The organism is Streptomyces sp. NPDC048277, assembly GCF_040652235.1.
Taxonomy (GTDB): Bacteria; Actinomycetota; Actinomycetes; order Streptomycetales; family Streptomycetaceae; genus Streptomyces.
Genome location: NZ_JBEZLQ010000019.1, coordinates 35759 through 93429, shown reverse-complemented (window position 1 = coordinate 93429; position 57671 = coordinate 35759). Strand labels below are relative to the sequence as shown.

Annotated in this window: 46 protein-coding genes and 2 tRNA genes (1 of these 48 cut by a window edge); 30 read left to right on the top strand and 18 right to left on the bottom strand. The window is 70.4% G+C overall.

Features of this window, described 5'->3' with window-relative positions:
- Positions 1–3078, bottom strand: partial view of a S8 family serine peptidase gene (locus AB0D85_RS34585; protein WP_362328948.1) — the 5' portion only. 237 nt of this gene lie to the left of the window's left edge; only the first 3078 of its 3315 coding nucleotides appear in the window; the start codon lies at positions 3076–3078; its stop codon lies off the left edge, out of view.
- A gap of 210 nt (positions 3079–3288) precedes the next feature.
- Here AB0D85_RS34585 and AB0D85_RS34580 point away from each other — a divergent pair, with 210 nt between their 5' ends.
- The 5 genes from AB0D85_RS34580 to AB0D85_RS34560 all read left to right on the top strand — a co-directional run bounded on the left by AB0D85_RS34580 (position 3289) and on the right by AB0D85_RS34560 (position 9357).
- Positions 3289–3753, top strand: a complete 465-nt coding sequence (locus AB0D85_RS34580) for an NUDIX hydrolase (RefSeq protein WP_362328946.1) — start codon at positions 3289–3291, stop codon at positions 3751–3753.
- A 244-nt stretch (positions 3754–3997) separates the two neighbouring features.
- Positions 3998–5776: a TIGR03767 family metallophosphoesterase gene (locus AB0D85_RS34575; protein WP_362328944.1), complete on the top strand. Its 1779-nt coding sequence runs from the start codon at positions 3998–4000 to the stop codon at positions 5774–5776.
- Positions 5777–5870: 94 nt separating this feature from the next.
- Positions 5871–7004, top strand: coding sequence for a serine hydrolase domain-containing protein (locus AB0D85_RS34570; protein ID WP_362328942.1), 1134 nt, complete (start codon positions 5871–5873; stop codon positions 7002–7004).
- A gap of 325 nt (positions 7005–7329) precedes the next feature.
- A complete protein-coding gene (locus AB0D85_RS34565) occupies positions 7330–8532 on the top strand; it encodes a glycosyltransferase (protein WP_362329144.1) in 1203 nt (400 codons plus the stop codon).
- A gap of 321 nt (positions 8533–8853) precedes the next feature.
- On the top strand, positions 8854–9357 hold the full coding sequence (locus AB0D85_RS34560; protein WP_362328940.1) for a DinB family protein: 504 nt from the start codon (positions 8854–8856) through the stop codon (positions 9355–9357).
- An 88-nt stretch (positions 9358–9445) separates the two neighbouring features.
- Here AB0D85_RS34560 and AB0D85_RS34555 read toward each other — a convergent pair whose 3' ends face one another.
- Positions 9446–10495 (bottom strand): hypothetical protein, encoded by a 1050-nt coding sequence (locus tag AB0D85_RS34555; protein ID WP_362328938.1) that lies wholly within the window; start codon positions 10493–10495, stop codon positions 9446–9448.
- Between the two features lie 207 nt (positions 10496–10702).
- Complete coding sequence (pepN, locus tag AB0D85_RS34550) at positions 10703–13282, bottom strand: aminopeptidase N (RefSeq protein ID WP_362328936.1); 2580 nt, start codon at positions 13280–13282, stop codon at positions 10703–10705.
- 158 nt (positions 13283–13440) lie between these two features.
- On the opposite strand from pepN, the gene AB0D85_RS34545 reads away from it, so the two are divergent.
- Positions 13441–14103, top strand: a complete 663-nt coding sequence (locus tag AB0D85_RS34545; RefSeq protein WP_362328933.1) for a DsbA family protein — start codon at positions 13441–13443, stop codon at positions 14101–14103.
- Between the two features lie 9 nt (positions 14104–14112).
- On the opposite strand, the gene AB0D85_RS34540 is transcribed toward AB0D85_RS34545, so the two are convergent.
- Positions 14113–14256 (bottom strand): hypothetical protein, encoded by a 144-nt coding sequence (locus AB0D85_RS34540; protein ID WP_362328931.1) that lies wholly within the window; start codon positions 14254–14256, stop codon positions 14113–14115.
- A gap of 192 nt (positions 14257–14448) precedes the next feature.
- On the opposite strand from AB0D85_RS34540, the gene AB0D85_RS34535 reads away from it, so the two are divergent.
- Complete coding sequence (locus AB0D85_RS34535) at positions 14449–15225, top strand: SAM-dependent methyltransferase (RefSeq protein WP_362328929.1); 777 nt, start codon at positions 14449–14451, stop codon at positions 15223–15225.
- 133 nt (positions 15226–15358) lie between these two features.
- On the opposite strand, the gene AB0D85_RS34530 is transcribed toward AB0D85_RS34535, so the two are convergent.
- The 8 genes from AB0D85_RS34530 to AB0D85_RS34495 form a co-directional block, all read right to left on the bottom strand.
- Positions 15359–16000, bottom strand: a complete 642-nt coding sequence (locus AB0D85_RS34530; RefSeq protein ID WP_362328927.1) for a superoxide dismutase — start codon at positions 15998–16000, stop codon at positions 15359–15361.
- 69 nt (positions 16001–16069) lie between these two features.
- A complete protein-coding gene (locus tag AB0D85_RS34525; protein WP_362328925.1) occupies positions 16070–17461 on the bottom strand; it encodes an amino acid permease in 1392 nt (463 codons plus the stop codon).
- A gap of 113 nt (positions 17462–17574) precedes the next feature.
- Entirely contained in the window at positions 17575–18465 is an 891-nt protein-coding gene (locus AB0D85_RS34520) for a TauD/TfdA family dioxygenase (protein ID WP_362328923.1), read from the bottom strand.
- 14 nt (positions 18466–18479) lie between these two features.
- The gene (locus tag AB0D85_RS34515) at positions 18480–19820 is read right to left on the bottom strand and encodes an LLM class flavin-dependent oxidoreductase (RefSeq protein ID WP_362328921.1); all 1341 of its coding nucleotides are present in this window, start codon (positions 19818–19820) and stop codon (positions 18480–18482) included.
- Positions 19817–20530: an ABC transporter ATP-binding protein gene (locus tag AB0D85_RS34510; RefSeq protein WP_362328919.1), complete on the bottom strand. Its 714-nt coding sequence runs from the start codon at positions 20528–20530 to the stop codon at positions 19817–19819. Before AB0D85_RS34510 ends, AB0D85_RS34515 begins: the two co-directional genes overlap by 4 nt.
- A complete protein-coding gene (locus AB0D85_RS34505; RefSeq protein ID WP_362328917.1) occupies positions 20506–21348 on the bottom strand; it encodes an ABC transporter permease in 843 nt (280 codons plus the stop codon). The genes AB0D85_RS34510 and AB0D85_RS34505 overlap by 25 nt, the downstream gene beginning before the upstream one ends.
- Positions 21345–22412, bottom strand: a complete 1068-nt coding sequence (locus AB0D85_RS34500; protein ID WP_362328915.1) for an ABC transporter substrate-binding protein — start codon at positions 22410–22412, stop codon at positions 21345–21347. Before AB0D85_RS34500 ends, AB0D85_RS34505 begins: the two co-directional genes overlap by 4 nt.
- Before the next feature lie 194 nt (positions 22413–22606).
- Entirely contained in the window at positions 22607–23794 is a 1188-nt protein-coding gene (locus AB0D85_RS34495) for an ROK family protein (protein WP_362328913.1), read from the bottom strand.
- A gap of 459 nt (positions 23795–24253) precedes the next feature.
- Between AB0D85_RS34495 and AB0D85_RS34490 the strand changes: the two genes are divergently transcribed.
- Positions 24254–24838 (top strand): biotin transporter BioY, encoded by a 585-nt coding sequence (locus AB0D85_RS34490; protein WP_362328911.1) that lies wholly within the window; start codon positions 24254–24256, stop codon positions 24836–24838.
- Positions 24839–24930: 92 nt separating this feature from the next.
- Here AB0D85_RS34490 and AB0D85_RS34485 read toward each other — a convergent pair whose 3' ends face one another.
- On the bottom strand, positions 24931–25662 hold the full coding sequence (locus tag AB0D85_RS34485; RefSeq protein ID WP_362328909.1) for a hypothetical protein: 732 nt from the start codon (positions 25660–25662) through the stop codon (positions 24931–24933).
- A 315-nt stretch (positions 25663–25977) separates the two neighbouring features.
- Here AB0D85_RS34485 and AB0D85_RS34480 point away from each other — a divergent pair, with 315 nt between their 5' ends.
- Positions 25978–27633, top strand: coding sequence for a protein kinase (locus tag AB0D85_RS34480; RefSeq protein ID WP_362329142.1), 1656 nt, complete (start codon positions 25978–25980; stop codon positions 27631–27633).
- Between the two features lie 3 nt (positions 27634–27636).
- Here the strand turns inward: AB0D85_RS34480 and AB0D85_RS34475 are convergent, their stop codons facing one another.
- A complete protein-coding gene (locus tag AB0D85_RS34475; RefSeq protein WP_362328907.1) occupies positions 27637–29070 on the bottom strand; it encodes an amino acid permease in 1434 nt (477 codons plus the stop codon).
- Between the two features lie 240 nt (positions 29071–29310).
- Here AB0D85_RS34475 and AB0D85_RS34470 point away from each other — a divergent pair, with 240 nt between their 5' ends.
- Positions 29311–29796 (top strand): ribose-5-phosphate isomerase, encoded by a 486-nt coding sequence (locus AB0D85_RS34470; RefSeq protein WP_362328905.1) that lies wholly within the window; start codon positions 29311–29313, stop codon positions 29794–29796.
- A 220-nt stretch (positions 29797–30016) separates the two neighbouring features.
- On the top strand, positions 30017–30826 hold the full coding sequence (locus AB0D85_RS34465; protein ID WP_362328903.1) for a DNA-formamidopyrimidine glycosylase family protein: 810 nt from the start codon (positions 30017–30019) through the stop codon (positions 30824–30826).
- Positions 30827–30833: 7 nt separating this feature from the next.
- Here the strand turns inward: AB0D85_RS34465 and AB0D85_RS34460 are convergent, their stop codons facing one another.
- The gene (locus tag AB0D85_RS34460) at positions 30834–32078 is read right to left on the bottom strand and encodes a GNAT family N-acetyltransferase (RefSeq protein ID WP_362328901.1); all 1245 of its coding nucleotides are present in this window, start codon (positions 32076–32078) and stop codon (positions 30834–30836) included.
- 175 nt (positions 32079–32253) lie between these two features.
- Between AB0D85_RS34460 and AB0D85_RS34455 the strand changes: the two genes are divergently transcribed.
- Complete coding sequence (locus AB0D85_RS34455) at positions 32254–33417, top strand: PP2C family protein-serine/threonine phosphatase (RefSeq protein ID WP_362328899.1); 1164 nt, start codon at positions 32254–32256, stop codon at positions 33415–33417.
- Between the two features lie 153 nt (positions 33418–33570).
- Positions 33571–34026: an HD domain-containing protein gene (locus AB0D85_RS34450; RefSeq protein ID WP_362328897.1), complete on the top strand. Its 456-nt coding sequence runs from the start codon at positions 33571–33573 to the stop codon at positions 34024–34026.
- A 12-nt stretch (positions 34027–34038) separates the two neighbouring features.
- Here AB0D85_RS34450 and AB0D85_RS34445 read toward each other — a convergent pair whose 3' ends face one another.
- Positions 34039–35157 (bottom strand): acyltransferase family protein, encoded by a 1119-nt coding sequence (locus tag AB0D85_RS34445; RefSeq protein WP_362328895.1) that lies wholly within the window; start codon positions 35155–35157, stop codon positions 34039–34041.
- A 462-nt stretch (positions 35158–35619) separates the two neighbouring features.
- On the opposite strand from AB0D85_RS34445, the gene AB0D85_RS34440 reads away from it, so the two are divergent.
- Positions 35620–35814, top strand: a complete 195-nt coding sequence (locus tag AB0D85_RS34440; RefSeq protein WP_362328893.1) for a hypothetical protein — start codon at positions 35620–35622, stop codon at positions 35812–35814.
- Between the two features lie 202 nt (positions 35815–36016).
- Here the strand turns inward: AB0D85_RS34440 and AB0D85_RS34435 are convergent.
- Positions 36017–36087 (bottom strand) — tRNA-Gly (locus AB0D85_RS34435).
- Between the two features lie 152 nt (positions 36088–36239).
- Here AB0D85_RS34435 and AB0D85_RS34430 point away from each other — a divergent pair.
- The 5 genes from AB0D85_RS34430 to clpX all read left to right on the top strand — a co-directional run bounded on the left by AB0D85_RS34430 (position 36240) and on the right by clpX (position 41054).
- Positions 36240–36316: transfer RNA gene (locus AB0D85_RS34430), tRNA-Pro, on the top strand.
- A 186-nt stretch (positions 36317–36502) separates the two neighbouring features.
- Entirely contained in the window at positions 36503–37891 is a 1389-nt protein-coding gene (gene tig, locus AB0D85_RS34425) for a trigger factor (protein ID WP_362328891.1), read from the top strand.
- A 342-nt stretch (positions 37892–38233) separates the two neighbouring features.
- Positions 38234–38839: an ATP-dependent Clp protease proteolytic subunit gene (locus AB0D85_RS34420; protein ID WP_046734334.1), complete on the top strand. Its 606-nt coding sequence runs from the start codon at positions 38234–38236 to the stop codon at positions 38837–38839.
- 73 nt (positions 38840–38912) lie between these two features.
- Complete coding sequence (locus tag AB0D85_RS34415; RefSeq protein ID WP_362328889.1) at positions 38913–39578, top strand: ATP-dependent Clp protease proteolytic subunit; 666 nt, start codon at positions 38913–38915, stop codon at positions 39576–39578.
- Between the two features lie 189 nt (positions 39579–39767).
- Positions 39768–41054 (top strand): ATP-dependent Clp protease ATP-binding subunit ClpX, encoded by a 1287-nt coding sequence (gene clpX, locus AB0D85_RS34410; RefSeq protein ID WP_132886825.1) that lies wholly within the window; start codon positions 39768–39770, stop codon positions 41052–41054.
- A gap of 78 nt (positions 41055–41132) precedes the next feature.
- Here clpX and AB0D85_RS34405 read toward each other — a convergent pair whose 3' ends face one another.
- The gene (locus tag AB0D85_RS34405) at positions 41133–42122 is read right to left on the bottom strand and encodes a hypothetical protein (protein ID WP_362328887.1); all 990 of its coding nucleotides are present in this window, start codon (positions 42120–42122) and stop codon (positions 41133–41135) included.
- A gap of 137 nt (positions 42123–42259) precedes the next feature.
- Here AB0D85_RS34405 and AB0D85_RS34400 point away from each other — a divergent pair, with 137 nt between their 5' ends.
- The 11 genes from AB0D85_RS34400 to AB0D85_RS34350 all read left to right on the top strand — a co-directional run.
- A complete protein-coding gene (locus AB0D85_RS34400) occupies positions 42260–44884 on the top strand; it encodes a valine--tRNA ligase (protein WP_362328885.1) in 2625 nt (874 codons plus the stop codon).
- A gap of 185 nt (positions 44885–45069) precedes the next feature.
- Positions 45070–47544, top strand: coding sequence for a SpoIIE family protein phosphatase (locus AB0D85_RS34395; protein ID WP_362328883.1), 2475 nt, complete (start codon positions 45070–45072; stop codon positions 47542–47544).
- A 9-nt stretch (positions 47545–47553) separates the two neighbouring features.
- Positions 47554–49065 (top strand): folylpolyglutamate synthase/dihydrofolate synthase family protein, encoded by a 1512-nt coding sequence (locus tag AB0D85_RS34390; RefSeq protein ID WP_362328881.1) that lies wholly within the window; start codon positions 47554–47556, stop codon positions 49063–49065.
- A gap of 1 nt (position 49066) precedes the next feature.
- Entirely contained in the window at positions 49067–49432 is a 366-nt protein-coding gene (locus AB0D85_RS34385; RefSeq protein WP_362328879.1) for a DUF4233 domain-containing protein, read from the top strand.
- Between the two features lie 67 nt (positions 49433–49499).
- Entirely contained in the window at positions 49500–49913 is a 414-nt protein-coding gene (gene ndk / locus AB0D85_RS34380; protein ID WP_362328877.1) for a nucleoside-diphosphate kinase, read from the top strand.
- 427 nt (positions 49914–50340) lie between these two features.
- Positions 50341–51360, top strand: a complete 1020-nt coding sequence (locus tag AB0D85_RS34375) for a rod shape-determining protein (RefSeq protein WP_189314032.1) — start codon at positions 50341–50343, stop codon at positions 51358–51360.
- A 182-nt stretch (positions 51361–51542) separates the two neighbouring features.
- Positions 51543–52496 (top strand): rod shape-determining protein MreC, encoded by a 954-nt coding sequence (mreC, locus tag AB0D85_RS34370; RefSeq protein ID WP_362328875.1) that lies wholly within the window; start codon positions 51543–51545, stop codon positions 52494–52496.
- Between the two features lie 16 nt (positions 52497–52512).
- On the top strand, positions 52513–53190 hold the full coding sequence (gene mreD, locus AB0D85_RS34365) for a rod shape-determining protein MreD (protein WP_362328873.1): 678 nt from the start codon (positions 52513–52515) through the stop codon (positions 53188–53190).
- 85 nt (positions 53191–53275) lie between these two features.
- Positions 53276–55528 carry a penicillin-binding protein 2 gene (mrdA, locus tag AB0D85_RS34360; RefSeq protein ID WP_362328871.1) on the top strand — a complete coding sequence of 751 codons (2253 nt, stop codon included), beginning with the start codon at positions 53276–53278 and terminating at the stop codon, positions 55526–55528.
- The gene (rodA, locus tag AB0D85_RS34355) at positions 55525–56724 is read left to right on the top strand and encodes a rod shape-determining protein RodA (RefSeq protein WP_362328869.1); all 1200 of its coding nucleotides are present in this window, start codon (positions 55525–55527) and stop codon (positions 56722–56724) included. Before mrdA ends, rodA begins: the two co-directional genes overlap by 4 nt.
- 128 nt (positions 56725–56852) lie before the next feature.
- On the top strand, positions 56853–57671 hold an 819-nt coding region (locus AB0D85_RS34350; RefSeq protein WP_362328867.1), incomplete at its 3' end, for a CYTH domain-containing protein.

The following is a 57671-nucleotide window of genomic DNA, read 5'->3' as shown; positions in this document are numbered from 1 at the left end:
GCCCGACGGGACCGAGTAGCCGACGACCTCGATCGTGTAGACCCCGGCGGCCGGCGTGGCGATGGAGACCGCCTCCTCCGAGTCGCCGTCGGCGGACTGCGCGACCTGCTTGCCGGACGCGTCGTACACGGTCAGGTCCAGGTCGGCGGCGGTGTCGGAGACGTTGCCGATGGCCACGTCCAGGGACTTCGCGCCCTCGGGCACGGTCACCGTCGTGGTCTGGGTCTCGCCCTCCTTGATCGAGGGGCGGGCCGTCTTCGAGGAGCCGAGCGGGCCGCCGACCAGCGTGCCGTCGAGCGCGGCGAACCTGTTGGTCACCTTCCAGGACGCGGTGACCGGGGTGCCCACCCCGGCCTCGGGCACGGTCACGGTCTCCGGGTCGAAGGCCGCGCCGAGCACGGTGACGTCCAGCTTGTAGGGGTTGTCGAGCAGCGGCGAGGTGCGGCGCGCCTCGACCTCGATCTCCCAGACGCCGGCCTGCGGGGCGGCGTACGCCCGCACGTCGGGCTTGCAGCCGTTGCCGTTGAGGTAGTTGTTGTAGCAGTACGGGGTACCGGTGTTGTCGACCGGAGTGCCGTACGGGTGGATGGCGATGAACCGCGTCTGGCTCTTGTCGGCGAGCCCGCTCATCGCGACTTCGAGGGAGGTGGCGCCCTCGGGCACGGTCACGAAGTACGACGTGGAGCTGTTGCGCTGCACCGAACTCGACGCGGAGTAGGTGTAGTCGACCGGAGCCGACACCACGACCGTGGTCAGGATCTGCTTGTCGACGCCCTCGGTCCGCCGGTCGTCGACCTCCAGGATCGCGGACTTGATGCCCGAACTCCGCGGCTGGGCCTGGACCTTGACCGTCACCGGCTGGTTCAGCGGAAGCTTCACCTCGTCAGGGCCGAGGATCTTGAAGGTGTGGTCCGCGTTGTTCTCGAAGGACAGCTCGTGCCGGATCGCCCGGTCCGCGCCGGAGGTCCGGGTGATCGTGACGTCGTAGGTCTTCTTCTGCCCGGCCTTCAGGCCGCCCTCACGGTCGTACAGGCCGGTGCCGTAGCCCGGAGTCTTGAGCGCGTGGTCGAGCGCGGTGTCGACCGGTGCCTTCACCGTGTAGTCGTGGGCGGTCGCGTGATCGCGGACGGACTCCCACGCGTCGACGACGTCGATCCGGCCCGCACCCTCCTCGTACGCCTGAACACCCTTGATGTGGTGGGCCGTCGAGGTCAGGGCGGTGCGCAGGTCGGCGGGGGAGAGGGCGATGCCCTTCTGCTTCGCGGCCGACAGGAGCAGCGCGCTCGCGCCCGCCGCCTGCGGGGACGCCATCGAGGTGCCCTGGAGCATCGAGTAGCCGGCCGGGAGCGAGTAACCCGCCTCGGCGACCGGGGAGCCCGGCAGCCAGGTCTGGGTGGTGTTGATCGCGGCGCCGGGCGCGACCAGCGTCGGCGTGAAGCCGCCGTCCTCGCGCGGTCCGCGGGAGGAGAAGGGCAGCAGCTGGTACTTCCTGGTCACCTGGGAGCCGTAGTTGGCGGCCCAGGTCTGCTTGGAGATGGCCGCGCCGACCGAGATGACCTTGTCGGCGAGTCCGGGGTCGCCGATCGTGTTGGCGCCCGGTCCGGAGTTGCCGGCCGAGATCACGAGCTGTACGCCGTAGGTGTCGATGAGGCGCGTGTACAGCTCCGCACGGGCGTTGTTGCCGTCGTTCAGCGCCGGGAGGCCGCCGATGGACATGTTGACGATGTCGACGCCGCGGTTGGCGACCAGGTCGATCATGCCCTCGGTGAGGGCGACGTTGGTGCAGCCGCCGGTCCAGGTGCAGGCGCGGGAGGAGACGATCTTCGCGCCGGGGGCCGCGCCGTTCATCTTCCCGCCGAACAGGCCGTTGGCGGCGGTGATGCCGGCGACGTGGGTGCCGTGCTCGGACTCGATGACGCCGATGTTGACGTAGTCGGCCTTGGCGCCCGAGGAGTTGTAGACGACGTCCTTGCGGATCTCGACGACGAACGGGACGCGCTCGACGACGTCGGTCGCCGGGTTGTCGGTACCGAAGTAGCCGACCTGGAAGCCGTCCTTGTACGGCTTCATCGGCACGTCGTCGGTGAAGTCGAGGTTGTCGTTGGTGTCCACGCGCACGGTGCCGGAGGCCGGGTCGTACAGCACGCCCCAGGCGTCCGTGGTGTCCCCGTCGCGGTTGAGGTCGCCCTGCTCGTCGCCGCCGGTGGTGGCGGACTCGTACATGTAGTTGAACCGGTACGAACCCTCGGGCGCCTTGAACGTCTCCGTACCCTGACTGGCGGTGGTGATGGAGAACGCGGGGCCCGAGACCCCGGTCGTCATCCGCCGCCAGGTGCCGTCGCCGTCGTTGACCGGGTCGGTCGCCGTCACCCAGTCGACGATCTTCCGCTCGCCGGTGGTGGTCCTCTGCAGCGCCGGGTGGCCGAGGTCCACGCCGGAGTCGAGGATGCCGATGGTGATGCCCCGGCCGTCCGCCTTCGGGTGCGCCTTGACGAAATCGACGGCGCCCGTCTCGAAGGAGGGGTTGTACGGGTTCTCGGCGGGGGTGTTCCTGCCGGGGCCGGAGTAAGTGGTCTTCGCGCCCTGGGACTTGGCGCCCTGGGCGGTGTCCGCGCTCGGCGTCGGGTCGTCGAGCGCGATCTCCTGCCGCAGGTCGATGGCGTGCACGGAGGACAGCTTCGCGGCGGCGGCGATGGCCGAGTCGGCCCTGCCGGTCGGCACCGTGGCGCGGACGTAGCCGACCTTGTCGTAGGTCCTGCCCACGATGCCGCCCTTGACCGCGTCCAGCTCCGCCGCGACCTGTTCGGTCTGCCCCGGCGCGGTCGCGATCATCATCGTGACGTTCTTGGCGCCGTCGGCCTTGGCCTCGGCGAGCAGGGCGGCGTCGTCCGAACCGAGCTTGGCGTGGGCCGACTTGGCGCCGGGGTCCGCGGTGGTGACCGCGGGGGAGGGCGTCGCCGCGGCGGCCAGGGGGATCGGCCCGGCGGCGGAGAGCGCGGCCACGACACCGACGGCGACGGCGATCCGGCCCAGGCGTCTGTGGCCCGGTATCGGGTCGTGCTGGGGGGTGAGGGTCATCTGCATCCCTTGTAGGTAAAGGAACGAGCATGGGACGACCGGAACTTGGTCAAGTACCGGTGCGTGAGCGCACAGCTTTCCCCAAGAGAACGCCCTTTTGGGAACGTTGACCGAATCGATATGAACGTATGGGGAAAACCCCCGGTCTGTGTCCTTGTCGTACGGGGAAATCGCGTTGGCCTCCGCCGTTCCACCCTCTAACGTGCGGATGTGCGCGAGAAGCTGAGGGTGGCGGCCTACGCCGTGTGCGTCCGTGACGGACAGATCCTGCTCGCCAGGTCACCCGCCGACGACGGCACCCCCGAGTGGGTCCTGCCCGGCGGCGGCATGGAGCACGGCGAGGACCCCTACGACACGGTCCGCCGCGAACTCTTCGAGGAGACCGGCTACCGCATCGAGGTGACCGGGCTGCTCGGTATCGACTCCCTCCGCCAGCACTTCCCCGGCGACGGGCTGCTGCGCCCCGCCACCGACCACCACGGCGTGCGGATCATCTACACCGGCGAGATCGTCGGCGGCGAGCTGCGCAACGAGGTGAACGGCTCCACCGACCTGGCCGCCTGGCAGGATCTGGACGCCGTACCCGGCCTCCGGCACATCCGGCTGATCGACGTGGCCCTGCGGCTGTGGCGGGAGCGGCCGGCCGCGGGGCGCTTTGCAGAAGAGCAGTCGTAAGCGCCGGAGACCCTCCCCTACCCCGGCAGATGAACGCGGAGTAGCCGCACCCCGGCCGCCCGTAATCCGCTCCATGACCGGTCCCCACCTCACCTGATCCACGTACGGTGATCGGCGCTGCACGTTGCCGCGTCGTTCACGCGCAGGTCACCCCCGGTGCCAACGATCCCAAGTGAGCGGGAAGTTCGCGGAAGCGATCGCCCGCGACCACTGCCGACGCGTTCGCACCCGGGGAGATCGCGCCATGTCGCGCATACGCTCAGTTGCCACCTCCGCCGCCCAGCAGGGCCGGGAGGCACTGGAGATCAACCGCCGTACCGTGCTCGCCGCCGCCGGAGCCGTCTCGCTCTCCGCGGGCGTCGGCTACGCCCTGCGCCCCACCGACAGCCAGGCCGCTCCCGCGGTCACCGAGGAGCAGGAGCCGGTCGCCGAGGGCCGCAAGGCCGCCGCGGGCGCCCTCGTGCCGTACACCAAGGGCACCACCCTCGCCTCCGTCGCCGCGCCCCGGAACAGCTCCGGGTACCGGCGCCTCGGCGACGGCGCCGGCTGGAAGCGCATGCTGCGCTCCGACCTGGCCGCCGCCAAGTCCGGCCGGGAGAACCGCCGTACCGCCCTGGCCGCGTTCGTGCAGTTCACCGACCTGCACCTGATGGACGTCCAGCACCCGCTGCGCCTGGAGTACCTGCGCGCCCACGACCCGCACGCCTGGCGCCCGCACGAGGCGCTCACCGTGCCCGGCGCGATCTCCCTCGTCGAGCGGGTGAACGCGCTGCGCGGCGCCCCGGTCACCGGCTCCCCGCTGCACTTCGTGATGACGACCGGCGACAACACCGACAACAACGCCCACTCCGAACTGGAGTGGTACATGAAGGTGATGAGCGGCGGCCGGATCACCCCGAACACCGGTGACCCCAAGCACTACGAGGGCGTGCAGAGCAGCGGGCTGAAGCTCTACTGGCAGGCCTCCGCCACCCTCCGCGACCACGACAAGGCGCTCGGCTTCCCGCACCTCGCGGGCTTCCTGGCCGCCGCGATCCGCGAGGTGAAGAGCCCCGGCCTCAACCTGCCCTGGTACTCCACCGTCGGCAACCACGACGCCCTGCCGCTCGGCTGCTTCGGCTCGCACGCCGACCCCTACCTCGCCGCGGCCGCGATCGGCGGCAAGAAGCTGATGACGGCGACCGACGCCGAGGCCAAGAAGCTCCAGGACACCATCCGCAAGGCCCAGGACCCCAAGGGCAGCGGCTACCGCGACTTCCTGAAGGCCCACGCGCGCTCCACGCGCTCGGTGACGGCGGACGAGAAGCGCGCCCCGTACACGGCGGCGGACTACCTGAAGGCGCACCTGGACCCGGCCTACCAGGGCCTGGGCCCGGTCGGCCACGGCTACTCCACCGCCAACGTGGACGCGGGCACCCAGTACTACGCCTTCCGCATCTCCGACGACGTCATCGGCATCAGCCTCGACACGACGGACGCGGGCGGCCACTACGACGGGTCGATCGGCACCGCCCAGCTGAACTGGCTCGACAAGACCCTGACGGAGAACAAGGACTCCTACGCGGTCGTCTTCAGCCATCACACCAGCCAGACGATGACCAACACCCGCCCCGACCCGGCGCACCCGGGCGAGCGCCGCCACACGGGCGCCGAGCTGGTCACCCTCCTCAACCGTCACGCCAATGTGCTGGCCTGGGTGAACGGCCACATCCACCGCAACCTCATCACCCCGCACACCGCCTCGAACGGCCGCTCCTTCTGGGAGATCACCACGGCCTCCCACGTCGACTACCCCCAACTGGCCCGGATCGTCGAGCTGGTGGACAACAAGGACGGCACGATCTCGCTCTTCACGACCCTGATCGAGTCGGCCGCCCCGCACCGCACCGACTTCTCCGACCTCTCCCAGACCGGCCTCGCGGCCCTCTACCGCGAACTTGCCTTCAACGCCCCCGGCTCCAGCAAGGTCCTGGGCGGCGACCCGGCGGACCGGAACACGGAACTGGTCCTGAAAAAGGGCTGATACTCACTCAACCGGCCCACGGCCGGGCAACCTCGCCGATCAGGGCGAAGTCCCCTCCCCCGACCGAGTTCGACGACTCAGTTGGGGGAGAGACATGTACGTACGTACGACGCTGGTGGCGGCCACGGCGCTGGCCCTGTCGGCAGCCCTGGCGGCACCGGCCCTGGCGGCACCCGCCGCCGGCCACGCGGCCACCCGCGAGGCGGTTCGGGCCGCGGTCGCGGCGGGCGTGACCGGGGTGACGGCGACGGCCCGGGACGCACACGGCAGCTGGTCGACGACGGCCGGCGTGGGCGACACGCGGACCGGCGCGCCGCGTTCCCCGTACGACCGCTACCGGGTCGGCAGCATCACGAAGACCTTCGTGGCCACCGTGCTCCTCCAGCTGGAGGCGGAGGGCCGCCTGTCGCTCGACGACACGGTGGACAGGTGGCTGCCGGGTGTGGTGACCGGCAACGGCAACGACGGTCGCCGTATCACCGTCCGCCAGCTCCTCAACCACACCAGCGGCATCTTCAACTACACGGCGGACGACGACTTCGGCCGCACCTACTTCCTGGCGGACGGCTTCCTCCGGCACCGCTACGACACGCTGACGCCCGCCGCACTGGTGGCGATCGCGATGAAGCACAGGCCGGCCTTCGCCCCGGGCACGAGCTGGGCGTACTCCAACACGAACTACGTCCTGGCGGGCATGGTGATCAAGGCGGTGACGGGCCACCCGTACGCCGAGGAGATCACCAACCGGGTGATCAGGCCCCTCCGCCTCACCGGCACGTCCCTCCCCGGCACCCGCACCACCGTCCCCCGCCCGAGCAGCCGCGCCTACTCGAAACTGGCGGAGACCGCGACCGGCCCGACCTACGACGTCACCGCCCTCAACCCCTCCATGGCCTCCTCGGCGGGCGAGATGATCTCCACCTCGTCCGACCTGACCCGCTTCTACGAGGCCCTGCTGGCCGGCCGCCTCCTCCCTCCGCACCAGCTGAAGGAGATGAAGACCACGACCCCGGTCCCCGGCGACCCCAACAGCGCCTACGGCCTCGGCCTGATCGACCACACCCTCTCCTGCGGGCTGCACGTCTGGGGCCACGACGGCGGCATCCACGGCTCCTCCTCCACCGCGGCCACCACCGCCGACGGCCGCCACGCCCTGGCCCTGAACTACAACGCGGACTGGACGGGCGACCCGGAGACGGTGATCGAGGCGGAGTTCTGCGGGGGCTGAGCCCCGGCGCTCCCGTACCGTCGTACATTCGGGTACCGCTCTTGCCGTTTTTTTGCCGTGAACCCCGCTGGCCGAGGGGCTGTCACCGTCCCGAGCGCCGCCACGAAAGCGCAGGTCAGCGGGGTGGCAACGACGGTGAGCGAGCGACCGGATCGATGGCGTGTCCGGCGCTCGCCGTGTAAACGCAGCCGACTCCGACACGAGACACTCCGTTCATCCGAATGAAACGTCCGTACCGCCTCATATCGGCTAACCCGAGGATCCCGGGGATGGCTCGATATGGTGCAAGGCTGGTGATCGTGTGGGCGCTCGGCTCGGACTTCGTGTGCTCTCGGTCTACGAGGGCTTTTTCTCCGGGGGAGCCCGGATCGTGCACAGTGATGTGCTGCTGGGCCTGGTGGAGGGCGGCCAGCAGTGGCATCGCGTGCTGAGTGTGCATGGCGAGGTCCACCGGGAAGCCACTACACAACGCATGGAGGACGACGCCTGCTACCGCGCGCTCACGGCCGGTGGCATCGAGGTCTCCTCCCTCGGCCGCAGCGCGGGCCTGGTGGACGGCACCGTCGCCGCGTCGGTGTTCAGCGGGCCCGAACTGGCCGACACGGCCCGCGCCATGGCCGGCGCGGACGTGATCCTCTCGCTGAAGGAGCAGCCGCTGGCGCTGCTGAACCAGGGCGGGCTGCCGCGCCGGCCCGTCGTGGTCTGCCTGCACCGGTCCGACCCGGAGAACCAGGGGCCGGCGCTCGACGAGCTGAAGGCCGCCATCGCCGACGGGACGGTCGTGGCCTGCGTCTGCTGCGCCGAGTCGACCCGGGACGCGTACGAGGCGGCCGGTATCCCCGGCGAGCTGCTGCACGTGATCCCGAACGGCGTCGACCTGCTGCGCTTCCGGCCGGACGCGGCGGTACGGCTCGCGTTCCGCGAGTCCCTCGGCATCCCCGCCACCGCCCCCGTCGTCGTCTTCGCCGCCCGGTACGCCGGGATGAAGAACGTGCCGCTCTTCCTGCGGGCCGCCAGGGCGTGGCTGGCCCGTGAGGGCGGCGGGCACGTGGTCATGTGCGGCGCCGGCATGACCGAGGACAACCCCGCGCTCTGGGCCGACATCGAGGTCGCGTTCGGCGCGGACCGGGGCGCCCTCGGCGACCGGCTGCACCTGCTCGGCGTACGGCACGACATGGAGGCCGTCTACGCCGGCTCCGACGTCGTCGCCCTCACCTCCGCCTCCGGCGAGGCGGCGCCGCTCTGCCTCATCGAGGGCATGATGTGCGGCGCGGTCCCGGTGACGACCGACGTCGGCGACAGCGCGTCGATCGTGGAAGGGCACGGGTTCGTGACGCCCTTCGACCCGGACGCGATCGCCTTCGCCTGGTCGGCGGCCGTCGCCGACCGGGAGACCTTCGCTCCGGCACTGGCCGCGAGCCGCGAGCGGTTCAGCCGCACACGGATGATCGCCGCCTACGCCGACCTGCTCGACCACGTCGTCGGCGACGTACGCGACGAACTGCGCCCGGGCGTCAGCGGCCAGTAGACATCACCACGCCATCCGCCCCGCCCGCCCCACCGAGGTGCGGGCGGGGCCGGCCAGCCCCCCGGGCAGCGGACCGGAGGAGTTGGGCCCGGGTGCCGATGCCGCGTCCGCGGGCCTCTGACATGAAGCCGGCCGCCGGGCCCTCGGGTCCGGTGCCGACGGCCAACTGGCCGCCGTCCGGGCCGGGAAGACCGTTCTCCGCCCGGCGGCGCCGGAGCCGGCCGGGATCCGACTGGCCGAACCGGCGGAAGCGGACCGTCCCTGCCGACGCACGCCCACTGATTTGACGGCGGGGTGTGGCGTCCCGGATCGTTCCCGCTGATGACACGTAGCGACACGCCTCCCACCTGGGACGAGTACACCCAGCTGACCACCTTCCTCGACTACGCCCGGGACACCGCCCGGGCCAAGTGCGAGGGAGTCCCGGCCGAGGACGCCCGCCGGGCCCCGCTGCCGGACTCCCCGCTGATGACCCTCTCCGGGCTGATCAACCACCTGCGATGGGTGGAGTACTACTGGTTCCAGGTGGTGTTCCTCGGCGAGGAGGACGAGGCCCCCTGGACCGACGAGGACCCCGACCGCGAGATGCGCATCGCGCTCGGCCTCCCGCTGGAGCAGCTGCTGGCGGAGTACGCGGAACAGAGCGCCCGCTACCGGGAGCTGGTCGCCTCGGCCGATCTCGACACGACCGCGAAGACCGCCGTGCGCGACGGCCGCCACCCCGATCTGCGCTGGATCCTGCTCCACCTGATCGAGGAGACGTCCCGGCACAACGGCCACCTCGACATCGTGCGGGAACTGCTCGACGGCAGCACCGGCCGCTGAGCCGTCGTACCGGCGGCATGCGGAGGGGCCGTCGGTCCCCCTCCGGACCGGCGGCCCCTCCGCTCCCCTCCTGGTGTCCCGACCCCCCTTATCGGGGCAGCACCACGACATACGCGGCCGGATCGCGGTCGCCGGCCGCCATCAGGGCCGTACGGATCACCGCCGCCTGCTGCTCCGCCGAGTCGCGGAGCTTCCGCGGGGTGACGTGGACGACCGTGATGCCCAGCCGCTCCAGGTGCTCCCGCTTGCGCGCGTATTCGGACCACAGCGCGTCGTCCTCCTGCCGGTCGCCCTGGCGCGGTGCGCGGGTGTCCAGTTCGACGGCGACCGCCTGCTCGGGCCAGTAGGCGTCCAGGCCGCCCAGGTGGGGGCCGCCCGGCAGCCTCAGGTCCACGTTCCAGACCGGGTCGGGGAGGCCGTGCTCGTGGACCATGCGGTAGAGGCGGTCCTCCGCGATCGCACGGCCCTCGGCGACCAGGGAGTCCACCGCGTCCACCACATGCGGGCGCGACAGCAGCTTCGCCCGGTTCAACTCCCGTACCACCGCCGCCGGTTCGCAGTGGTGCCCGCGTACCGCCTCGGTCAGCAGCCGGCGTACCGCCTCCCCGTCGGCCAGTTCCGCCACCGCGTCCGCGAGGGCACGGGGGACCGGCGCGACCGGGAGGCCCGTCACCGGCTCGGGGGCCGGCAGGGCCGCGGTGCGGATCACGCGGACGTAGGAGGTGGAGCGCAGCCGGCGCAGCCGGGGGACCAGGACGTCCACGTGGTCCAGGGACAGCAGCGGCGGGGTGGCGGAGAAGCCGTGCAGGGTCAGCGCCGCCAGCCCCGTGATCATCGTCTCGGCGTAGACCGGGCGGTGCGGGGAGTCCGGGGCCGGCTGGGCCGGGACGCCCGGGGCGGACTCGCGGGCCGCGAACAGCAGGGCCCCGTGCAGGCGTTCCTCGCTGGTGGGCGGGCCGGGGTGGAGCATGACCACGCCCGGCAGGAGTTGTTGCCAGGGGCCTCCTGGCCGGCACTGCTCGGCGATCTCGTTGGCCGTGACGCCGTGGGAGCGGAGCTGGGCCGTCGTCAGCACCCGGCGGCGGACGTCGGAGAGGTGACGGAGGGGGCGGGGGGAGAGTGGGGTGTTGTGGGTCATGGCCGGGAGATTCCCGTGTCCGGTCTGCCCCGTAACCGGTGTTACGCGTTCGTCGATGAATGCGGACAACACCGGACTAAAGGACGGGTGTTCGGATGCCGAGTAGGCGACGAAAACCCCTGGTCCGATCGGGTGCGGACCAGGGGTTACGGTCATGATTGACTGAATTGCGTAACGGTCACCCGACGGGAGACCTCAGGCCAAAGGTCAACCGGTGATTGCCGCCGCGTCGCACTCCTGGCCGCGCAGCGTCCGCGCCAGGTCGTCCCGGGCCTCCAGCACCAGCCGGCGCAGCGCCGGGGCCGCGTCCGCGTGGGCCGCCAGCCACGCGTCCGTCGCCTCCAGCGTCTGCGGACGGTCCTGGTACGCCGGATACAGACCCCGGACCACATCCATGCCGATCTGGATCGAGCGGTCCTCCCACACCCGGGCGATCACCTCGAAGTACCTCTCCGCGTACGGTGCGAGGAGCTCCCGCTGCGAGGACTGCGCGAAGCCCGCGATCGTCGCCTCCACCAGCGCGTTGGACAGCGCCTCCGACTCCACGACCTGGGCCCACGCCTGCGCCTTCACGGCCGCCGAGGGACGGGCGGCCAGACAGCGCACCTGGTGGCGCTTGCCGGACGCCGTGTCGTCCCGGGCCAGTTCGGCCGCCAGCACCGACTCGTCGGCCGCGCCGTGCGCCGCCAGGGGTTCGAGGAAGGCCCAGCGCAGCTCCTGGTCGACGTCCAGGCCGTCGATCGTCGCCGTACCGGCCAGCAGCTCCCGCAGCAGGCCGAGGTCGGCCCCGTCCGAGGCCGCCGACGCGAAGAACCGCGCCCAGGCCAGCTGGTGCTCGCTGCCCGGCTCCGCCTGCCGCAGCTCCCGCAGGGCGCCCTCGGAGAGCAGCCGCCCGGCCGTCTCCCGCCACTGCGGCGCCACATAGTGCACCAGCGCCGTCTCCGCCCACGCCTGGAGCATCTGCAGCACACCGATGTCCGACTCGCGGCCCGCGAACCGCAGCACCAGGTCGACGAAGTCCCGGGCCGGCAGCAGCGCGTCCCGGGTCAGGTTCCACAGCGCCGACCAGCACAGGGCCCGGGCCAGCGGGTCGGTCAGGGCGCCCAGGTGGTCCCGGAGCGTCGCCAGCGAGGTGTCGTCGAAGCGGATCTTGCAGTACGTGAGGTCGTCGTCGTTGACCAGGACCAGTTCCGGCGCCTCGGCCCCGGCCAGCTCCGCGATCAGCGTGCGCGGGCCGTCGACGTCCGCCTCCACGCGCGCGTACCGCTTCAGAGCGCCCTCGGCCGTACGGCCGTAGAGGCCGATCGCGACCCGGTGCGGACGCAGCTCGGGGTGCGACTCGGCGGCCTCCTGCAGCACCGCCAGCTCGGCCACCCGGCCGTCGGCGTCCAGCAGCACCTGCGGGGTCAGCGAGTTCACCCCCGCCGTCTGCAGCCACTTGCCCGCCCACGCGCTCATGTCCCGGCCGCTGGTCTCCTCCAGGACCGACAGCAGATCACCGAGCCGGGTGTTGCCGTACGCGTTGCGCTTGAAGTAGCGGCGGGCGCCCTCCAGGAACGCGTCCTGGCCGACGTACGCCACGAGCTGCTTCAGCACGCTCGCGCCCTTCGCGTACGTGATGCCGTCGAAGTTGAGCTTGGCGTCCTGAAGGTCGCGGATGTCGGCCGTGATCGGGTGCGTGGAGGGCAGCTGGTCGGCGCGGTACGCCCACGCCTTGCGGCGGTTGGCGAAGGTGGTCCACGCGTTCTGGAAGCGGGTGGCGCCGACGTTCGCGAACGTGCCCATGAAGTCCGCGAAGGACTCCTTCAGCCACAGGTCGTCCCACCACACCATGGTGACCAGGTCGCCGAACCACATGTGCGCCATCTCGTGCAGGATGACGTTGGCCCGCGCCTCGTACGACGCCTGCGTCACCTTGCCGCGGAAGATGTACTCCTCCCGGAACGTCACCAGACCCGGGTTCTCCATCGCGCCGAGGTTGTACTCGGGCACGAACGCCTGGTCGTACTTCCCGAACGGGTACGGGTAGTCGAAGTGCTCGTGGAAGAAGTCCAGGCCCTGCTTGGTGACCAGGAAGACGTCGTCGGCGTCGAAGTAGGGGGCCAGGCCCTTGCGGCACATCGCGCCGAGCGGGATGTCGAGGGTCGTCCCGTCGGGGAACGTCCGGGAGTAGGAGTCCGTCACGTAGTGGTACGGCCCCGCCACCACACACGTGATGTACGTCGAGATGGGCTTCGTCTCCGCGAACCGCCAGACGCCGTCCGCGAGTTCACCGGCCCCGTTGCTCCACACCGTCCACTCCTCGGGCGCCCGCACCTCGAAGCGGAACGGCGCCTTGAGGTCCGGCTGCTCGAAGTTGGCGAACACCCGGCGGGAGTCGGCCGGCTCGTACTGCGTGTAGAGGTAGACCTCGCCGTCCTCGGGGTCGACGAAGCGGTGCAGGCCCTCGCCGGTGCGGGAGTAGGCGCACTGCGCGTCCACCACCAGCTCGTTCTCCGCGGCCAGGTCCTCCAGGGCGATCCGGGTGCCGTCGAAGACCTCGCCCGGGTCGAGGTCCTTCCCGTTGAGCGTCACGGCGGTCACGGCCGGGGCGACCAGGTCGGCGAAGCTCGACGCGCCCGGCTCGTTGCACCGGAAGCGGATCGTGGTGACCGAGCGGAAGGTGCGCGGCCCGGCCCGCTCCTCGCCGACCGCGGACCGCACGTCCAGCGACACGTCGTACCCGTCGACGGACAGCAGGGCGGCCCGCTCCCGGGCCTCGTCGCGGGACAGATTCTCACCGGGCACGGGCGGCACTCCCTCGTCGTCGATACGTCGATGCACAGCGTTGTCGGTACGCCGGAACAGGACCGATCCTCCCATGCGCCCCTGACGCCGGACAGCGGGAATGGGATCGCCGATGCCGGTGTTGCCGCAGGAAAAGGGCCTTATTCCCGAGGAGAACCATGTCCGAGACCGTGACCAGCCCCGGCAAGACCCCCGTCGACTTCTGGTTCGACCCGCTGTGCCCCTGGGCCTGGATGACCTCCCGGTGGGTCCTGGAAGTGGAGAAGGTCCGCGACATCGAGGTCCGCTGGCACATCATGAGCCTCGCCGTGCTCAACGAGCCCAAGCTGGACGAACTGCCCGAGGAATACCGCGAACTGCTGGAGACCAAGGCGTGGAAGCCGATCCGCGTGGTCACCGCGGCCTGGCAGAAGCACGGCGAGGACGTCCTCGGCCCGCTGTACACCGCGCTCGGCACCCGCATCCACAACAACGGCGAGGGCCCGACCCTGGAGGCCGTCGCCGGCGCCCTCGCGGACGTCGGCCTGCCCGCCGACCTGATCGACTACGCCGACCAGGAGGACTTCGAGTTCGACGCCCAGCTGCGCGCCTCCCACAAGGAGGGCATCGACAAGGTCGGCCAGGACGTCGGCACCCCGGTCATCGCGGTCCCGGGCTCCGACGGCGAGCAGATCGCCTTCTTCGGCCCGGTCGTCACCCCCGCCCCCAAGGGCGAGGAGGCGGCCCGCCTGTGGGACGGCACCCTCGCGGTCGCCTCCGTCCCCGGCTTCTACGAGATCAAGCGGACCCGCACCAAGGGCCCCGACTTCAGCAACCTGTGACCGAGCCGGTCAGCTGAAGGAGACGGGGAGGGAGAAGCCGTCCGACCGGTTGAAGCGGGGCTGGACCCACAGGCACTGCCCCAGCGTGGTCTTGCTCTCGCACCGCCAGAAGCCGTGCGCGCCCTTCTTCGGGTAGACCGACATGTCGGACACGAGAACCTCCCGGATCGGTCCGGCGAAACGGCCTGAACCGGGAGCACAGGTGCGCCGCTTCCGGGCGCGTGAGTCCGGAATCCGTCCCGCCGGGGTGGGTTCCGGACGCCGTCGGCGTCCGCCCCGGCGGCCCGCCGCGGCTGTCTCGCCCAATGTGCCCTGTGACCCCATCTGCCGTAGCACCATGGGCACATGACGGAGATCGACACCTCGGTGCCGCATTCGGCGCGCATCTGGAACTACTGGCTCGGCGGCAAGGACAACTACCTCGTGGACCAGGAGGCCGGCGATGCCTACACCGCCGTCTTTCCCGGGATCGTGACCATCGCCCGCAGCAGCCGGGCCTTCCTCGGCCGCAGCATCCGCCACCTGGTGGAGGAGGCGGGGATACGGCAGTTCCTGGACGTCGGCACGGGGCTGCCCACCGTGGACAACACCCACGAGGTCGCCCAGAGCGTCGCCCCCGAGGCGAAGATCGTGTACGTCGACAACGACCCGCTGGTCCTCGCCCACGCCCGCGCCCTGCTCACCTCCACGGAGGAGGGCGTCACCGCGTACGAGGACCTCGACCTCTACGCGCCGGAGCGCATCCTGGAGGCCGCGGGCAGGACCCTCGACCTCACGCGGCCCACCGCCCTGATCCTCAGCGGTATCCTCGGCCACGTCGACGGCCACGACCGCGCCCGCGGCCTGGTCGACGCCCTGCTGTCCGGTCTGCCCGCCGGCAGCTACCTGTCCCTCAACGACGGCTCCCGCGGCACCGACCCGGCCTACGAGCAGGCGCAGGACGCCTACAACGAGACCGGCGCGGTCCCGTACTTCCTGCGTCCCGTCGACCAGATCGAGGGCTACTTCGAGGGTCTGGAACTGGTCGGGCCGGGAGTGGTGTCGGTACCGCTGTGGCACCCCGAGCCCGGCGCCGACCGCCGGCCGATCGGCCAGCACGGCGGCCTGGCCCGCAAGCCCTGAGCCGCATGGGCCGCATGGGCCGCCGACATCCGGAGAGCCCCCGCGAGTCACGTCCTCGCGGGGGCTCCCCCTTCTTCCGCCTGCCCCCTGTGAACGGTGAGAAGACGATCACGAGGCAGGACGCGCCGGCGACTCAGGGGGCGAGCAGCAGTACGTCCGCCCGCGACCGCGCCGCCTCGTAACGGCGTGCCACGTCCTGCCAGTCGACGACCTGCCACATCGCCTCGACGAAGTCGGCCTTCTGGTTGCGGTACTGGAGGTAGAACGCGTGCTCCCACGCGTCGAAGACCAGGACCGGCGTCGAGCCCTGGCCGACGTTGCCCTGGTGGTCGTAGACCTGCTCGACGATCAGCCGCCCGCTGAGCGGCTCGTACGCGAGGACGCCCCAGCCGGAGCCCTGTGTCGTGGCCGCCGCCCTGGACAGCTGCGCCTTGAACGCGGCGAAGGAGCCGAAGGACTCGGTGATCGCGTCCGCGAGGTCGCCCACGCCGTCCGCCGCGAGCGGCTCGCCGCCGCCGTCTCCCGACATGTTGTGCCAGTAGACGGAGTGGAGGATGTGGCCGGAGAGGTGGAAGGCGAGGTTCTTCTCCAGGCCGTTGAGGGACCCCCACCGCTCCTTGTCCCGCGCCTCCGCCAGCTGCTCCAGGGTGTCGTTGGCGCCCTTCACATACGCCGCGTGGTGCTTGTCGTGGTGCAGCTCGATGATCTCGGGGCTGATCACGGGCGCCAGCGCGGAGTAGTCGTACGGCAGTTCAGGGAGCGTGTAGACGGGCATGGGCGGGGGTCCCCTCCGAACGTCTTGTTGCCAATGACTTGCAATTACACACTAGCAACAAGAAGCGCGTCAGGTGTGCGAACGCCGCCGTTGCCGGGCGTAGCCCACCGCCGCCAGTACGGCCGTCATCCCGCCGGTGTAGTAGAGCTGGACCCGGGTGTCCGGCTCGCGGGCCATCAGCACGAAGATCGCCGTCATGCCCGCCAGCGCCAGCCACGTCAGATACGGGAACGCCCACATGCGGACGACCGGCTGCTGCGGGGTCTCCCGCTCGATGCGGCGGCGCAGCAGCAGCTGGGAGACGGCGATGAAGAACCAGACGACCAGGATCACCGCGCCGATCATGTTCAGCAGCCAGGGGAAGACGTCGTCGGGGCGCCAGTAGCTGAGCAGCACACAGACGAAGCCGAAGAAGCAGGAGGTGAGGACCGCGGGACGCGGGACGCCTCCGGAGACCCTGGCCAGCGCCTTGGGGCCCTGGCCACGCTCCACCAGGGAGTGGGCGATGCGCGAGGAGCCGTAGATGTTGGCGTTCATCGCGGAGAGCAGGGCGACCAGGACGACCACGTTCATGACCTGGCCGGCGCCCGGGATGCCCAGGTGGTCGAGGGCGGCGACGTAGGGGCCCTTCGTCACGACCTCCTCGGAGTCCCAGGGGACGAGGGTGACGATGACGGCCATCGAGCCGACGTAGAAGAGGGCGATACGCCACATGGCGGTGCGGACCGCGCTCGCCACGCCCCGCACCGGGTTCTCGGACTCGGCCGCCGCGATGGTCACCGTCTCCAGGCCGCCGTAGGCGAAGACGGAGGCCAGCAGGCCGATGACCAGGCCCTGGCCGCCGTTCGGGAGGAGGTCGGTGAGGTTCGAGGCGCCGGGGGAGTCCGTGCCGGGGAGCACCCCGGCGATCGCCAGGACGCCCAGGACGAGGAAGAGGCTGATCGCGCCGACCTTCAGGGCCGCGAACCAGAACTCGAACTCGCCGAAGTTGCGGACCGCGGCCAGGTTCGTCGCGCAGAAGACGGCCATGAACAGGGCGACCCAGGCCCACTCCGGGGTGCCGGGCAGCCAGCCCGTCACGATCTTCGCGGCACCGATGCCCTCCAGCCCCACGGCCGTGCAGAGCAGCACCCAGAACGACCAGCCCGCCGTGAAGCCCGCCCACGGGCCGATCGCCCGCTCGGCGTGCGCCGAGAAGGAGCCCGAGGACGGGTACGCGGCCGACATCTCGCCCAGCATCCGCATCACCAGCATCACGATGAGACCGGAGAGCGTGTAGGCGATCACGATGGAGGGGCCGGCGGCGGCGATGCCCGCGCCGGAGCCCACGAAGAGGCCCGCGCCGATGACACCGCCCAAAGCGATCATCGACAGGTGGCGCTGCTTGAGGCCGTGGGAGAGGGAGGCGCCGTCGGCGTCGTGCGTCGGCGGTGTCTCGACCGGGGTGCTGCTGTGCGGCATGGGCGCGGCTCGTCCAATGGGTGAGATGGGCAAAAACGCCCACAGTCTGGGCGGCCTCTCCGCTCGGAGGGAGAAGCCGCCCACTATCCGGACGCGCCTGGTGCGGGGAGTGACTACGCGGCTACGGCCGTGTAGTGCGAGGCGTCGCCCTCGATCGAGTAGCTCTCCTTGCCCTCGATGCCGACCGGGATGTCACCGGCGACGGTGACCCGGTTGAGGCGGCGCGGCAGGCCGTCGTAGTTGTCGACGGCGTAGTGCTGGGTGATGCGGTTGTCGAACAGGACGAGCTGGTCGGGGGACCAGCGGTGGCGCAGGATGTTCTCGGGGCGGGTGACGTACGCCTGGAGCAGGTCGAGGATCCGGCGGGACTCGTCCTTCGACAGGCCCACGATCCGCTGCGCGAACCCCCCGACGAACAGGCCGCGTTCACCGGTCAGCGGGTGCACCCGGACCACCGGGTGGACCGTGCGGAACCTGATCGACGTGAACTGGGCGCGCTGGGCGGCCTTCTCCTCGTCGATCTCCTCGTCCGGTACGGCGTAGTCGTAGTCGTTGGTGTGTTCCGCCCACAGCGTGTCGGCCAGCGCCCGCAGCGGCTCCGGGAGCTGGCGGTAGGCGGCGGCCGAACTGGTGATCAGGGTCTCGCCGCCGTACGGCGGGACGGTGATCGAGCGCAGGGTGCTGGCCTGGGGCGGGTTCAGGACGAACGTCACGTCGGTGTGCCAGTGGTTGGCCCGGCCGCGTTCGCTGTCGACGGGCAGCACGTTCGGGGCGCCGTCGACGGCGGGCACCGTCGGGTGGGCGGTGGTGAGGTCGCCGAAGTGCCGGGCGAAGGCCTCCTGGCCCTCGTCGTCGAGGCGGACGTCGTCGAAGACCAGGGCCTTGTGGACGTTCAGGGCCTCGCGGACCGCGGTGACCTGCTCCTCGTCGAGCGGCTTGGAGATGTCCACGCCCAGGACCTGGGCGCCTATGTTCGCGGTGACCTTGCGGATCTCGATGGACATGCGGGGTGGTCCTCTCAGACGGTGGCGAGTGCGGGAGTGACGTACTGGTTGGCGGGGCGCGGCAGGCCGTAGCGCTCCCGCAGGGTGCGGCGCGGGCCGTACCCGGCGCGGAGCAGGCCGCGGGCGCGCAGGATCGGGACGACGTGGTCGACGAAGGTCTCCAGGCCGGAGGGCAGCACGGGCGGCATGATGTTGAAGCCGTCGGCGGCGCCCCGGGTGAACCAGGTCTCGATCGCGTCGGCGACCTGCTCCGGTGTCCCGGCGAAGGTGAGATGGCCGCGGCCGCCGCCGAGCCGGCCGATCAGCTGCCGTACGGTGAGCCGCTCGCGGCGGGCCAGTTCGACGACCAGCGTGTAACGGCTCTTGGCACCCTCGATGGCGTCCTCGGGCGGCAGCCCGGCGGGGAGTTCCCGGTCCAACTCCAGGGATCCGGCGGGGAGATGGAGCAGCCGTTCCAGGTTGGCCACGCCGTGCCGGTGCACGATGTGCTCCTCCAGGAGCTGTTCCTGCGCCCGCGCCTCGGCCTCCGTCGAGCCGATCACGGGGACGATGCCGGGCAGCACCTTGATGTGGTCCGGATCGCGGCCCGCCGCGGCGGTACGGGACTTGAGGTCGGCGTAGAAGGAACGCGCGTCCTCGATCGTCTGCTGCGCGGTGAACACGGCCTCCGCGTACCGGGCGGCGAACGCCTTGCCGTCCTCGCTGGACCCCGCCTGCACCAGCAGCGGGTAACCCTGCGGGGAACGCGGCACGTTGAGGGCGCCCTCGACACTGAAGTACGGCCCCTGGTGCCGCGGCGGGTGGATCTTGGCGTCGTCGCCCCAGACGCCGGCCGCCTTGTCGGCGACGATCGCGTCGTCCTCCCAGCTGTCCCAGAGCTTGAGCGCCACGTCGAGGAACTCGGCGGCCCGCGCGTACCGCTCGGCGTGCGCGGGCTCCTCGGCGATCCCGAAGTTGCGGGCCGCCTCCGCACCCGCCGTGGTGACGATGTTCCAGCCCGCCCGGCCGCCGCTGATGAGGTCGAGGGAGGCGAACCTGCGGGCCAGGTTGTAGGGGGAGTTGTACGAGGTGGAGGCGGTGGCGATCAGGCCGATGTGCTCGGTGGCCGTCGCCAGCGCGGTGAGCAGGGTGAGCGGTTCCAGGGCCCCGGCGGGGCGCTGGGCGACGCTGCCCCACAGATGGGGGCCGTCGGCGAGGAAGAGCGAGTCGAAGGTGCCGCGCTCGGCGGTCCGGGCCAGCTTCACGTAGTGCGCGAGGTCGACATGCGCGTACGGGTCGCTCTCCGGGAGCCGCCAGGACGCCTCGTGGTGTCCGGTGGTCATGAGGAAGGCGTTGAGGTGGAGCGTGCGGGTCATATGAGGTCCTCCGTGACACCCAGGGCGGTGAGCAGCTGTTTCCGGTGGTGCGCGCCCGGATGTGCGCGGTCGACGGTCAGGTCGAGGCCGATCCGGCCCCGCTCCAGGACCAGGACCCGGTCGGCGAGGGCGATCGCCTCGTCGACGTCGTGGGTGACGAGCAGGACGGACGGGCGGTGCCGCTTCCACAGCTCGCGCAGCAGGTGGTGCATCTTGATCCGGGTGAGCGCGTCCAGCGCGCCGAACGGCTCGTCGGCGAGGATCAGTTCGGGCTCGCGGACCAGGGAGCGGGCGAGCGCGGCGCGCTGGGCCTCGCCGCCGGACAGCTCGCCCGGCCAGGCCCGCTCCCGGCCGCCGAGACCGACCTCCTCCAGCGCGGCCCTGCCTTTTTCGACCGCGTCCTTTCCGGTCAGGCCCAGCACCACGTTGTCCAGCACCCGGCGCCAGGGCAGCAGCCGGGAGTCCTGGAAGACCACCGAGACCCGCTCGGGGGCGCTCAACCGCCCGCTGCCGGTGACCCCGTGGTCGAGTCCGGCGACCGCCCGCAGCAGGGTGCTCTTGCCGGAGCCGCTGTGCCCCAGCAGGGCCGTGAACTGCCCGGCCGGCACGTCGAGGTCGATGCCGTCGAGGACCGTACGGTCGCCGAACGACCGTGTCAGTCCCCGCAGTTGCACGGCCGGGCGGGTCAGCTGCTCAGTGTGCGGCGCCACGACAGCACCCTCCGTTCGACGAGACGGACCACGGTGTCGGAGACGAGGCCGAAGACGCCGTAGATCAGCAGACCGACGAGGATGATGTCGCTGCGGCCGTAGTTCTGGGCCTGGAACATCATGTAGCCGAGGCCGCTGGTGGCGTTGATCTGCTCCAGGACGACCAGGCCCAGCCAGGAGCCGGTGACGCCGAGCCGGAGTCCCACGAAGAATCCGGGCAGCGCGCCGGGGATCACGACCTGCCGGATGAACGCGAACCTCGACAGGCCCAGTACCTCGGCGAGTTCGACGTACCGGCTGTCGATGGCGGACAGCGCGGCATGGGTGTTCAGATAGACGGGGATGTAGACGACGATCGCGATGATGGCGATCTTGAAGGTCTCGCCGATGCCCAGCCAGAGGATGAAGAGCGGGATCAGGCCGAGGGTCGGGATGGCCCGGTTGATCTGCACCGTCCCGTCGATCAGCGCCTCTCCGATCCGGCTGAGCCCGGAGGCCAGGGCCAGCAGCACCCCGGCGGTCAGCCCGATCGCGAAGCCGTACCCGGCCCGCTCCACGGAGGTCAGGACGTCGGTGGGCAGCGTCCCGTCCGTCCACAGGTGGACGGCGGTGTCCAGGACGGTCCAGGGCGCCGGGATCGCGCCGGGGTCCAGCCGGCCGGCCGCGGAGGCGACGGCCCAGGCGGCGAGGACGACCAGGGGACCGGCCAGCCGGGCGGCGGGCAGCCGCCTGCCGGGGGAGAGGCGGCGGCGCGGTCGGACCCGGCCGCCGGCGTCCTCGGTGGGAACCGCCGGTGCGGCGGTGGTCACGGCGGTCATGTGCGGTACTCCGCGGGTACGGCCTTGGCGGCGATGGACTCGAAGCGGTGGTCGAAGAGCGAGGAGACATCGGTCTTCTTCACGAAGCCGCCCTCCGCCAGCAGATCGGCGGTCTCCTGCTCCCACTTGATCGCCTCGTCCCAACTCGGCGGGAACAGCGGCTTGTTGGCAAGCTCGGTGATGCTCTGCGCTTGGGCGAGGGTCAGGTTCTGGGTCTTGACGTAGAACTCCTCGTTCCAGGTGTCCGGGTTCTCCCACTGCCAGACCTGGCCCCGGGCCCACTCGGGGATGTACGCGGCGATCGCGGCCGCCTTCGCCGGGTCGTTGAGCACCGACTGCGGCGCCCAGAGCAGGTTGAGCAGGTCGACGACGTCCGTCGGGATCGTGTGGGCGCCCTTGGACCCGTACTGCTGGAGGTAGGCCGGCGCCTGGGTGTTGGCGAGCGGGGCCACGTCCACCTGGCCGGACTGCAGGGCGGTGAGGAACTGGTTGCTGGTGAGCTGCACCAGCTTCACGTCGTCGTACTTGAGGCCCGCCTCCTTCAGCGCCCGCAGCAGGACGACGCCCTGGGCCTGGCCCTGCGAGAAGGCGAGCTTCCTGCCCTTGAAGCCGGCGACCGTGTGGATGTCGCTGCCGGGCTTGGTGGCGAACAGGTAGTTCGGCTTGCGGGTGATATTGATCGCCACGATCTTCGCCGCGAATCCCTGGAACTGCGCCTGGATCGGCGGAATACCCGCGTTGTTCGCGAGGTCCAGGGACTTGGCGCGGAACGCGTTGATGACATCGGGACCGGCCCCGATGTTCGCCCAGCTCGACACCGTGAACGGCAACGCGGGCAGCTTCGCCAGCTTGAACTGCAACTGCTGCACGCCCAGATAGGAGGCGATCTTCAGGCTGGTGCCGGACGGGACCTTGGCGGCCAGCGGAGCGGTGGAGGCGGCCGCGGTGTCGGCGGCGGCACTGCCACCGGCGCAGCCGCTCAGCCCGGCCACGGCCGCCGAGGCGCCGAGCAGCGAGGTGAGGAAGAGCCGGCGGTCGATGCCGGGGGAGGACGCAGAAGGCATGGAGGAGCTCCGAGGGAAAAGCGGCAGAAAGGCAGGGCAAATTCCCGGCGGGGGAGGGCCGGAAAGAGAGATCTCACGCAGAGAGAAATGCGCGCTCGGGGCGCGTCAAGACGTCAGCAACAAAGGGTGCGACAGGTCATGAGAAGGATGTTCCTTGCCGTGTGCGACGACTGTCAATATTCCGAGTTTCTGAATTAAATAAGCTCTGGTGACGCGCTCAACGGGTCCCGGTACAGCACGTCGAGGACCACCGAACCGCCCGCCACCGCCAGCACCCGGTCCCCGAAACTGGTGGGCGCGACCACGGCCGCCCGCTCCGCCCCGACCGCCTCCCGCAGCGCGGCGAGACAGTCCTCGCGGTGCAGCACACCGACCTCGGTGACGACCACGCTCTCCGGGTTGAGCACGTCGAGCAGCAGCCCGGCCGCCCGCCCGGTCGCGCGCGCCCGCTCCACCAGCAGCCGTACGGCCACCGGGTGCCCGGCCCGCGCCGCCGCGAGGACGTCCATCGGGTTGCCCCCGTCGACGACCCCGGCCGCCCGGGCCCGCCGCACCAGCGTCCGCTCGCTCAGCTCCGCCTGGAGGCAGCCGGTGCGGCCGCAGGCGCAGGGCTCGGTGCCGCCCGGCACCGGGAGGTGGGCGATCATCCCGGCCTGGGAGCGCGGACCGTGGTGCACCTCGTCGCCGGTGGCGAAGGCCGAGTCGACCACGTTCCCGACGAACAGATGCAGCACGCTCCGGCTGCCCCGGGCCCGCCCGAACAGCCGCTCCCCGTTGACCAGCGCCCGCGCATGCCCGTCCACATGGACCGGCAGCCCGGTGTGCGCGCCGAGCACCTCCCGCACCGGCACCTCCCGCCAGCCCAGCAGCGGGTGCTCGACGACGGTCCCGGAGTCCCGGTCCACCCAGCCGCCGACGGCGACGCCGACGCCCAGCGGCCGGCTGCCGGGCACCTCGGCGAGCAGCGCGGCCAGCCCGGCACCGGCCCGCGCCAGCACCTCACGAGGGTCGGTGCCGTGATGCCTCAACTCCCGCCGTACGACGACCCGGCCGCGCAGATCGAGCAGCGCGACCGTGGTGTACGGCACGGCCACATGCACCCCGCCGACCACGAACCGCGAGTCGTCCAGGTCGACGGGAACGTGCGGCCGGCCCACGCCCCTGACGCGGCGCGGCGCCTCCGCCTCCCGGATCAGGCCGAGTTCGGTGAACCGGGCGCAGTAGTCCGTGACGGAGGCGGGGGACAGCCCGGTCAGCCGGGCGATGGTGGAGCGGGCGACCGGCCCGTGCTCCAGCACCGAGCGGAGGACCACACTGGCGCTGGTCCGCCGCCGGTCACCGGGCGCGGGGGTGGTGAGCGGGGGTGCCGCGGTACGGGGCATGGGAAACCGTCCTCGGGAACGGGGCCGACACGTCTCGTCTCGGAGAGCGAGGCGCGCCCGGACCGGCTCCCGCCGTCCCGCCGCGCGGCCTCAGGCCGTACGGCGACAGGTGGCGGCACCTTGCCGTCGCAGGTCGACATAGCGACGCGACGTGAGGTTCAGGGACTGGGCTTCCATGTCCGGAAGCGTAGGCCGGAAACCTTGAATCCCACCAGACCACTAGGGTTCGATTGGCGGAACTCCACAGGCTTGTTCAACTCCGTTGACGTGAGTGAAACATCTCTGCCTCAGTGATCGGCGTCACCCCGTACCGCGTGTAACCCACACCCTTTGTGGGGAGCCCACCAAGCGTCGCTTCCGGCCTTTGTCGACCGCTGACGTGTTCGGCTCGGACGGGCCGGGATAGCGTCACGATGTCCCCTTCTTGTCTGCCCGTCCTCACCCCCCCGCGGAGTCCTCATGAGCACCGCCACCGCGACCGCGTCCGGCCGCCCCGGCATCGTCCTCGCCGACCTCCTGCCCGCCTCCCGGGTACGCGATGTCGCCCTCGTGCTGGGCGGCGCCGCGCTCACCGGCCTCGCCGCCCAGATCTCCGTCCCGGTGCCCGGCTCCCCGGTCCCGGTGACCGGCCAGACCTTCGCGGCCCTGCTCGTCGGAACCAGCCTGGGCGCCCGCCGCGGCGTCGCCTCCCTCGCCCTCTACGCGCTGGCCGGGCTCATGGGCATGCCGTGGTTCGCGGGCGGCACCTCCGGGTTCTCCGTCTCCTTCGGCTACATCCTCGGCATGATCCTCGCCTCCGCGGCCGTCGGCGCCCTCGCCCGGCGCGGCGCCGACCGCAACGTGCTGCGCATGGCGGGCGCGATGGTGCTCGGCGAGGCGGTCATCTACGCGATCGGCGTGCCGTACCTGGCCTACACCGCCCACCTGTCCGCGTCCGCGGCGATCGCCGCCGGCCTCACCCCGTTCCTGATCGGCGACGCGGTGAAGGCGGCCCTGGCGATGGGCGCGACGCCCACGGCGTGGAAGCTCGTCGGCAAGCGCTGACCCGACCACGGCCGACAGGGGTCCGGGGTGCCACGGCACCCCGGACCCCTGTCGCACTTTCCCGGCGGCTACGACTACGACTGTGGCTGCGGCTACGGCTGTTGCCGTGGCCGCCGCTGCGCCCACCACACGCCCGCCGTCCCGGCCGCGATCAGCGCCGCGCCCGCCGCGCCGAGCGGCAGCACGTCACCTCCCGCACCGGTCTTCGGCAGTTGGTCGCCGCTCGGCCCCACCGGCTTGTTGTCGGTGCCGAGCAGCAGCGGGGTGGCCGGGGCGTTCGGCGACGGGTTCGTCGTACCGAACGGCACCGGACCCTGCTGCCAGAACGACTTCTTCCCGTCGGCGGTCTGCACGGGCAGACAGATCTTCCCGGTCTTCCCCAGATCGAACGTGGCGTCGACCGCGTACGACTTCGACCTGCCCGCGCCGAGCGCGCCGACGGGACAACTGAAAGCGCTGTTCGAACCGGCCGGCAGATCCTTCTTCGCGACGGCGTCGCAGCCCTGGACGCCGGTGATCGTCAGGCCGTCGAAACCGGCCACCAAAAGCCTGATGTCGTCGCTTTCCCTGGTTCCCTCGTTCTTGACGGTGGCGGTGATCGCCGTTTTCTGCGAACTGTTGTCGACCGAGATCCTCTCGGGCAGTGTGGTCGTCAGCTTCACACCCGCCGGTGCCTGGTCGACCGCCTTTCCCCCCTTGCCGCTTCCCGGTCCCTGGTCATCGGCGGCGGCCGTGAACGGCAGGATCATCACGGCCGAGAAAGATGCCGTGACCAGCGATCCCGTGACCACGGCCAGCGGCCGGGCCATACGACGAGAACTCATGTTCGTCCCCCTTGCAACCCCCTGGACCGCGCCTGAATTCGCGGCCACTTGAAGAGGTACCACAAGATTTCTCCGCACTATGCTGGTACGGCCGTAAGTGTGACCATTGTGTGTCGGCAGGGGCGGTCGTTGAGGGGGTGCAGCGAATTGCCGGAGAATTCAGGGAGTTCAGCGATTCCAGGGAATTCAGTTGGTCCGGGGAGTCCGGGGAATTCCGTTGGTGCAGGGAATGCGGAGAGCGCGGGGCACGGTGGTGTCCCGGGGCTGCTGGTGACCGGTCGCTACCGGCTGGCCGAGAGCATCGGGCAGGGCGGCATGGGGCGGGTGTGGCGGGCTGCCGACGAGACGCTCGACCGGCAGGTCGCCGTCAAGGAGATGCGGATCGACGGCCTCGACGCCGAGGACACCCGCACCCGCCGCGAACGCACCCTGCGCGAGGCCAGGGCCACCGCCCGCATCGACCACCCCAACGTCGTACGGGTCTACGACGTCGTCGACGAGGGCGAACGCCTGTGGATCGTCATGGAGTTGGTCAACGGCCGCTCCCTGGAACGCATCATGGCCGAGGAGGGCGCGCTGGGCCCGCGCGAGGCGGCCCGGATCGGCCTCGGCCTGGTCGCCGCGCTGCGCCAGGTGCACGCCGGGGGAGTGCTGCACCGCGACATCAAACCCGGGAACGTCCTGGTCGAGAACGCCGGCGCCCGGGTCGTCCTCACCGACTTCGGCATCGCCGCGATCCAGGACGCCAAGGCGCTCACCATGGTCGGGATGCTCGTCGGCTCCCCCGACTACATGGCACCCGAGCGGATCTCCGGCCGCCCGCAGGGCCCGCCGTCCGACGTCTGGTCGCTCGGCGCGACCCTGTGCGCGGCGCTCGGCGGCCGCTCCCCCTTCACCCGCGACACCACCCTGGCCACGCTGCACGCGGTTCTCTACGAGGAGCCGGAACTCCCGTCCGCCGCGGGCCCGTTGCGCGACCTGCTGGCAGCGCTCCTGGAAAAGGACCCGACGGTCAGGCCGGACCTGGCGGAGGTGGAACAGGCCCTGCGCCCGGTGGCGTACCCGACCCAGACACCGACGGAGACACATCCGGCGCCGGTCCGGCCGGAACGCCCGACACCGGCGTACGTGGACCTCACGAAGCTGCGCCGGGCCCCGGAGGACGAACGCCCGCAGCCGCTGCCGACGGAGGCGGCTTCGCAACCACATGCAGAGGTCCCCTCGGAACGCCCCGAACGGCAACGCCCCGCAAGGGGCGCGGGGCTGCATCGATCAGCGGCTCCGCCGCGATGGGGGTCCCCCCGCTCGAGCGAAGCCGAGAGTGGGGGAGCGACCAGCCACAACGCACCCGCAGCGACCCACCGCCGCAAAGCCCCCCGACGCACAACCCTCCTCGCCGTACTGGGAGTCACAGCAGTCGCGACCGCCATCGCCATCCTCCTCACCACCACGACACGCGGCGGCGACGGCGGCACGGCATCCGGCACCTCCACCACCCCCTCGACCGCAACGTCGGCCACCGTCGAGGGAACGACTCGCCCCCGCAGCCTCCCGCCCGGCACCCACGAGGAGGCCGGCGGCTTCGCGTGGGCGCCGCCCGCCGGCTGGCGGAGGGACGTGAAGACGGGCGCCGAGGTGCACTACACCTCCCCCGACGGCAGCCAGGAACTCGTCGCCAAGTCCTCCCTCGCCCGGGGCGACCTCCTGGACACCTGGAGCGCCTCCGAGCGCAGCGCCCACCAGGGCCAGGACTACAGGAAGATCCGCTTGGCCAGGACGACCTTCCGCGGCTACCCGGCGGTGGTCTGGGAGTACACCTTCACCCTCAAGGGAACCCCCTGGCACGCACGGCTGCTGGGCTTCGACGCCGACGGGAAGTCGTACCAGATCAACACCTGGTACCAGCCGGCGATCGAAACCCAGGCCGTACGGACGTACGAGCGGGTGAAGGAGGGCTTCACCCTGCTGTGAGCGTCAGCCGACGGACACCTGGTCGGCGGGCTCGTCGGCCCCGGCGGTCACCGTGGCCGTACGGCCGTCCGTCACCTTCTGCTTCACCACGGCGACCACGACGACGGCCGCCGCGACCAGCAGCGACAGCAGCACGGTCGTACGACCGCTGCTCTCGCCCTCCGTGTCGGTCAGCATGTAGCCCAGGACGAACACGATCAGACCGGCCGTCGCCCAGGTCAGATACGGGTACAGCCACATCTTCACGACGAGCTTCTCCGGCGCCTCGGCCTGGATGATCTTCCGCATCCGCAGCTGCGAGAAACAGATGACCAGCCACACGAACAGGGCGACCGCGCCGGAGGAGTTGACGAGGAAGAGGAAGACCGAGTCCGGGAACCGGTAGTTGAAGAAGACGGCGACGAACCCGAAGACGACGGAGGCGACGATCGCGGCCATCGGCACACCACGGGAGGTGGTCCGCGCGAACGCCTTCGGCGCGTCGCCCCGCTGCCCGAGCGAGAACGCCATCCGGGAGGCCGTGTACAGACCGGAGTTGAGGCAGGACAGCACGGACGTCAGCACGATGAAGTTCATGATCTGACCGGCGTGCGCGATGCCGAGGGAGTCGAGGGCGGCGACGTACGAGCCCTTCTCCTTGATGGACGGGTCGTTCCACGGCAGCAGCGAGACGACGATCAGGATCGAGCCGAGGTAGAAGACGCCGATCCGCCAGATGATGCTGTTGGTGGACTTGGTGACGGCGCGCTGCGGGTCCTCGGACTCGCCGGCGGCCAGGGTGGCGATCTCGCTGCCCATGAAGGAGAAGACGACCAGCAGCACACCGGTGAGGATCGCGCCGGGGCCGTGGGGCAGGAAGCCGCCGTGCGAGGTGAGGTTGGAGAAGGTCGCCTTGTCGTTGTGCACGCCCGGCAGCACACCGAGCACGGCCAGCAGGCCGACCACGATGAACGCGCCGATCGCGACGACCTTGATGCCGGCGAACCAGAACTCGAACTCTCCGTAGGAGCCGACGGAGATCAGGTTGGTGGCGGTGAGCACCACCATCACGATGAGCGCCCAGCCCCACTGCGGTACGGCCGGGATCCAGCCCTCCAGGATCTTGGCACCGGCGGTGGCCTCCACCGCCAGCACCACGACCCAGAAGAACCAGTACAGCCAGCCGATGGAGAACCCGGCCCAGCGGCCGAGCGCGCGGTCCGCGTGCGCGGAGAACGAGCCGGAGGTCGGATTGGCGGCGGACATCTCGCCGAGCATCCGCATCACGAGCACGACGAGCGTGCCGACGAGGGCGTACGACAGGAGGATGCCGGGTCCTGCGGTGGCGATACCGGAACTGGAACCGACGAAGAGGCCGGCGCCGATGACGCCGCCGATGGCGATCATCGACAGATGGCGGTTCTTCAGTCCAGCGTGGAGACCGTTGCCGGAAGTCATGGGGGGAATTTCCTTTGCGCCGGGTGAGCGGGCTCCCGTACGAGCGGCGTACGAGTTGGTCCAGTGAAACGGAGGTGGACTGATTCCTGAACCTTTGAATCCAGATTGTTACTTGAGGTTTTCCTGAGGTTCTGTATCCTTGCTCACACTCCCGGGTGTCTTCCGGGCTGTTTTCCGGGCCGCGTTCCGGGATGCGGCCCCGCCCCTGCCGGGCGTTCACACCCATGTCACACTCATCACATGCGCGTGTATCTCGGCTCCGACCATGCGGGCTTCGAACTCAAGAACCACCTCGTCGAGTGGCTGAAGGCGGCGGGTCACGACCCCGTCGACTGCGGCCCCCACATCTACGACGCCCAGGACGACTACCCGCCCTTCTGTCTCCGTGCGGCCGAGCGGACGGCGGCGGACGCCGACTCCCTCGGCATCGTGATCGGCGGCTCCGGCAACGGCGAGCAGATCGCCGCGAACAAGGTGAAGGGCGTGCGTGCGGCGCTCGCCTGGAGCGAGGAGACCGCGTCGCTCGGCCGGCAGCACAACAACGCGAACGTCGTCGCGGTGGGGGCGCGCATGCACACGGAGGACGAGGCGACGAAGTTCGTCGAGACGTTCCTGAACACGCCGTTCTCCGAGGACGCGCGGCACATCCGGCGCATCGACATGCTGTCGGCGTACGAGACGACGGGCGACCTTCCGCCGATCCCGGCGCACCACCCCCAGCCGTAGTTTTGCCCACCCACCCGGGACTGCGGCTTTCGCGTAGGGGCAGCCGGTAGTCAGCGACTGCGGGCGAGTGGGGGCTGGTCGCGCAGTTCCCCGCGCCCCTTGCGGGGCGCTGTGCTCCCGCCCCCTCCGCACATCACTTCGGGATCTCCTGTGCCTTCGGCTCGACGTTCGCCACTTCACTGAGTGAGTCGGGTGGGTGGGTGGGAAAGGAATGGGCTCCGTGCCAGAAGGGCACACTATTCACCGGCTCGCGCTGGACTACGGCGACCGTTTCTCCGGCGCGCCGGTGAGGGCCAGCAGTCCGCAGGGCAAGTTCTCCGACGCCGCCGCGTTGATCGACGGCGCCCCGCTCACCCGTACCGAGGCCCACGGCAAGCACCTCTTCCTCGGCTTCCGCGACAGCGACTGGGTGCATATCCACCTCGGCCTCTTCGGCAAGGTCGGCTTCGGCGACAGCCCCGCACCCCCGGCCACCGACACCGTCCGGCTCCGCCTCGCCAACGCCACCTCGTACGTCGACCTGCGCGGCCCCACCACCTGCGCCCTGATCACCGACGAGGAGAAGGGCGCGATACACGCCCGGCTGGGCCCGGATCCGCTCCGCGTCGACGCCGATCCGGGCGCGGCGTACCAGAAGATCTCCCGCAGCCGTACGACGATCGCCGCCCTGCTCATGGACCAGAAGGTCATCGCCGGGGTCGGCAACGTCTACCGCGCCGAGGTCCTCTTCCGGCACGGCATCGACCCGTACCGCACCGGCAAGGACCTCACCCCGGCCGAGTGGGACGCCGTCTGGGCCGACCTCGTCGAGCTGATGCGCGAAGGGGTCAGGAACAACCGCATCGACACCGTACGGCCCGAGCACACCCCCGAGGCCATGGGCCGGCCGCCGCGTGTCGACGACCACGGCGGCGAGGTGTACGTCTACCGCCGGGCCACCCGGCCCTGCCACATCTGCGGCACCGGGATCCGCACCGCCGACCTCGCCGCCCGCAACCTCTTCTGGTGCCCCGCCTGCCAGCAGGCCTGACCGCCCGCTAGAAGCCGTGCGGCAGCCACGGCACCACCGGTGACCCGAACGCCACCGACGCCTCCGTCAGCGCCCCCGGCCGCAGCTCGGCCACCCGGCCGGCCCGCGCCAGCGTCAGCAGGGACACACCGCCGAGGTACGCCGCCCCCAACTCCCGTACGGACAGGGAGAGATCGGCCGCATCCGTCGTACGTTCGCAGGACGCGCCCTTCGCGTCACCGGTGAGCCGCCAACGCCCCTCGTTCCAGGGGCAGAAGGCGTCCTCCACCGCCAACACGACGTCCACCGGTGTCTGGTAGGTCCGCGCCGCCAGCGCCGTACCGACGTCCACGAGACGGACGTACGCCGAGTCGTTCAGCCGGGTGCGGCAGCGCCGGATGTCGGAGACCAGGTACTGCCAGGCGTCGTCGACCGGCCGCCCCCGTACCGTCAGCGTCGTCATCAGGTCGATGCCGAACAGGAACCGCCACAGCGCCGCGTCGGTCGCCGGGTCCAGCGCGGCCAGCTCCTCCAGCGTCACCGTGCCGTCGTGCCCGCTCGCCGACCAGCCGGTCTTCGTACGGAACCGGGCCCACCCGGTGACCCGCCCCGCCCGCTCGGCGACCACGCACTGCAGCGCCGACGCCCCGCCCCGGTCGCTCTCCGGGTCGAGCAGCCCCGCCCGCTCCCAGCCGGGCTGCCGGGCCAGCATCCCGGGCCGCCGCGGCACCAGCTCCGCGTACACCGCCTCGCACGCGTCGAGCACGGCGGCCGGCTCGGCGTACCGCAGCCGTACGTCGTCGGTGCCGGCCGGTACGGCGAGGGTCGCCCGGCCCGTGTCGATCTCGGCGTGCAGCTGGAAGGTCGCGGCGCCGTACCCGAAGCGGCCGTAGATCGCCGGCTCGGACGCCTTCAGCGCCGCCAGCGGCTCGCCCAGCGCGTGGCTGTCGTCCAGCAGGCGCCGCATCATCGAGGTCAGCACCCCGCGCCGCCGGTGCGTGGCGGACACGCTCACCATGGTGATGCCCGCGGTGGGCACCACGGCCCCGCCCGGCACGCTCATCCGGAAGCTGAACGCCCCTCCCGTTCCCACGAGTCCACCGCCGTCCAGGACGGCCAGCGAACGCTCGAACTCCGTGAGGGACCGGTCCAGGTCCCGCTCCTCGGCGGACGCCGGACCGGCCCCGAAGGCCCGCACCAGGTGGGTCCACCATCCGTCGAACTCCTCGGGCCGCAGCACCTTCAGCTCGGTCGTCGTACGGTCAGTCGCCATGAGCCATCCCTATCAGGGGCATTGTGGGGCGAGCCAGCGAATTTCTTCCGTACGCCGACACGAGGGCGCCGGGTGAAGTTGACTGTGAAGTTGCACTCCAAGTCGAGCCTCGGACGGGGGACAAGTGGGACCTCCCGTGCCAAGAAGCTGGTCCGATGGATAGGGTCCCGAACTAATGGCAGCAGACGGAGAGCGGCGCGGGAAGGCCGAGACGTTGACGGCCCGGTGGAAGATGCAGTGGCACCGGGCCCGCGTCGGCGTGCGCAGAAGCGCCGTGGACTACTTCCGGGGCGACGGTTCCGACTGGATCGCGCTGGCCGGACTGCTCCTGACCATCCCGGTGCTCGCGGCCATGACCCTCGCGAACTCGGTGTGGTTCTCCCCGGCCGCGCTGGTCCTGCCGATCGTCGCGGGCGGCCTGCTGCTGCGCCCGGCGAGCCTGCTGGGCCTGTACGCGGCGGCGGCCACGGCCCTGATCGTGGAGTCGGTGCGGCTGGGCCCGTACACCGAGGGCCCCTCCCGGGTCACCCCGGGCGTCGTCCTGACCGTCGCCGCCTGCGGTTTCTTCGGTCTGCTCACCGCGCAGTTCCGCAGCCGGGTCGGCGTCCCCTGGCGGCGCGGCGGCACCATGCTCTTCGACCTGCGCGAACGCATCCGGGTGCAGAGCAAGCTGCCGAAGCTGCCGCTGGGCTGGCACCGCGAGATGGCCCTGCGGCCCGCCGGCGGGCAGTCCTTCTCCGGGGACTTCGTGGTCGCGGCGCGCACGAACAACGGCCGCACGATGGAGGTCGTCCTCACGGACGTCTCCGGCAAGGGCATGGACGCGGCGTCCCGCGCGCTGCTCCTGTCCGGCGCGTTCGGCGGCCTCCTCGGCTCCCTCCCGCCGCACGCGTTCCTCCCGGCGGCCAACGGCTACCTCCTCCGCCAGGACTGGGACGAGGGCTTCGCGACCTCCATCCACCTGGTCCTGGACCTGGACTCCGGCGACTACGAGCTGTTCTCGGCCGGCCACCCGCCCGGCCTCCAGCTCAGCGCGGGCAGCGGCCGCTGGGAGGAGAAGGCCGCGGAGGGCCCCCTGCTGGGCGTGTACGACGGCGCGCAGTTCGACCCCGTCAAGGGCTCCCTGCGGCCCGGAGACGTCCTGATGCTCTTCACGGACGGCCTGGTGGAGACGGCGGAACGGGACATCGTGGAGGGCATCGACCGGCTGACGGGAGAGGCCGACCGCTATGTGGCGGGCGGCTTCCACGGGGCGGCCTGGCATCTCATCGAGGCGGTGGCGAGGGACGTGAACGACGACCGGGCGCTGCTGCTGATCTGCCGGGAGGCGGCGCGCTGAGTTAGCCGACGGGGCGCTTCGGTAGTACGCCGGGTGCGGGTGCGTGGGGGCTGGTCGCGCAGTTCCCCGCGCCCCTAAAGGGGCGCTCCCGGGCGGCACCCGGCCCGCGCCGGTGAGCGACACCCCCGCCCCCAGCCACGACATACTCGCACCGTGACCCCGACCCACCGCCTCTCCCTCCCCGAAGTCGAGAAGCTCGCCCGAGCCGCTCACGCGACGCAGACCGACAAGGCGGGACGGCCGTACGCCGAGCACCTCGCCGCCGTCGCCGAAGGCGTCCGTACCCGCGGCGGGGACGACGACCAGATCGCCGCCGCCTGGCTGCACGACTCCGTGGAGGACCACGCCCTCACCGAGGAGTGGCTGGACGCGGCGGCCCTGAGCCCTCGTGCGAAAGCCATCGTCCTCGCCGTGACCAAGCGCCCCGGCGAGCCACCGGAGTCGTACGCCCACCGCATCCTCACCACCCCCGGCGCGCTCCTCGTCAAACAGGCCGATCTCGCGCACAACGCCGACCCCGGCCGTCTCGCCGTACTCGACGAAACCACCCGGGACCGGCTGACCGAGAAGTACGCCCGGATGCGCGCGCTCCTCGGTCTCCCCGCGTGAGCGTCTCCGCGGTCACGCGTTGGCCATCTCCCGGCTCCGCCGGCCCCGCTCCCGGGCCAGTTCCGCCGCGTCCTGCCGGAACGCCCACTCCATCCTCGGCTCCATGGAGAACCGGAACACCCGCCGGACGGGCCGGGTGCACAGCAGGGTGACGCCGGTGCCCGCGACCGCGGTGACGAGGATCTCGCCGAGCGGCCCGTGCAGCCACCTCGGGTCGAACCAGCCCGCGTGGACGCCGTACTTCACGAAGAAGCCGTGCAGGAGGTAGCCGTAGAGCGTGCCCGCGCCGAGTGTCGTGAACCACATCCTGCGGCCGGGCACCCAGGAGAGGAAGCCGGCCGTCAGCAGCATCGAGCAGCCGAACAGGGCGAGCACCATCACCGGCCCGCACCACCACGGCGCACCCAGCTCCTGCGCGGAGTCGCGGTGGTAGAACCACGCGGTGTTCATCCGCGGCACCGACCACCAGGCGAACACCAGCGCGGCCGCGAACACCGGCACCGCGGCGATCCGCACCGGCCACCGGCGCACCAGCCGGAAGTGCCCGGGCTCCAGGCACAGGCCGAGCACGAAGTACGGCAGGAACTGCAGGACCCGCTGCAGGTCCAGGTCGTCACCGATGCTCGGGGACACGGACGCCAGCATCGCCACGACGAAGGCGAGCGGGAGGGGGTGGCGGACGGCCTGCCAGAGGGGCGTGGTCAGCCGCCAGACGAACAGCGCGCACAGGAACCAGGTCAGGTACCAGGGGTCGAGCAGGCTGATGTCCTGGCCGGGGGAGCCGAGGACATAGCGCTCGAAGAGCGAGTAGCCGGTCTCGAACAGGACGTACGGCACGAGGACCCCCGTGACCAGCCGCTTCAGCCGGTCCGGGCGCATGTCGAAACTCCGGGAGAAGTAGCCGGAGATGATGATGAACGCCGGCATGTGGAAGGCGTACACGACGGAGTACACCGCCTCCAGGACGCGGCTGTCGCCCTTCAGCGGCTCCCAGGAGTGACCCATCGCGACGAGCACGATCGCCAGGTACTTGGCGTTGTCGAAGAACGCGTCGCGCTGTCCGTCCGCCGGCGGACGGGCCGGGGGACGGGGTGTTCGGTTCTGGCCGGGGGACGTGGCGGCGGCAAACATCTGAGGCACCCTAGCGTCGCCTGTGTGATTCCGTAAAACCGTCGTGGTGATTCCTGGATATCGATCGTGAACGCCTGTGAACCGGCGGCCGATTTACCGAGGTCGACGTCTCTGCCGATGCGGTTCCATGCGGCACTTACACCCGTGATGTCCCTATTCATCCTGACTAATTGGTGCATAACATCCGCACGTAGCCTCGCTTTGCCGTACCTGTGACGACAATTCGAATTCGCTGCGCACGCGTTGTGTGGACACTGAAACCATGTCTGTCAATTGCCCTGGATCCGGGGGCGGGTGGACCCTCGAATTACTGTGCGGGCGGTAGTCGGTGCGCACCGCACTGTCGACGTTGTGTCACGGGCCGCATAGTGCGGCCGGGTTGGTGGCACGATGGTTCTGGCGGGGGTGCGGGGTCGTACCCCTGGGCCGGGAGAGCGGAACCGACCGAGGGTGTGATCAGTTGTGGCCATTTCACTGTCTGTGGTGCTGCTGTTGGCGATCATCCTGGTAGTGCTGATCAGAGGGGGGAACATCAAGGCCGGCCCCGCGATCGTCGCGATTCTCTTCGGCTTCTTCCTCGCGTCGACCGGGATGGCTCCGTCGATCCAGCGGTTCCTCGACTCGATAGCGCAGACCATCAACTCGATCAGCTTCTGACCGCGCCCGGCGGCCCCGCCTTCACCCTTCCGGGTGAGGGTGGGGCTTCCAGCGCGTCCCGTACGTCCAGTGCGTTCCGTACATCCCGTACATCCCGTACGGCATCCGCTCCGGCCGCCCGGCCGACGTACCCGCCCCTCGAACGCGCCGAAGGCCCAGGGAGAGGAGATCGAAACCTCTCACCTGGGCCTTCGCCGTTCAGAGCGGGCGACGGGAATCGAACCCGCGTAGCTAGTTTGGAAGACTAGGGCTCTACCATTGAGCTACGCCCGCACCACAGGCGCCGCAGCTCGGTGACCGCGGCACAGGAGGCATCGTAGCGGGTCGTGCGCCGCCTAGGCCAACGTGTTGGGCTGCGCCGACGCAGGTGAACAAAGCGGCCGACGCAGGCGGCCCGGGCATGTACCCTACGTGTCGCACCGAAACGGGGTGTGGCGCAGCTTGGTAGCGCGTCCGCTTTGGGAGCGGAAGGCCGTGGGTTCAAATCCCGCCACCCCGACCACCACCTGACGGCGTCCGTCTTGATCGCCTTTTGGGGCGCTGAGCGGCTGCGGTTACTATGCAAGCTGCGCGCCCGTGTGTCCCGGCCCGCCGGACGGCGGCCTACGAACTCCTCCGGGCGGCGAAACTCCGCCGGGCCCTCTGGCACCGGCAGAACCCAAGAAGTCAGCCACAAGGAGACCGAACCGTGAAGAGCGCCGTGGAGACCCTGAACCCGACCCGGGTTCGGCTCACTGTCGAGGTGCCCTTCGAGGAGCTCAAGGACAGCCTCGACGCGGCGTACCAGAAGATCAACCAGCAGGTCACGGTGAAGGGCTTCCGTAAGGGCAAGATCCCGGCCCGGGTCATCGACCAGCGGTTCGGTCGCGGTGCGGTGCTGGAGGAGGCCGTCAACGACGCGCTCCCGAAGTTCTACACCGAAGCGGTCAACGAGGCCGAGCTCAGCCCGCTCGGCCAGCCCGACGTCGACATCACCGAGCTGAAGGACGGCGAGACGCTGAACTTCACCGCCGAGGTCGACGTCCGCCCCGCCCTGGAGATCCCGGACTACACGGGCATCGAGGTCGAGGTCGACGCCGTCGAGGTGACCGACGAGGACATCGAGAAGTCCGTGGAGCAGCTCCGTGAGCGCTTCGCGTCCACCTCCCCGGTCGAGCGTGCCGCCGAGGACGGCGACGTCGTCACCATCGACCTGGAGGCCAAGGTCGACGGCGAGGTGCTGGAGGACGGCATCGCCAGCGGTGTCTCCTACACCATCGGCTCCGGCGAGCTGCTGGACGGCATCGACGACGCCGTGAAGGGCCTGGAGGCCGGTGGCGAGGCCACCTTCGCCTCCGAGCTCAAGGGTGGTTCCGCGGCCGGCAAGGAGGCCGAGGTCACCGTCAAGGTCACCCAGGTCGCCGCCCGCGAACTGCCCGAGCTGGACGACGAGTTCGCGCAGCTCGCCTCCGAGTTCGACACCCTGGACGAACTCAGGGCCGACAGCCGCAAGCGGCTCGCCAACATGAAGACGTACGACCAGGCCACCCAGGCCCAGGAGCGCGTCCTCGAGAAGCTCCTGGAGCTCGTCGAGGTGCCCGTCCCCGAGAAGCTCCTCGAGGACGAGATCAACACCCGCAAGCACAACCTGGAGCACCACCAGCTCGGCCAGATGGGCCTCGACCTCGACAAGTACCTGGAGATCCAGGGCAAGACCGCCGAGGAGTTCGAGACCGAGACCCGCGAGGCCGCGGTCAAGGGCATCAAGACCCAGTTCGTCCTCGACGAGCTGGTCAAGAAGGAGAACCTCAACGTCAACCAGGAGGAGCTCACCGAGCACCTCATGCGGCGTGCGGCCTCCTCCGGCATGTCCCCCGACCAGTTCGCCCAGGCCGTCGTCGAGGGCGGCCAGGTTCCGCTCCTGGTCGGCGAGGTCGCCCGCGGCAAGGCCCTGGCCGTCGTGGTCGAGGCCGCCACGGTGAAGGACACCAACGGCGAGATCGTCGACCTGGACGACGAGGACGAGGACGAGACGGAGGCCGCCGCCGAGCCCACGGACGCCACGGACGCCAAGGACGAGGAGAACGCCGAGGGCTGAGCCCCACGGCGCCCACAACGGCGTACAGGGGCTCCTGGGCACTGCCCGGGGGCCCCTTTGCCGTATGCGCCAGGGAGGCCGACCAAGGGGCGCGGGGAACTGCGCGACCAGCCCCCACTCACCCGCAGACGCCCCCGTACCGCATCTCGAACGGCGCTACGCCCCCGGCGAACAGCCCTGTTACTGGGATTCCCCGAAGGGACCATCGCGTTAGGGTCCATGTACGAGGGCAAGGGGACTCGAGTCCAAGGCGACTGGAGTCCCGGCCAAGCCCCCGGCAGGGAAACGTGAGACGGCCCGGCGCCGTCGTAAAGACGAGCAGGTGGATACGTGACGAATCTGATGCCCTCCGCCGCCGGTGAGCCTTCCATCGGTGGTGGCCTCGGCGACCAGGTATACAACCGGCTGCTCGGCGAGCGGATCGTCTTCCTCGGCCAGCAGGTCGACGACGACATCGCGAACAAGATCACCGCGCAGCTGCTGCTGCTGGCGGCCGACCCCGCCAAGGACATCTTCCTCTACATCAACAGCCCCGGCGGCTCGGTGACCGCCGGCATGGCGATCTACGACACCATGCAGTTCATCCCGAACGACGTGGTGACGATCGGTATGGGCATGGCGGCCTCGATGGGCCAGTTCCTGCTGACCGGCGGCACCGCCGGCAAGCGCTTCGCCCTGCCGCACACGGACATCATGATGCACCAGGGCTCCGCGGGCCTGGGCGGTACGGTCTCGGACATCAAGATCCAGGCCCAGTACCTGCTGCGCACCAAGAAGACCATGACCGAGCTGACCGCGCTGCACTCCGGCCAGAGCGTCGAGACGATCCTCCGCGACGCCGACCGCGACCGCTGGTTCACCCCGGAAGAGGCCAAGGAGTACGGTCTTATCGACGGGATCATCACGCATGCCTCCGGTGTTCCGGGAGGCGGTGGCACCGGCGCCTGACACCAGGCCCGGCCGCGCCACGCTCCGCCGAGACTCCAGCCCCCCGAACGCCACCAGGACGGTGAACACCCTCATGACCAACTTCCCCGGCGGCGCCGACGCCCGTTACGACGGTCCCCGGCCCGACGCCCGCTATGTCATCCCGCGCTTCGTGGAGCGCACCTCCCAGGGCATCCGCGAGTACGACCCGTACGCGAAGCTCTTCGAGGAGCGCGTGATCTTCCTCGGCGTCCAGATCGACGACGCCTCCGCCAACGACGTCATGGCGCAGCTGCTGTGCCTGGAGTCGATGGACCCGGACCGGGACATCTCGATCTACATCAACAGCCCGGGCGGCGACATGACCGCCCTCACGGCGATCTACGACACGATGCAGTTCGTGAAGCCCGACATCCAGACGGTCTGCATGGGCCAGGCGGCCTCCGCCGCGGCCATCCTGCTGGCCGCCGGCACGCCCGGCAAGCGCATGGCGCTGCCGAACTCCCGCGTGCTGATCCACCAGCCGGCCGGTTCCACCGGCCGTGGCCAGCTCTCCGACCTGGAGATCATCGCCAACGAGTTCACGCGGATGCGTGAGCAGCTGGAGGACATGCTGGCCAAGCACTCCAAGCGGCCGATCGAGCAGGTCCGCGAGGACATCGAGCGCGACAAGATCCTCACGGCGGAGGAAGCACTCGAGTACGGCATCGTGGACCAGATCATCTCCACCCGGAAGATGAACAACTCGGCGATCAGCTGACAGAGGATGTAGTCTCTGCCGCCCTTGGCACGGTTTGACCGTGCGCACCGCACGGTGCACGTCAAAGTGAACCGTGCCAAGGGGGGCCCGTACGGGGGGCCCGGCAAGGTACCGTCGACATAAGGCAGCACCAGGAGCCGCTGGATTCGAAAGAGTCCAGGCGTCTCCCAGGCGAAGGGGAAGCACACCGTGGCACGCATCGGTGACGGCGGCGATCTGCTCAAGTGCTCGTTCTGCGGCAAGAGCCAGAAGCAGGTCAAGAAGCTCATCGCAGGGCCCGGTGTGTACATCTGCGACGAGTGCATCGATCTCTGCAACGAGATCATCGAGGAGGAGCTCGCCGAGACGAGCGAGGTGCGCTGGGAGGAACTCCCCAAGCCCCGCGAGATCTACGAGTTCCTGGAGGGCTACGTGGTGGGCCAGGAGCCCGCCAAGAAGGCCCTCTCGGTCGCGGTGTACAACCACTACAAGCGCGTCCAGGCCGGTGAGAACGGCGGCGCCCAAGGCCGCGACGACGCCATCGAGTTGGCGAAGTCCAACATCCTCCTGCTGGGCCCCACGGGCTCCGGCAAGACCCTCCTGGCCCAGACCCTGGCCCGCATGCTGAACGTCCCGTTCGCGATCGCCGACGCGACCGCGCTCACGGAGGCGGGCTACGTCGGCGAGGACGTGGAGAACATCCTCCTCAAGCTGATCCAGGCGGCCGACTACGACGTCAAGAAGGCCGAGACCGGGATCATCTACATCGACGAGATCGACAAGGTCGCGCGGAAGAGTGAAAATCCCTCGATCACGCGGGACGTCTCCGGCGAGGGCGTCCAGCAGGCCCTGCTGAAGATCCTCGAAGGCACCACGGCCTCCGTCCCCCCGCAGGGCGGACGCAAGCACCCGCACCAGGAGTTCATCCAGATCGACACGACGAACGTGCTGTTCATCGTGGGCGGTGCGTTCGCCGGCCTGGAGAAGATCATCGAGTCCCGGGCGGGCGCCAAGGGCATCGGCTTCGGCGCGACCATCCGCTCCAAGCGCGAGCTGGAGGCCAAGGACCAGTTCGAGGACGTCATGCCCGAGGACCTGGTCAAGTTCGGCATGATCCCGGAGTTCATCGGCCGTCTCCCGGTCATCACCTCGGTCCACAACCTGGACCGCGAGGCCCTGCTCCAGATCCTCGTCGAGCCGCGCAACGCGCTCGTCAAGCAGTACCAGCGCCTCTTCGAACTCGACGGTGTGGAGCTGGACTTCGAGCGCGAGGCGCTGGAGGCCATCGCCGACCAGGCCATCCTCCGCCAGACCGGCGCGCGCGGCCTGCGCGCCATCATGGAAGAGGTCCTGATGTCGGTGATGTACGAGGTCCCGTCCCGCAAGGACGTGGCCCGCGTCGTCATCACGGCCGACGTCGTCCACTCCAACGTCAACCCGACCCTGATCCCGCGCGACGCCCGCGGCCGGGGATCCGGGGAGCAGAAGTCGGCGTAACAGCCGCCGCAGCAACACGAGTTCACGAAGAGAGGCCCGGCGACCACGGTCGCCGGGCCTCTCGGCTGTCCGTACGGCTCAGCTCTTGACGCGCACTTCCTCGCGGAGCTTGGCCGTCGTCTCGGCGGCGGCCGCCGGGTCGGTGGCCGTGCCGGCCGCGATGTCCGAGTACTTCATCGGCATCACGAAGCCCAGGGTGCTGTGGTCGCCCCACACGCAGTAGGTCACCTTCATGGTCTTCGCCAGGCCCGAGGAGGAGGCGTCCGCCGAGTTGTCCACGCTGGCGCCCTGGCACTTGAGGACCGCGCCGTCCAGTGAACTCGGCTTGTACTCGGTCGGGTTGCCCTCGAAGGTGACGTTCTTCTCCTGGGAGTCGTTCTTCATGAACGCGAAGAACCCGTCGACCGCCTTCTCCGGGTCGTCGATGGTGCCGTAGACGCCGCCGAACGAGATCAGCTTGCCGCCCAGCGGGTTGGTCTCGTCCTTGACCTCGTAGGAGGCGCTGACGTCCTTGGCGTTCTTCACGCCCCACGACTCGGCGTCCTTCAGGTCGGACGCCGACATGCCCTCGCTGCTGTCGCCGGACTTCTCGTACTCGGTGAGCACGACCGCCGGAGTGGTCAGCTTGTGCGGGCCGTCGTCGGGAATCCCGCCCGTACTCCCGCCGCCCCCGCCGACCACCAAGTACGCGCCCACCGCGACGGCGGCCACCACCGCCACCGCCCCGATGACCACCCCCGTCTTCTTCTTCCCGCCGCCCGGCACCGGCGGCTGCGGGGCGCCGTAGGGCTGCTGGCCGTACGGGGGCTGGCCGTAGGGCGGCTGCTGCTGGCCGTACGGGTTCTGCTGCGGGGGAACGCCCTGCTGCGGGTAGCCGTATCCCGGCTGCGGCGGCTGCTGCCCGTACGGACCCGGCTGCGGCGGGGCCGCCGGCGGGGCCTGCTGCGGGTAGCCGTAGCCGGGCTGGGGCGCCTGCGGCGGCTGGCCGTACGGACCGGGCTGCTGCCCGTACGGTCCCGGCTGCTGCGGCGGCGGCCCGCCGTACGGGCCCGGCTGGTTGTAGCTCATCTCTGGGTTCCCCTCCAGATGCTTATGTGTTCCTGACATCCTGGCGCAGCCACAGGGGACTCATGGGGCGGGGGTGCCCACCGTTACAGAACAAACGCGTTTCGGGACAGCCCCGGGACACCTCTAAACTGAGCCCCGTGACCGAGAATGCTCAGCAGCAGCCCACAGCGCCCAGCACCGAACTGCCGACCCAGTACGCGCCGGCCGACGTAGAGGGGCCGCTGTACGAGCGCTGGGTAGAGCGGGGTTACTTCGCGGCCGACGCCAAGAGCGACAAGCCCGCGTACACCATCGTCATCCCCCCGCCGAACGTCACCGGCTCCCTGCACCTGGGCCACGCCTTCCAGCACACGCTGATGGACGCGCTGACCCGCCGCAAGCGCATGCAGGGCTACGAGACGCTGTGGCTGCCCGGCATGGACCACGCCGGCATCGCCACCCAGAACGTGGTCGAGCGCGAGCTCGGCAAGGAGGGCAAGTCCCGCCACGACCTGGGCCGCGAGGCGTTCGTCGAGCGCGTCTGGCAGTGGAAGGAAGAGTACGGCGGCAGGATCCTCGGCCAGATGCGCCGCCTCGGTGACGGCGTCGACTGGTCCCGTGAGCGCTTCACCATGGACGAGGGCCTCTCCCAGGCCGTCCAGACCATCTTCAAGAAGCTCTACGACGACGAGCTGATCTACCGCGCCGAGCGCATCATCAACTGGTGTCCGCGCTGTCTGACGGCGATCTCGGACATCGAGGTCGAGTACCAGGACGACGACGGCGAACTGGTCTCGCTGAAGTACGGCGAGGGCGCGGACACGGTCGTCGTCGCCACCACGCGCGCGGAGACCATGCTCGGCGACACCGCCGTCGCGGTCCACCCCGACGACGAGCGGTACAGGCACCTCGTCGGCAAGCGGATCAAGCTCCCGCTGACCGACCGCACCATCCCGGTCGTCGCGGACACCCATGTCGACCCCGAGTTCGGCACCGGCGCCGTCAAGGTGACCCCGGCCCACGACCCGAACGACTTCGAGATCGGCCGACGGCACGACCTGGAGTCGATGACCGTCATGGACGAGCGGGGCGTCATCACCGTCCACGGCCCGTTCGAGGGCCTGGACCGCTTCGAGGCCCGTTCCGCGATCGTCGCCGCGCTGCGCGCCGAGGGCCGGATCGTCGCCGAGAAGCGGCCGTACGTCCACTCGGTGGGCCACTGCTCCCGCTGCAAGACCACGCTGGAGCCCCGCCTCTCGATGCAGTGGTGGGTCAAGGTCGGCCCGCTGGCCAAGGCGGCCGGTGACGCCGTCCGCGACGGCCGGGTCGAGATCCACCCCGCCGACATGTCGAAGCGCTACTTCGACTGGGTCGACAACATGCACGACTGGTGCATCTCACGGCAGTTGTGGTGGGGCCACCGCATCCCCGTCTGGTACGGCCCCGACGGCGAGGTCGTCTGCGTCGGACCGGACGAGGAGCCGCCGGGCGGCGAGGGCTGGACCCAGGACCCCGACGTCCTGGACACCTGGTTCTCCTCCGGCCTGTGGCCCTTCTCGACTCTCGGCTGGCCCGAACAGACCCCGGACCTGGAGAAGTTCTACTCCACCGACGTCCTGCTCACCGGCCACGACATCATCTTCTTCTGGGTCGCCCGGATGATGATGTTCGGCCTCTACGCGATGGACGGCGAGGTCCCCTTCAGGACCATCGCCCTCACCGGCCTGGTCCGCGACCAGTTCGGCAAGAAGATGTCCAAGTCCTCGGGCACCGCCGTCGACCCCCTCGACTGGATGAACCAGTACGGCTCCGACGCCGTCCGTTTCACCCTCGCCAAGGGCGCCAACCCCGGCGTCGACGTCCCGATCGGCGAGGACTGGGTCCAGGCGTCCCGGAACTTCGCCAACAAGATCTGGAACGCGACCCGCTTCGCGCTGATGAACGGCGCGACGGTCGAGGGCCCGCTGCCGGAGCCGGAGAAGATGTCCGCCACCGACCGGTGGATCCTCTCCCGCCTCAACAAGACCGTCGCCGAAGTCGACGCGTTCTACGAGGACTTCCAGTTCGCGAAGCTCTCCGACGCCCTCTACCACTTCGCGTGGGACGAGGTCTTCGACTGGTACGTCGAGCTGTCCAAGACGACGTTCATGGCGGGCGGCGAACCGGCCGAGGTCAGCAAGCGGGTCCTCGGCGAGGTCCTGGACGTCACCCTGAAGCTGCTCCACCCGGTGGTCCCGTTCGTCACGGACACCCTGTGGACCACGCTCACCGGCGGCGAGTCGGTCGTGATCGCCGCCTGGCCGGCCGACAGCGGTTTCCGGGACGAGGCGGCGGAGCGGGAGATCGAGGCCCTCCAGTCCGTCATCACCGAGGTCCGCCGCTTCCGCGCCGACCAGGGCCTGCAGCCCGGCCAGCGGGTCCCCGCCCGCCTGACCCTGGACGGTACGGCCCTCGCCCCGCACGAGGCCGCCATCCGCCAGCTGCTGCGCCTCCAGCCGGAGGGCGACGCCTTCGCGGCGACGGCCACCCTGCCGGTCGCCGGTGCCACGGTCGCCCTCGACCTCTCCGGCACGATCGACGTGGCGGCCGAGCGCAAGCGCCTCGCCAAGGACCTCGCCGCCGCCGAGAAGGAGAAGGCGCAGGCGACGGGCAAGCTGGGCAACGAGGCGTTCCTGGCGAAGGCCCCGGACAACGTGGTGGAGAAGATCCGCACGCGCCTCGCGAAGGCCGACGAGGACATCGCGCGCATCCAGGCCCAGCTGGACCGCCTCCCGCAGGCGTAGTCCCGCACCCCGCGCGTCCCCGCAGGCGTCCGGCAGCCCGTCGTTCCAGGGCTGCCGGACGCCTGTGCGCTTTCCCGGGTCGCCAAGCGCGGACCCGGCACCGCCCTACAATCCAAAAGTAGGAACATGACCCTGATGTCTGTTGTGTTCCGTTGTGGTGTTCTGTGGCGGAGGGAACTGCCCGCATGCTGCGAAGGGGCCGAACGACAGCGCCTCCGCGAGGGGGACTCGTCCCCCTGACGGCTGTCGCGGGCGCCCTGCTCGCCGTGCTCATCGGCCTCGTCTTCCTGATGCTGCTGTGGGCGATCCAGGACGCGCACAGCTCCCTGGTGTCGGCCCGCGGCGGCAGACCGGCCCGGGACCAGGCCGCGGTGGTTCAGAACACCATCCTCGACGTGGAGAGCGGACAGGAGAGTTACCTCGTCACCCGGCAGGATCAGTTCCTCCGGTCGTGGCAGGCCGCACGGGCCGCGTTCCCCGCACAGGCGCAGCGCCTCATCGACGTCAGCACGTCCCCCGCCCAGCGGCAGCTCGCGTGGCAGATCCGGCAGGCCGGGCAGTCCTTCATCGACGACTACTCGGTCCCGCTCGTCGACGCGGCCCGGCGCGGGGCTCCCGCCGCGAGCGGGGCGGCGCGGACGCTGCAGGGCGAGCGACGCGTCGACGCCTTCCGGGGCCGGATCTCCCACTACATCACCGCCGAGCGCGCGGCCGTCAGCAGACGTGAGCGGGCCCTGGAGACCTGGATGCACATGCTGATCGTCGCCGCCTCCCTGGGCGTGGGCGGGGCGGTCCTCCTGATCGTCGGCTTCGGAGCCTATGTGACCCGGGTGGTCGTCTGGCCGGTGCGCAGGATGGCCGGCTTCGCGACCCGGCTGGCCGCCGGGGACCTGAGCGCACGGGTGCCGCTGTCCGGCCGGCGGGAGATCGGGCAGCTGGAGACGGCGTTCAACACCATGGCCGGCTCCCTGGAGAAGAGCCACCGGCGGCTCAGACTGCTCTACGACGCCGGTACGGCGGTCGGCAACACCCTCGACGTGGGCCGGACCGCCGACGAGCTGGTGCGGGTGGCCGTCCCCCGCTTCGCCGACTTCGTCACCGTCGACCTGGAGGAGTCCGTGCTGCGCGGCGGGGAACCGACCTCCGCCGAGAAGGCGCTGCGGCGCGTCGCCGCCGGCGGTGTCCGCGACGACTCCCCGCTGGCCCCGGTCGGTGCGCTGATCCCGGTGAGCGCGCCGCCCCGGTCCGCCCCCGGCGCCCTCCCGGACGCGGCCCTGCTGCTCGACCTGCGGGCCGCCGAGGCGGCGACCGTCCCCGACGCCCGCACGATGGACCGGCTCATCGAGTACGGCATGGGCTCGCTGGTCACCGCGCCGCTGTCGGTGCAGGGCGTCCTGATGGGGGTGATCGTCTTCTGGCGGACCCGCGGCTCCCCGCCGTTCGAGGAGGACGACCTGTCCGACGCCGAGGAACTGGCCGCGAAGTCGGCGCGCGCCATCGACAACGCGCGGCGCTACACCCGGGAGCGCGAGACCGCGCTGACCCTCCAGCGCAGCCTGCTGCCGCAGGACCTGCCCGAGCGGCCGGCCGTCGACTTCTCCTACCGCTACCTCCCCACCGGCACCAGCGCCGGAGTCGGCGGCGACTGGCTGGACGTGATCCCGCTGTCGGGCACCCGGGTCGCCCTGGTCGTCGGCGATGTCGTCGGCCACGGCATCCAGGCCTCCGCCACCATGGGCAGGCTGCGCATGGCGGTCCGTACCCTCGCGGACGTCGACCTGCCGCCCGACGAACTCCTCACCCACCTCGACGACCTGGTCCTCCACCTCGACGACGGCGCCGGGGAGCCGACCGGCGAGGTGGGCTCGACCTGCCTGTACGCCGTCTACGACCCGATCTCCCGGCGCTGCGCCCTCGCCAGCGCGGGCCACCCGATGCCCTTCGTGATCACTCCCCAGGGCGCGGTGGAGCCGGCCCCCGGCCAGGCCGGACCGCCGCTCGGGCTCGGCGGGCTGCCGTTCGAGACGACCGAACTGGACCTCGCCCAGGGCACCACCCTCGCGCTGTTCAGCAACGGCCTGGTGCACTCCCGCAACCTCGACATGAGCCAGGGCCTGGAGCGGCTGCGCCGCGCGCTGGCGACCACGGGGGAGCCGCTGGAGGAGGTCTGCGACCGGGTGGTGGCCACGCTGCGCACCGGCGAGCCCGCCGACGACGTCACCCTGCTGCTCGCCCGCACCCACGCCCTGCCCGCCGACCGGGTCGCCACCTGGGAGGTCCCCGCGGACCCCGAGCACGTCGCCCGGGCCCGGACCCTGACCGCCGGCCAGCTCGGCGCCTGGCGGCTGGAGGAGCTGTCGTTCACCACCGAGCTGGTGGTCAGCGAGCTCGTCACCAACGCCATCCGCTACGGCGGCACCCCGATCCGGCTGCGGCTCATCCGCGACACCACGATGCTGATCTGCGAGGTCTCCGACGGCAGCAGCACCGCCCCCCACCTGCGCCGGGCCCGGGTCTTCGACGAGGGCGGCCGGGGCCTGCTGCTGGTGGCCCGGCTCACCCAGCGCTGGGGCACCCGGCAGACCTCCGCCGGCAAGACGATCTGGTGCGAACAGGAGCTTCCGGCGGCCGACGCGTCCGAGTCCCCGGGAGGCTCCTAGACTGGTCCCGTGAGTGATCTGCCCCCGCGCGACCCCAACGAGAGCTTCGACGACTTCGACGAGATCATCGAGGCCGAGACGGACCGCGACCCCGATCTCGCGGTGATCGAGGCCGGCAGCCGGACCCTGCGCACCCAGGGCGGCCCGCAGCAGGCCGACGTCCCCGGCCGCCCCGAGGACCCCGAGGTGGACAGGGCCCTGCGCGAGGTCGAGGCCGAACTGGCCACCCGCTGGGGCGAGACCAAGCTGGAGCCCTCGGTCACCAGGATCGCCGCGCTCATGGACGTCCTGGGCGAGCCGCAGCGGTCGTACCCCTCGATCCACATCACGGGCACCAACGGCAAGACCTCCACCGCCCGCATGGTCGAGTCCCTGCTCGGCGCCTTCGACCTGCGCACCGGCCGCTACACCAGCCCCCATGTGCAGTCGATCACCGAGCGCATCAGCCTCGACGGCGCCCCGATCTCCGCCGAGCGGTTCATCGAGACGTACCAGGACATCAAGCCCTACGTCGAGATGGTCGACTCCCGGCAGGAGTACCGGCTCTCCTTCTTCGAGGTGCTCACCGGCATGGCCTACGCGGCCTTCGCCGACGCCCCCGTCGACGTCGCGGTCGTCGAGGTCGGCATGGGCGGCTCCTGGGACGCCACGAACGTCATCGACGGCGACGTCGCCGTGGTCACCCCCATCGACCTCGACCACACCGACCGGCTCGGCGCGACCACCGCCGCGATCGCCACCGAGAAGGCCGGGATCATCAAGCAGGACGCGACCGTCATCCTGGCCCAGCAGCCGGTGGACGCGGCGCAGGTGCTGCTGAAGAAGGCCGTGGAGGTCGACGCGACCGTGGCCCGCGAGGGCCTGGAGTTCGGCGTCGTCGCCCGCGAGGTCGCCGTCGGCGGCCAGCTCCTCACCCTGCGCGGCCTCGGCGGCGAGTACGACCAGGTCTACCTCCCCCTGCACGGCCCCTACCAGGCCCACAACGCGGCCGTCGCGCTCGCCGCCGTGGAGGCGTTCTTCGGCGTCGGCTCGCAGCGCCCCGAGTCCCTCGACATCGACACGGTCCGCAAGGCCTTCGCGGCCGTCTCGTCCCCCGGCCGCCTCGAAGTCGTACGGCGCTCTCCGACCGTCGTCCTCGACGCGGCCCACAACCCGGCCGGCGCCCGCGCCACCGCCGAGGCGGTCGGCGAGGCCTTCGACTTCAGCCGCCTCATCGGCGTGGTCGGGGCCAGCGCCGACAAGAACGTACGAGGGCTCCTGGAGGCCTTCGAGCCGATCTTCGCCGAGGTCGTCGTCACCCAGAACTCCAGCCACCGCGCGATGGACGCGGACGAACTGGCCGCGATCGCCGTCGAGGTGTTCGGCGACGACCGCGTCCAGGTCGAACCGCGGCTGCCCGACGCCCTGGAGGCCGCGATCACGCTGGCCGAGGAGGAGGGCGAGTTCGCGGGCGGCGGGGTGCTGGTCACCGGCTCCGTCATCACCGTGGGCGAGGCCCGGCTGCTCCTGGGGAGGCGCTGACATGCGTACGCTCTGCTCCTCCACCCTGATCGGCGAGTTCTTCGTCATCGGCTTCGCCGCGCTGGTCGCCATGAAGGACCCCGACCTGTCCACCTCGACGGTGTGGCTGGTCAGCGGGATCGCGATGTTCCTGTGCGTGGCGCTGTGCGGGGTCGTGACCCGGCCCGCGGGCATAACGCTGGGCTGGGCGCTGCAGATCGCGCTGATCGCCTCCGGGGTCTTCGTCCCGACGATGTACTTCCTGGGCGCGGCCTTCGCGGGCCTGTGGTGGGCGTCGGTGCACTACGGACGGAAGATCGACGAGGCCAAGGCCCGCTTCGCGGCGCAGGCGGCACAATCCGGGGCCTCGGGGGCTGACGCTGCGTGACAGGCGCCAGGACACGCCCTGTAGCCTGCCCTCACCGCACCCGCCAGTACCGTGAAGGAGCCCCCTAGTGACCCAGCGCACCCTCGTCCTGCTCAAGCCCGACGCCGTCCGTCGCGGCCTGACCGGCGAGATCATCAGCCGTATCGAGCGCAAGGCCGGCTGGCAGATCACCGCGCTGGAGCTGCGCACCCTGGAGCGCGCCACGCTGGAGCAGCACTACGCCGAGCACGTCGGCAAGCCGTTCTACGAGCCGCTGGTCGAGTTCATGGCCGCCGGCCCGTCCGTCGCCCTGATCGTCGAGGGCGAGCGGGTCGTCGAGGGCATCCGCGCGCTCGCCGGCCCGACCGACCCGATCGCCGCCGCGCCCGGCTCCATCCGCGGCGACTTCGGCGTGATCGTCCGCGAGAACCTGATCCACGCGTCCGACTCCGAGGAGTCCGCCGAGCGCGAGATCAAGATCTTCTTCCCGGGCCGCGCGTAACCCTCCGGGCCGGTACGCCACGATCGCGCGGTTCGCGGAACCGCGCGGCACCGCGTGCGGCTCCGGGGCCGGCGTGCGGCCCCCGGGCCGGCGCGCGGCTGCTCCGGACCCCGGCGGGGGCCCGTACGGAGTTTTCGTGGAAGTTCTTGACGAGGCGTCAGCCCGTTGATCTGCGGGACCTGGGACGGCCGAACGTTTTCGGCCGTCCCTCGGCATATGCGTGCCGATCGGGGGAACGAGTGGCCCCGTTGGACCGTCTCCACAAGCGAGGCGGCCCGGTACGTGCTGACAATGGCGAAGACCCTCGCGCAGTGTTCGTGCAGGCGCGTCTACGATGTAAGCCTTCACGTCACAGCACGCACTTCGCCGACCTGAAATGCCCTCAAAAGCTCCCGGGAAGGCCAGACGAATCCTGATGGGGAACTCAATGTCGTTCATCGGCCGTGACATGGCTGTCGACCTCGGGACCGCCAACACGCTGGTGTACGTCAGGGGTCGCGGGATCGTACTCAACGAACCGTCCGTCGTCGCGATCAACACGAACACCGGTGGAATTCTGGCGGTCGGCGCGGAGGCGAAGAAGATGATCGGGCGCACGCCCGGCAACATCGTCGCCGTACGCCCGTTGAAGGACGGCGTGATCGCCGACTTCGAGATCACCGAGCGGATGCTCCGCTACTTCATCCTCAAGATCCACAAGCGGCGCTATCTCGCCAGGCCGCGCGTGGTCGTGTGTGTGCCCTCCGGTATCACCGGTGTCGAGCGCCGCGCCGTCATCGAGGCGTCGTCGCAGGCCGGTGCCCGCCAGGTGCACATCATCGAGGAGCCCATGGCCGCCGCCATCGGCTCCGGCCTGCCCGTCCACGAGGCCACCGGCAACATGGTGGTGGACATCGGCGGCGGCACCACCGAGGTCGCGGTCATCTCCCTCGGCGGCATCGTCACCGCCCAGTCGATCCGGGTCGCCGGCGACGAGCTGGACAACGCGATCATCCAGCACATCAAGAAGGAGTACTCGCTCCTCCTCGGCGAGCGGACGGCCGAACAGATCAAGATCACGATCGGTTCGGCGTACGACCTCGACGACGACGAACACACCGAGATCCGCGGCCGGGACCTGGTGTCCGGGCTGCCGAAGACCGTGGTCATCTCGGCCGCGGAGGTCCGCAAGGCGATCGAGGAGCCGGTCAACGCGATCGTCGACGCCGTCAAGACGACCCTCGACAAGTGCCCGCCCGAGCTGTCCGGCGACATCATGGACAGGGGAATCGTTCTGACCGGCGGCGGAGCACTGCTGCGCGGTCTGGACGAGCGGCTGCGCCGGGAGACCGGCATGCCGATCCACATCGCGGAGGACCCGCTGGACAGCGTGGCGCTCGGCTCCGGCAAGTGCGTCGAGGAGTTCGAGGCGCTGCAGCAGGTCCTGGACGCCCAGCCGCGCAGATGACGTAACTCTTCGATTCCGCCGTACGAGATGATCCCCTCTCGTGCGGCGGATCGTTGATATGGAGGCATAAGCTCGCCCAAGGCGGGTTCCGCCCCACAAGCCTCCGCAACCCCCCACATGCTTCACGAAATCCCGCAATCAAGCCCCGCAAGTTCCTATTGAGGAAGGCACGGCCGCCGCACGTGAGGGACACGAAAGAGAGTCGGCTGCTCCTGGTGCTGCTGATCGCGATCGCGTTCGCGCTGATCACGGTGGACATCCGAGGTGGCAGGAACTCCCCGGTCGACGGCGCCCGGCAGGCCGCGGCCGCGGTCTTCGGCCCGATCGAGAAGGGCATGTCGACGGTGGTGGACCCGGTCGGCAACGCCGTCTCCGCCATCCGCGACTCCGGCGAACGCCACAACCGGCTGGCCCGCCTCGAGCAGCAGAACGCGACCCTCAAGGCGAAGCTCGGCAGCAACGACCGCAACCGCAGCCGCCTCGCCCAGCTCGACAAGATGCTCAAGCTCTCCGCCGAGGGCCAGTACGGCATCAAGGGCGCCCAGGTCATCGGGATAGGAGCGGCCCAGGGCTTCTCCTGGACCGTCACCATCGACGTCGGCTACAACGACGGAATCAAGCGCGACATGACCGTCCTCAACGGCGACGGCCTCGTCGGCCGCGTCACCACCGTCGGCCCCGACGCCTCCACCGTGCTGCTCGCCAACGACCCCGACTTCACCGTCGGCACCCGTATGGAGGGCAGCGACGAACTCGGCTTCGCCACCGGCCAGGGCGACCGCCCGCTGCGCGTCGAACTCCTCAACAGCCAGGCCGAGGTGAAGAAGGGCGACCGGCTGGTCACCTTCGGCTCCGAGGCCGACAAGCCCTTCGTACCCGGCGTCCCGGTCGGCACGGTCTCCAGCGTCGACCCCTCCAACGGCGGTCTCACCCGCATCCTCTACGTGACACCGTTCGTGTCCTTCACCAAGCTCGACATCGTCGGCGTGGTCGTCGAGGCGCCGAAGAAGGACCCGCGCGACGAGGTGCTCCCGGCCAAGCCCCAACCGACCCCGACGCCCACGGTGACCGTCACGGTCACCCCGTCCGCGGACGCCAGCGCCAACGCGTCCGCCACCACCGGCCAGCAGCAGTAGTAGGAGCTGAATCCCCATGCGTGTCAACCGGATCCTGCTCTCCTCCGCCCTGGTCGTCGTCGCCCTGGTGATCCAGGTGAGCGTCCTCGCCCGCCTCCACCTCCCGGGCGCCGTCCCCGACCTCATGCTGCTCACCGTCCTCGGCCTCGCCATGGTGTACGGCCATGTGGGCGGCGCCCTGGTCGGCTTCGGCGCCGGACTGCTCGCCGACCTCGCCCCGCCCGCCGACCACGCGGCCGGCCGCTACGCCCTGGTGCTCTGCGTCGTCGGCTACTTCGCCGGGCTCATCAAGCCCGAGAACGGCCGCCTGAAGTCCGCGACCGGACCGATGCTCGTCGTGGTCGCCGCCGCCATCGGCTCCACCCTGCTCTACGCGGGCGTCGGCGCGCTGGTCGGCGACACCGCCGCCCGCCATGTCGGCATGACGAGCCTGCTGATCACGGCCGCCCTGTACGACCTGCTGCTCGCCCCGTTCGTGGTCCCCGGCGTCATGGCCCTGGCCCGCCGCGCCGACAACGACCCGCTGACGGAGGCCAACTCCGGCGGCAAGGCGGGCGACATCTCCTCCGGCTGGATCTCCTCCGGCACCGGCATGCGCATCGGCAGCCAGCGCGGCGGCCTCGGCGGCCTGAAGGCCAAGGCCCGCACCCGCAGCGCCCGCGTCAGCCGCATCAAGGGGGTCAAGCGCCTGTGAGGGCAGCGGATCCGGGCGACGGAGCCGTTCACAGCTCCGTCGTATATGACACCTACACACATCACTGAGAGGGGGAGGCAACCCAGTGACCAACATTCCCGAGACCGGTCGGACCCCACGGGTCCAGATCCGTCTCGTCGTCATCCAGATCCTCGTCCTCTCCCTGCTCGGCACCCTCGGCGGCCGCCTGTGGTACCTGCAGATCCGCGAGGGCGCCACGTACCAGAAGGAAGCCTCCGGCAACCACGTCCAGCAGGTCGTCGAACCCGCCGTGCGCGGCTCGATACTGGACGCGCGCGGAGTCCCGATCGCGGACAACGAGACCCGCCTGGTCGTCTCCGCCTCCCGTACCGACCTGCTCAAGCAGAAGGACGACGGCAAGGCGGTCCTGACCAAGCTCGCGGGCGTCCTCGGCATGAAGCCCGAGGAGGTCATGCAGAAGGTCCGCCTCTGCGACTCCAAGACCCCCCAGCCCTGCTGGAACGGCTCGCCGTACCAGCCGATCCCGATCACCGACAAGGCCACCGCCAAGCAGGCCCTGCAGATCCGCGAGCGCTCCGAGGACTTCCCCGGCATCACCGCCGAGCCCGAGGCCGTGCGCCGCTACCCGGCCCCCGGCAAGTCCAACACCGCGCAGGTCCTCGGCTACCTCTCCCCGGTCACCGACGACGAGATCCAGCAGGCCAAGGACACCAACTCGCCCTACCTGCGCTCCGACATGGTCGGCCGCTCCGGCCTGGAGCGGGAGTACGACAAGGAACTGCGCGGCAAGGCCGGCGTCACCCGCTACGAGGTCGACAACCTCGGCCGCGTCATCGGCAAGGCCAAGTCCGATGCCGCCGAGCCCGGTTCGAACCTGGTCACCAGCATCGACTCCCGCGTCCAGCGGGTCGCCGAGTACGAGCTGGACAAGGCCATGAAGACCGCCCGCCAGCAGTACGACAGCATCACCCACGAGAACTACAAGGCCGACTCCGGCGCCGTCGTCGTGATGGAGGCCAAGACCGGCCGGATCGTCGCCATGGCCTCCGCGCCGAACTACGACCCGAACGTCTGGGTCGGCGGCATCTCCGCCAAGGACTACAAGGCGCTCACCGGCAAGGACTCCGACTACCCGCTGCTCAACAGGGCCATACAGGGTCAGGCGGCGCCCGGTTCGACGTTCAAGGTGGTCTCCACGGCCGCCGCGGTCCAGGCCGGCTACGTCTGGGACGGCGGCTACCCCTGCACCAGCTCGTACTCGGTCGGCGGCCAGGTCTTCAAGAACTTCGAGGGCGAGAACTTCGGCCCGATCTCGCTCGGCCGCGCTCTGGAGGTCTCCTGCGACACCGTCTTCTACGGCCTCGCCGACAGCCAGTGGAAGAAGGACGGCGGCATCAACCCCAAGAAGGGCCAGCCCAAGGACTGGTTCTTCAAGACCGCCCACCAGTTCGGCCTCGGCAAGGAGACCGGCATCGACCTGCCCAACGAGGTCACCGGCCGCGTCCCCGACCGCCAGTGGAAGCTCGCCTACTGGAAGGCCAACAAGGACGCCTGGTGCAAGTCCGGGAAGAAGGACGGCACCTACGTCGAGAAGATCGAGTACGAGAACTGCCTCGAAGGCAACAAGATGCGCGAGGGCGACGAGATCAACTACTCCATCGGCCAGGGCGACACCCTCGTCACGCCGATCCAGGAGGCGATGATCTACGGCGCCGTGGCCAACGGCGGCACGGAGTACCAGCCGACCATCGGCAAGGCGATCATCAGTGCCGACGGCAAGACCGTCCAGGAGATCAAGCCCAAGGCGCTGCGCAAGCTGCCCGTCAGCCAGGCCACCCTCAAGGGCATGGACGACGCCTTCGCGGGCGTCATCACCCGCGGTACCGCCGCCTGGAAGTTCGGCGGCTGGCCGCAGGACAAGATCGCCCTGCACGGCAAGACCGGTACCGCCGAGGTCTACGGCAAGCAGACCACGTCCTGGCTCGCCACCTACACCAAGGACTACACGGTCATCATGACCATCGCCCAGGCCGGTACCGGTTCCGGTGCCTCCGGTGAGGCGGTCCGCAACATCTACAGCGCGCTGTACGGCGTCCAGTCCGACGGTTCCGTCGACAAGTCGAAGGCGCTGCTCTACACCCCGCAGCAGGGCCTGCCGAAGGTCCGCACGGACGGCACGATCGCCTCGCCGAAGATCTCCAAGGACCCGGCGAAGGACTTCCAGGCCTCCCAGCAGGACAAGAACAGCACCGACAACGGGCAGACCCCGGCCGCCACCACGGCCTCACCGTCGACGGGCAACCGCACCACCCGCAGGCGGCCGCGGAAGCGGGGAAGCCGGAGGATGCTCACATGACCGGCGTCAACAGCTTCTCCGTCTCCGGCTACGGCCCGGCACGCGCCGGCTGGACCCGGATCCTCGCCCGCGACTCGCTGGCCCGCCGCCTGGACTGGCCGATGCTGCTGGCATCGCTGGCCCTGTCCCTGCTCGGCTCGCTCCTGGTCTACTCGGCGACCAGGAACCGCACCGAGATCAACCAGGGCGACCAGTACTACTTCCTGGTCCGGCATCTGATGAACACCGGCATCGGAATCGCCCTGATGATCGGCACGCTCTGGGTCGGCCACCGCCAGCTGCGCAACGTCGTGCCGATCCTCTACGGCCTCTCGCTGTTCGGGACGCTGCTGGTGCTCACCCCACTGGGCGCGACCATCAACGGCAGCCGCAACTGGATCGTCTTCGGCGGCGGCTTCTCCGTCCAGCCCGCCGAGTTCGTGAAGATCACGATCATCCTGGGCATGGCGATGATACTGGCGGCCCGGGTGGACGCCGGGGACAAGAAGTACCCGGACCACCGCACGGTCCTCCAGGCCCTCGGCCTGGCCGCCGTCCCGATCATGATCGTGCTGCTCATGCCCGACCTCGGCACGGTCCTGGTCCTGGTGACCATCATCCTGGGGGTGCTGCTCGCCTCCGGCGCCTCCAACCGCTGGGTCTTCGGCCTGCTCGCGGCCGGCGTCCTCGGCTGCATCGCCATCTGGCAGCTGCACATCCTGGACGAGTACCAGATCAACCGCTTCGCGGCCTTCGCCAACCCCGCGCTCGACCCGGCGGGGGTCGGCTACAACACCAACCAGGCCCGTATCGCCATCGGCTCCGGCGGCCTGACCGGCGCGGGCCTGTTCCACGGCTCGCAGACCACCGGCCAGTTCGTCCCGGAGCAGCAGACCGACTTCGTCTTCACGGTCGCGGGGGAGGAGCTGGGCTTCGTCGGCGCGGGCCTGATCATCCTGCTGCTCGGTGTCGTCCTGTGGCGCGCCTGCCGCATCGCCCGCGAGACCACCGAGTTGTACGGCACGATCGTCGCGGCGGGCATCGTGGCGTGGTTCGCCTTCCAGGCGTTCGAGAACATCGGCATGACCCTCGGCATCATGCCGGTCACCGGCCTGCCCCTGCCGTTCGTCTCGTACGGCGGCTCGTCGATGTTCGCGGTGTGGGTGGCCGTGGGGCTGCTGCAGTCGATCAGGGTGCAACGGCCGATGTCGGCGTAGCCGGGCAAGGATGGGAGAGGTGAACACGGCGTTACCGATGTGTTCACCTCGTCCTCATTTTGATTTTTCCTCCGATTTACTCACTTTGGCCGCTGTCCTTGCGGCGCTCCGGCCATTAGATTCGGTTCATGGCGGATGCGAAGCGTGAAATCGAGCGCAAGTACGAATCCGATGACAGTGGGCTGCCCGACCTGACCGGCATCGCCGGGGTGGCGAACGTCCTGGACAAGGGCACCGCCGAACTCGACGCGACCTACCACGACACCTCGGACCTGCGCCTGGCCTCGGCACGAGTCACCCTGCGCCGTCGCACCGGAGGCGCCGACGCGGGCTGGCACCTCAAACTCCCGGTGGCCCCCGGCATCCGCGACGAGATCCACGCCCGGCTCTCCGACACGCTCCCCGACGAACTGGCCGGCCTGGCCCGTTCCCGGGTCCGCGAGGGCCGGCTGGTCCCGGTGGTCCGGCTCCGCACCACCCGCGAGGTCCAGCACCTCGTGGACGCCGACGGCAAGCTCCTCGCCGAGCTGAGCGTGGACCACGTCCGGGCCGAACGGCTCTTCGGCGGCGCGGGCAAGGCCCAGTGGACCGAGATCGAGGTGGAACTGGCCGAGGGCGGCGACCCGGCCTTCCTCGACAAGGTGGAGAAACGGTTGGGCAAGGCGGGTGTACGACCCTCCGGGTCCGCGTCGAAACTGGCCCGCGCCCTGTCGGAGACGGCGAAGAGCGGCAAGCCGAAGCCGGAGAAGGCCGGGAAGGCAGGGGCGGCCGGGAAGGCCGAGAAGCCTGGGGCGGCAGGGAAGCCTGGGAAGGCCGGGGCGGCCGAGGAGCCTGGGAAGCTCGGGGCGGCAGGGAAGGCCGGGGCGGCCGAGGAGCCTGGGAAGCTCGGGGCGGCAGGGAAGGCCGGGGCGGCCGAGGAGCCTGGGAAGCTCGGGGCGGCAGGGAAG

Coding starts and splice junctions, on each gene's coding strand:
- AB0D85_RS34575 (WP_362328944.1), top strand. CDS start 3,998: ATGTCGCGCATACGCTCAGTTGCCACCTCCGCCGCCCAGCAGGGCCGG.
- AB0D85_RS34570 (WP_362328942.1), top strand. CDS start 5,871: ATGTACGTACGTACGACGCTGGTGGCGGCCACGGCGCTGGCCCTGTCG.
- AB0D85_RS34560 (WP_362328940.1), top strand. CDS start 8,854: ATGACACGTAGCGACACGCCTCCCACCTGGGACGAGTACACCCAGCTG.
- AB0D85_RS34555 (WP_362328938.1), bottom strand. CDS start 10,495: ATGACCCACAACACCCCACTCTCCCCCCGCCCCCTCCGTCACCTCTCC.
- AB0D85_RS34545 (WP_362328933.1), top strand. CDS start 13,441: ATGTCCGAGACCGTGACCAGCCCCGGCAAGACCCCCGTCGACTTCTGG.
- AB0D85_RS34535 (WP_362328929.1), top strand. CDS start 14,449: ATGACGGAGATCGACACCTCGGTGCCGCATTCGGCGCGCATCTGGAAC.
- AB0D85_RS34530 (WP_362328927.1), bottom strand. CDS start 16,000: ATGCCCGTCTACACGCTCCCTGAACTGCCGTACGACTACTCCGCGCTG.
- AB0D85_RS34525 (WP_362328925.1), bottom strand. CDS start 17,461: ATGCCGCACAGCAGCACCCCGGTCGAGACACCGCCGACGCACGACGCC.
- AB0D85_RS34520 (WP_362328923.1), bottom strand. CDS start 18,465: ATGTCCATCGAGATCCGCAAGGTCACCGCGAACATAGGCGCCCAGGTC.
- AB0D85_RS34515 (WP_362328921.1), bottom strand. CDS start 19,820: ATGACCCGCACGCTCCACCTCAACGCCTTCCTCATGACCACCGGACAC.
- AB0D85_RS34505 (WP_362328917.1), bottom strand. CDS start 21,348: ATGACCGCCGTGACCACCGCCGCACCGGCGGTTCCCACCGAGGACGCC.
- AB0D85_RS34500 (WP_362328915.1), bottom strand. CDS start 22,412: ATGCCTTCTGCGTCCTCCCCCGGCATCGACCGCCGGCTCTTCCTCACC.
- AB0D85_RS34495 (WP_362328913.1), bottom strand. CDS start 23,794: ATGCCCCGTACCGCGGCACCCCCGCTCACCACCCCCGCGCCCGGTGAC.
- AB0D85_RS34490 (WP_362328911.1), top strand. CDS start 24,254: ATGAGCACCGCCACCGCGACCGCGTCCGGCCGCCCCGGCATCGTCCTC.
- AB0D85_RS34485 (WP_362328909.1), bottom strand. CDS start 25,662: ATGAGTTCTCGTCGTATGGCCCGGCCGCTGGCCGTGGTCACGGGATCG.
- AB0D85_RS34480 (WP_362329142.1), top strand. CDS start 25,978: ATGGGGCGGGTGTGGCGGGCTGCCGACGAGACGCTCGACCGGCAGGTC.
- AB0D85_RS34475 (WP_362328907.1), bottom strand. CDS start 29,070: ATGACTTCCGGCAACGGTCTCCACGCTGGACTGAAGAACCGCCATCTG.
- AB0D85_RS34470 (WP_362328905.1), top strand. CDS start 29,311: ATGCGCGTGTATCTCGGCTCCGACCATGCGGGCTTCGAACTCAAGAAC.
- AB0D85_RS34460 (WP_362328901.1), bottom strand. CDS start 32,078: ATGGCGACTGACCGTACGACGACCGAGCTGAAGGTGCTGCGGCCCGAG.
- AB0D85_RS34455 (WP_362328899.1), top strand. CDS start 32,254: ATGGCAGCAGACGGAGAGCGGCGCGGGAAGGCCGAGACGTTGACGGCC.
- AB0D85_RS34445 (WP_362328895.1), bottom strand. CDS start 35,157: ATGTTTGCCGCCGCCACGTCCCCCGGCCAGAACCGAACACCCCGTCCC.
- AB0D85_RS34420 (WP_046734334.1), top strand. CDS start 38,234: ATGCCCTCCGCCGCCGGTGAGCCTTCCATCGGTGGTGGCCTCGGCGAC.
- AB0D85_RS34415 (WP_362328889.1), top strand. CDS start 38,913: ATGACCAACTTCCCCGGCGGCGCCGACGCCCGTTACGACGGTCCCCGG.
- AB0D85_RS34405 (WP_362328887.1), bottom strand. CDS start 42,122: ATGAGCTACAACCAGCCGGGCCCGTACGGCGGGCCGCCGCCGCAGCAG.
- AB0D85_RS34395 (WP_362328883.1), top strand. CDS start 45,070: ATGCTGCGAAGGGGCCGAACGACAGCGCCTCCGCGAGGGGGACTCGTC.
- AB0D85_RS34385 (WP_362328879.1), top strand. CDS start 49,067: ATGCGTACGCTCTGCTCCTCCACCCTGATCGGCGAGTTCTTCGTCATC.
- AB0D85_RS34375 (WP_189314032.1), top strand. CDS start 50,341: ATGTCGTTCATCGGCCGTGACATGGCTGTCGACCTCGGGACCGCCAAC.
- mreD (WP_362328873.1), top strand. CDS start 52,513: ATGCGTGTCAACCGGATCCTGCTCTCCTCCGCCCTGGTCGTCGTCGCC.
- rodA (WP_362328869.1), top strand. CDS start 55,525: ATGACCGGCGTCAACAGCTTCTCCGTCTCCGGCTACGGCCCGGCACGC.